This window comes from Spectribacter acetivorans, from assembly GCF_031846305.1.
Classification (GTDB): Bacteria; Pseudomonadota; Gammaproteobacteria; order Nevskiales; family Salinisphaeraceae; genus Spectribacter; species Spectribacter acetivorans.
The window spans coordinates 112695-168788 of the sequence record NZ_JAVRHY010000003.1 but is presented as its reverse complement, the minus strand read 5'-3'; the positions used below and the strand labels follow the sequence as shown (position 1 = coordinate 168788).

General features: G+C 68.5%; 57 protein-coding genes and 1 tRNA gene (2 of these 58 running past the window's edge). 26 read left to right on the top strand and 32 right to left on the bottom strand.

Features of this window, described 5'->3' with window-relative positions:
• A protein-coding gene (locus RM531_RS04575; RefSeq protein WP_311657626.1) for a YeeE/YedE family protein crosses the window boundary here: on the top strand, positions 1-327 show its 3' portion. 108 nt of this gene lie to the left of the window's left edge; only the last 327 of its 435 coding nucleotides appear in the window; the start codon falls outside the window, past its left edge; it ends in the stop codon at positions 325-327.
• A 2-nt stretch (positions 328-329) separates the two neighbouring features.
• Complete coding sequence (locus RM531_RS04570; protein ID WP_311657625.1) at positions 330-770, top strand: DUF6691 family protein; 441 nt, start codon at positions 330-332, stop codon at positions 768-770.
• A gap of 10 nt (positions 771-780) precedes the next feature.
• Here the strand turns inward: RM531_RS04570 and RM531_RS04565 are convergent, their stop codons facing one another.
• From RM531_RS04565 to pcnB, 10 genes are all read right to left on the bottom strand, one after another.
• Positions 781-2109, bottom strand: coding sequence for an N-acetylmuramoyl-L-alanine amidase (locus RM531_RS04565; RefSeq protein WP_311657624.1), 1329 nt, complete (start codon positions 2107-2109; stop codon positions 781-783).
• Positions 2110-2243: 134 nt separating this feature from the next.
• On the bottom strand, positions 2244-2720 hold the full coding sequence (gene tsaE / locus RM531_RS04560; RefSeq protein WP_311657623.1) for a tRNA (adenosine(37)-N6)-threonylcarbamoyltransferase complex ATPase subunit type 1 TsaE: 477 nt from the start codon (positions 2718-2720) through the stop codon (positions 2244-2246).
• A gap of 2 nt (positions 2721-2722) precedes the next feature.
• Entirely contained in the window at positions 2723-4222 is a 1500-nt protein-coding gene (locus RM531_RS04555; RefSeq protein WP_311657622.1) for an NAD(P)H-hydrate dehydratase, read from the bottom strand.
• Entirely contained in the window at positions 4222-5799 is a 1578-nt protein-coding gene (gene pgi, locus RM531_RS04550; protein WP_311657620.1) for a glucose-6-phosphate isomerase, read from the bottom strand. The genes RM531_RS04555 and pgi overlap by 1 nt, the downstream gene beginning before the upstream one ends.
• A gap of 31 nt (positions 5800-5830) precedes the next feature.
• The gene (gene panD, locus RM531_RS04545) at positions 5831-6211 is read right to left on the bottom strand and encodes an aspartate 1-decarboxylase (protein WP_311651848.1); all 381 of its coding nucleotides are present in this window, start codon (positions 6209-6211) and stop codon (positions 5831-5833) included.
• Between the two features lie 187 nt (positions 6212-6398).
• Positions 6399-7262: a pantoate--beta-alanine ligase gene (gene panC, locus RM531_RS04540; protein WP_311657618.1), complete on the bottom strand. Its 864-nt coding sequence runs from the start codon at positions 7260-7262 to the stop codon at positions 6399-6401.
• A gap of 35 nt (positions 7263-7297) precedes the next feature.
• On the bottom strand, positions 7298-8134 hold the full coding sequence (gene panB / locus RM531_RS04535; protein WP_311657616.1) for a 3-methyl-2-oxobutanoate hydroxymethyltransferase: 837 nt from the start codon (positions 8132-8134) through the stop codon (positions 7298-7300).
• A gap of 11 nt (positions 8135-8145) precedes the next feature.
• Positions 8146-8808 carry a deoxynucleoside kinase gene (locus RM531_RS04530; RefSeq protein WP_311657614.1) on the bottom strand — a complete coding sequence of 221 codons (663 nt, stop codon included), beginning with the start codon at positions 8806-8808 and terminating at the stop codon, positions 8146-8148.
• Positions 8805-9293, bottom strand: coding sequence for a 2-amino-4-hydroxy-6-hydroxymethyldihydropteridine diphosphokinase (gene folK / locus RM531_RS04525; protein ID WP_311657613.1), 489 nt, complete (start codon positions 9291-9293; stop codon positions 8805-8807). The genes RM531_RS04530 and folK overlap by 4 nt, the downstream gene beginning before the upstream one ends.
• Complete coding sequence (pcnB, locus tag RM531_RS04520) at positions 9290-10654, bottom strand: polynucleotide adenylyltransferase PcnB (protein WP_311657612.1); 1365 nt, start codon at positions 10652-10654, stop codon at positions 9290-9292. Before pcnB ends, folK begins: the two co-directional genes overlap by 4 nt.
• 67 nt (positions 10655-10721) lie before the next feature.
• Between pcnB and RM531_RS04515 the strand changes: the two genes are divergently transcribed.
• A tRNA-Glu gene (locus RM531_RS04515) sits at positions 10722-10796 on the top strand.
• 290 nt (positions 10797-11086) lie between these two features.
• Here the strand turns inward: RM531_RS04515 and moaA are convergent.
• From moaA to yqeC, 10 genes are all read right to left on the bottom strand, one after another.
• Positions 11087-12154 carry a GTP 3',8-cyclase MoaA gene (moaA, locus tag RM531_RS04510; protein ID WP_311657611.1) on the bottom strand — a complete coding sequence of 356 codons (1068 nt, stop codon included), beginning with the start codon at positions 12152-12154 and terminating at the stop codon, positions 11087-11089.
• Positions 12151-12537: a gamma-butyrobetaine hydroxylase family protein gene (locus RM531_RS04505; protein ID WP_311657610.1), complete on the bottom strand. Its 387-nt coding sequence runs from the start codon at positions 12535-12537 to the stop codon at positions 12151-12153. Before RM531_RS04505 ends, moaA begins: the two co-directional genes overlap by 4 nt.
• A gap of 41 nt (positions 12538-12578) precedes the next feature.
• The gene (locus RM531_RS04500; protein ID WP_311657609.1) at positions 12579-12824 is read right to left on the bottom strand and encodes a MoaD/ThiS family protein; all 246 of its coding nucleotides are present in this window, start codon (positions 12822-12824) and stop codon (positions 12579-12581) included.
• 39 nt (positions 12825-12863) lie between these two features.
• Positions 12864-13787 (bottom strand): ArsA family ATPase, encoded by a 924-nt coding sequence (locus RM531_RS04495; protein ID WP_311657607.1) that lies wholly within the window; start codon positions 13785-13787, stop codon positions 12864-12866.
• Positions 13784-14056, bottom strand: coding sequence for a cory-CC-star protein (locus RM531_RS04490; protein WP_311651868.1), 273 nt, complete (start codon positions 14054-14056; stop codon positions 13784-13786). The genes RM531_RS04495 and RM531_RS04490 overlap by 4 nt, the downstream gene beginning before the upstream one ends.
• Positions 14053-15744, bottom strand: coding sequence for a carbon starvation CstA family protein (locus RM531_RS04485; protein ID WP_311657606.1), 1692 nt, complete (start codon positions 15742-15744; stop codon positions 14053-14055). The genes RM531_RS04490 and RM531_RS04485 overlap by 4 nt, the downstream gene beginning before the upstream one ends.
• Positions 15745-15748: 4 nt before the next feature.
• Complete coding sequence (gene moeA, locus RM531_RS04480) at positions 15749-17014, bottom strand: molybdopterin molybdotransferase MoeA (protein ID WP_311657604.1); 1266 nt, start codon at positions 17012-17014, stop codon at positions 15749-15751.
• Positions 17011-17628, bottom strand: coding sequence for a molybdenum cofactor guanylyltransferase MobA (gene mobA / locus RM531_RS04475; RefSeq protein ID WP_311657603.1), 618 nt, complete (start codon positions 17626-17628; stop codon positions 17011-17013). The genes moeA and mobA overlap by 4 nt, the downstream gene beginning before the upstream one ends.
• Positions 17606-18742, bottom strand: a complete 1137-nt coding sequence (gene moeB / locus RM531_RS04470; RefSeq protein ID WP_311657601.1) for a molybdopterin-synthase adenylyltransferase MoeB — start codon at positions 18740-18742, stop codon at positions 17606-17608. The genes mobA and moeB overlap by 23 nt, the downstream gene beginning before the upstream one ends.
• A gap of 76 nt (positions 18743-18818) precedes the next feature.
• On the bottom strand, positions 18819-19622 hold the full coding sequence (yqeC, locus tag RM531_RS04465; protein ID WP_311657599.1) for a selenium cofactor biosynthesis protein YqeC: 804 nt from the start codon (positions 19620-19622) through the stop codon (positions 18819-18821).
• Positions 19623-19711: 89 nt separating this feature from the next.
• Here yqeC and apbC point away from each other — a divergent pair, with 89 nt between their 5' ends.
• Genes apbC through RM531_RS04440 form a run of 5 tightly spaced genes read left to right on the top strand, consistent with a single transcriptional unit; the run spans position 19712 to position 24126 of the window.
• Positions 19712-20803, top strand: coding sequence for an iron-sulfur cluster carrier protein ApbC (gene apbC, locus RM531_RS04460; RefSeq protein WP_311657598.1), 1092 nt, complete (start codon positions 19712-19714; stop codon positions 20801-20803).
• A 32-nt stretch (positions 20804-20835) separates the two neighbouring features.
• Entirely contained in the window at positions 20836-21288 is a 453-nt protein-coding gene (locus RM531_RS04455; RefSeq protein WP_311657597.1) for a molybdenum cofactor biosynthesis protein MoaE, read from the top strand.
• Positions 21285-22163 carry a cyclic pyranopterin monophosphate synthase MoaC gene (moaC, locus tag RM531_RS04450; protein ID WP_311657596.1) on the top strand — a complete coding sequence of 293 codons (879 nt, stop codon included), beginning with the start codon at positions 21285-21287 and terminating at the stop codon, positions 22161-22163. The genes RM531_RS04455 and moaC overlap by 4 nt, the downstream gene beginning before the upstream one ends.
• Positions 22164-22219: 56 nt before the next feature.
• The gene (locus tag RM531_RS04445) at positions 22220-23707 is read left to right on the top strand and encodes an amidase (protein WP_311657595.1); all 1488 of its coding nucleotides are present in this window, start codon (positions 22220-22222) and stop codon (positions 23705-23707) included.
• Positions 23704-24126, top strand: coding sequence for an RDD family protein (locus RM531_RS04440; protein ID WP_311657594.1), 423 nt, complete (start codon positions 23704-23706; stop codon positions 24124-24126). The genes RM531_RS04445 and RM531_RS04440 overlap by 4 nt, the downstream gene beginning before the upstream one ends.
• Positions 24127-24203: 77 nt before the next feature.
• Here the strand turns inward: RM531_RS04440 and lptG are convergent, their stop codons facing one another.
• Positions 24204-25271, bottom strand: a complete 1068-nt coding sequence (gene lptG, locus RM531_RS04435; protein ID WP_311657593.1) for an LPS export ABC transporter permease LptG — start codon at positions 25269-25271, stop codon at positions 24204-24206.
• Positions 25268-26383 (bottom strand): LPS export ABC transporter permease LptF, encoded by a 1116-nt coding sequence (lptF, locus tag RM531_RS04430; protein WP_311657592.1) that lies wholly within the window; start codon positions 26381-26383, stop codon positions 25268-25270. The genes lptG and lptF overlap by 4 nt, the downstream gene beginning before the upstream one ends.
• Positions 26384-26586: 203 nt before the next feature.
• Between lptF and RM531_RS04425 the strand changes: the two genes are divergently transcribed.
• The 9 genes from RM531_RS04425 to RM531_RS04385 all read left to right on the top strand — a co-directional run bounded on the left by RM531_RS04425 (position 26587) and on the right by RM531_RS04385 (position 36896).
• Complete coding sequence (locus RM531_RS04425) at positions 26587-28095, top strand: leucyl aminopeptidase (RefSeq protein WP_311657591.1); 1509 nt, start codon at positions 26587-26589, stop codon at positions 28093-28095.
• A complete protein-coding gene (locus tag RM531_RS04420) occupies positions 28092-28520 on the top strand; it encodes a DNA polymerase III subunit chi (protein WP_311657590.1) in 429 nt (142 codons plus the stop codon). Before RM531_RS04425 ends, RM531_RS04420 begins: the two co-directional genes overlap by 4 nt.
• A gap of 83 nt (positions 28521-28603) precedes the next feature.
• Positions 28604-31387, top strand: coding sequence for a valine--tRNA ligase (locus RM531_RS04415; protein ID WP_311657589.1), 2784 nt, complete (start codon positions 28604-28606; stop codon positions 31385-31387).
• A complete protein-coding gene (locus RM531_RS04410) occupies positions 31387-31830 on the top strand; it encodes an FxsA family protein (RefSeq protein WP_311657588.1) in 444 nt (147 codons plus the stop codon). The genes RM531_RS04415 and RM531_RS04410 overlap by 1 nt, the downstream gene beginning before the upstream one ends.
• Positions 31831-31966: 136 nt before the next feature.
• Complete coding sequence (locus tag RM531_RS04405; protein ID WP_311657587.1) at positions 31967-32908, top strand: AAA family ATPase; 942 nt, start codon at positions 31967-31969, stop codon at positions 32906-32908.
• A gap of 10 nt (positions 32909-32918) precedes the next feature.
• Positions 32919-33887: a DUF58 domain-containing protein gene (locus RM531_RS04400; protein WP_311657586.1), complete on the top strand. Its 969-nt coding sequence runs from the start codon at positions 32919-32921 to the stop codon at positions 33885-33887.
• The gene (locus tag RM531_RS04395) at positions 33877-35856 is read left to right on the top strand and encodes a transglutaminase TgpA family protein (RefSeq protein ID WP_311657585.1); all 1980 of its coding nucleotides are present in this window, start codon (positions 33877-33879) and stop codon (positions 35854-35856) included. The genes RM531_RS04400 and RM531_RS04395 overlap by 11 nt, the downstream gene beginning before the upstream one ends.
• Positions 35857-35868: 12 nt before the next feature.
• The gene (locus tag RM531_RS04390) at positions 35869-36357 is read left to right on the top strand and encodes an SseB family protein (RefSeq protein ID WP_311657584.1); all 489 of its coding nucleotides are present in this window, start codon (positions 35869-35871) and stop codon (positions 36355-36357) included.
• Positions 36354-36896: an NUDIX domain-containing protein gene (locus tag RM531_RS04385; protein ID WP_311657583.1), complete on the top strand. Its 543-nt coding sequence runs from the start codon at positions 36354-36356 to the stop codon at positions 36894-36896. The genes RM531_RS04390 and RM531_RS04385 overlap by 4 nt, the downstream gene beginning before the upstream one ends.
• A gap of 6 nt (positions 36897-36902) precedes the next feature.
• Here the strand turns inward: RM531_RS04385 and RM531_RS04380 are convergent, their stop codons facing one another.
• The 9 genes from RM531_RS04380 to RM531_RS04340 all read right to left on the bottom strand — a co-directional run bounded on the left by RM531_RS04380 (position 36903) and on the right by RM531_RS04340 (position 45967).
• Entirely contained in the window at positions 36903-38153 is a 1251-nt protein-coding gene (locus RM531_RS04380) for an MFS transporter (RefSeq protein ID WP_311657582.1), read from the bottom strand.
• 22 nt (positions 38154-38175) lie between these two features.
• Positions 38176-38640: a ribosomal protein S18-alanine N-acetyltransferase gene (rimI, locus tag RM531_RS04375; protein ID WP_311657580.1), complete on the bottom strand. Its 465-nt coding sequence runs from the start codon at positions 38638-38640 to the stop codon at positions 38176-38178.
• Positions 38637-39389 carry a uracil-DNA glycosylase gene (locus RM531_RS04370; RefSeq protein ID WP_311657579.1) on the bottom strand — a complete coding sequence of 251 codons (753 nt, stop codon included), beginning with the start codon at positions 39387-39389 and terminating at the stop codon, positions 38637-38639. The genes rimI and RM531_RS04370 overlap by 4 nt, the downstream gene beginning before the upstream one ends.
• Before the next feature lie 83 nt (positions 39390-39472).
• Positions 39473-41203, bottom strand: a complete 1731-nt coding sequence (gene leuA / locus RM531_RS04365; protein WP_311657578.1) for a 2-isopropylmalate synthase — start codon at positions 41201-41203, stop codon at positions 39473-39475.
• 280 nt (positions 41204-41483) lie between these two features.
• Positions 41484-42257 (bottom strand): CDP-alcohol phosphatidyltransferase family protein, encoded by a 774-nt coding sequence (locus RM531_RS04360; protein WP_311657577.1) that lies wholly within the window; start codon positions 42255-42257, stop codon positions 41484-41486.
• Between the two features lie 40 nt (positions 42258-42297).
• Entirely contained in the window at positions 42298-42936 is a 639-nt protein-coding gene (locus RM531_RS04355) for a phosphatidylserine decarboxylase (protein ID WP_311657576.1), read from the bottom strand.
• 51 nt (positions 42937-42987) lie between these two features.
• Complete coding sequence (gene ilvC, locus RM531_RS04350; RefSeq protein WP_311657828.1) at positions 42988-44004, bottom strand: ketol-acid reductoisomerase; 1017 nt, start codon at positions 44002-44004, stop codon at positions 42988-42990.
• 8 nt (positions 44005-44012) lie between these two features.
• Positions 44013-44507: an acetolactate synthase small subunit gene (ilvN, locus tag RM531_RS04345; RefSeq protein ID WP_311657575.1), complete on the bottom strand. Its 495-nt coding sequence runs from the start codon at positions 44505-44507 to the stop codon at positions 44013-44015.
• A 77-nt stretch (positions 44508-44584) separates the two neighbouring features.
• Complete coding sequence (locus RM531_RS04340) at positions 44585-45967, bottom strand: WS/DGAT/MGAT family O-acyltransferase (protein ID WP_311657574.1); 1383 nt, start codon at positions 45965-45967, stop codon at positions 44585-44587.
• A gap of 153 nt (positions 45968-46120) precedes the next feature.
• Between RM531_RS04340 and ilvB the strand changes: the two genes are divergently transcribed.
• From ilvB to RM531_RS04305, 7 genes are all read left to right on the top strand, one after another.
• Entirely contained in the window at positions 46121-47959 is a 1839-nt protein-coding gene (gene ilvB / locus RM531_RS04335) for a biosynthetic-type acetolactate synthase large subunit (RefSeq protein WP_311657573.1), read from the top strand.
• Between the two features lie 37 nt (positions 47960-47996).
• Entirely contained in the window at positions 47997-49424 is a 1428-nt protein-coding gene (gene pyk, locus RM531_RS04330; RefSeq protein WP_311657572.1) for a pyruvate kinase, read from the top strand.
• Between the two features lie 62 nt (positions 49425-49486).
• Positions 49487-49954 carry an acyl-CoA thioesterase gene (locus RM531_RS04325; protein WP_311657571.1) on the top strand — a complete coding sequence of 156 codons (468 nt, stop codon included), beginning with the start codon at positions 49487-49489 and terminating at the stop codon, positions 49952-49954.
• A 46-nt stretch (positions 49955-50000) separates the two neighbouring features.
• Positions 50001-50780 carry a DUF1295 domain-containing protein gene (locus RM531_RS04320; RefSeq protein WP_311657570.1) on the top strand — a complete coding sequence of 260 codons (780 nt, stop codon included), beginning with the start codon at positions 50001-50003 and terminating at the stop codon, positions 50778-50780.
• Between the two features lie 20 nt (positions 50781-50800).
• A complete protein-coding gene (locus tag RM531_RS04315; RefSeq protein ID WP_311657568.1) occupies positions 50801-51838 on the top strand; it encodes an SAM-dependent methyltransferase in 1038 nt (345 codons plus the stop codon).
• Positions 51799-52845, top strand: coding sequence for an MBL fold metallo-hydrolase (locus tag RM531_RS04310; protein ID WP_311657567.1), 1047 nt, complete (start codon positions 51799-51801; stop codon positions 52843-52845). Before RM531_RS04315 ends, RM531_RS04310 begins: the two co-directional genes overlap by 40 nt.
• A gap of 4 nt (positions 52846-52849) precedes the next feature.
• The gene (locus RM531_RS04305) at positions 52850-53605 is read left to right on the top strand and encodes a hypothetical protein (RefSeq protein WP_311657566.1); all 756 of its coding nucleotides are present in this window, start codon (positions 52850-52852) and stop codon (positions 53603-53605) included.
• Here RM531_RS04305 and RM531_RS04300 read toward each other — a convergent pair whose 3' ends face one another.
• Positions 53606-54784, bottom strand: a complete 1179-nt coding sequence (locus RM531_RS04300; protein WP_349255394.1) for a pyridoxal phosphate-dependent aminotransferase — start codon at positions 54782-54784, stop codon at positions 53606-53608.
• Positions 54785-55020: 236 nt separating this feature from the next.
• On the opposite strand from RM531_RS04300, the gene RM531_RS04295 reads away from it, so the two are divergent.
• Positions 55021-56019, top strand: a complete 999-nt coding sequence (locus RM531_RS04295; RefSeq protein ID WP_311657564.1) for a D-2-hydroxyacid dehydrogenase — start codon at positions 55021-55023, stop codon at positions 56017-56019.
• A gap of 24 nt (positions 56020-56043) precedes the next feature.
• Positions 56044-56094, top strand: partial view of an amidase gene (locus RM531_RS04290; RefSeq protein WP_311657562.1) — the start only. It continues 1365 nt past the right edge of the window; only the first 51 of its 1416 coding nucleotides appear in the window; it begins with the start codon at positions 56044-56046; its stop codon lies off the right edge, out of view.

Sequence of the window (56094 nt, the reverse complement as noted above, 5' to 3'; positions counted from 1 at the left end):
ATATCCGGCGTCCTGCATGGTGCCGTCCGTCAGGCCGAGGGCCGTGGCTGGCGGCTGCTGTTCATGGCGGGGCTGCTGGCCGGCACCGGCCTGTACGTCGCGCTGTTTCCGGGCGACCTCGAGCCCCGCGAAGGCTACCCCATGTGGCTGCTGATCGTCGCGGGGCTGCTGGTGGGCGCCGGTACCCGCTGGGGTGCCGGCTGCACCAGCGGCCATGGCGTGTGCGGCATCGCGCGCTGGTCGCGGCGCTCGATTGCCGCCACCGTCGCCTTCATGGTGATCGGGGTAATCAGCGCCAGCTGGCTGCGCCACCTGCTGGGGGTCTGACCATGGCACGCCATCTGATTGCATTGATTGCCGGCGGCATTTTCGGTTTCGGGCTGTCGCTGTCGCACATGGTGGATCCGAACAAGGTGCTGGATTTTCTCGACCTGCCCGGCACCTGGGATCCCAGCCTGGCGCTGGTGATGGGCGGGGCGCTGGCGGTGACCGCCGTGACCTTTCCGCTGATTCTGCGCCGCCCCATGCCGCTGTTCGACCAGCGCTTCCACATGCCGACCACAACGGCCGTCGACACCCGGCTGCTGGGCGGCGCCGCGCTGTTCGGGCTCGGCTGGGGATTGTCCGGCTACTGCCCCGGTCCGGCGCTGGGGGCGATCGTGGTCAACTGGCAGGAAGGCGTGCCGTTCGTGGCCGCAGTGGTGATCGGCGGGATGGCGGTCGACTTCTACGAACTGTCGCGCACCGCGCGGGCCACCGTGGACGGCTGACCGGCGCGCGCTACGACGCGGAGGCGGTGACCTGTGCGTCTGAAGGCGGCGGAATGCGCAGCTCGGCGCCGATCCGGATGACATCCCGGCTGAGCTGATTGGCCTGACGTATGTCGGCCACGCTCACGCCGTAGCGCGCTGCAATACCCGACAATGTTTCCCCGGGGCGCACCTCGTGCATGCGCGCCCTGGCCAGATCGCGTCCGTCGCCGGGCCGGTAGCTGGCCACATAGTCGCGAATGCCGGACAGCATCGCCTGCGCGAGCTGGCGGCGATGGGCGCCGTCGCGCAGCTCGCGTTCCTCGCCCGGGTTGGAGATGAAGGCCGTTTCCACCAGCAGCGAAGGGATGTCCGGGGACTTGAGCACCAGGAAGCCGGCCTGCTGCACCTCGTGCTTGTGCAGATCGTTGATCTGGCGGATCTCGCGAAGTACGCGCCCGCCCACGTCGAGACTGGCCTCGATGCTGGCGCCCTGGGACAGATCGAGCATGAACGAGGCCAGATCGGCATCCTTGTTGCGCAGCGTGACGCCGCCAACCAGGTCGGCCGCGTTTTCCTGCTCGGCCAGCCAGCGGGCGTGTTCGCTGGTGGCCCCGCTACGCGACAGCACGTACACGGAAGAGCCCTTCGCGCGGCGATCCCGGAAGGCGTCGGCGTGCACCGAAATGAACAGATCGGCCCGCGCTTCCCGCGCCTTGTCCATGCGTTCACGCAGACCCACGTAATAGTCGCCGTTGCGGATCATCACCGGCCGCATGCCCGGTTCCGCGGCAATCAGCCGTTCCAGCTCGCGGGAAATCTTCAGCACGATGTCCTTCTCGCGCGTGCCGCTGGGGCCGACCGCACCCGGGTCCTCGCCCCCGTGACCGGCGTCGATGGCCACGACGAACTCCCGGCCGCCGTAGTGCGGCTCGGTCGCCTCGGGCTGCCGCTGGGGGTTGCTCGCGCCGTTTTCCAGATCCAGCACCAGGCGGTGACCGTACTTCTGATTGGGCTCGAGGGTAAACATGTTGGGGGCAACCGGTTCCGCCAGATCGAGCACCAGCCGCAGATCATCGCCGTTGCGCACGCCACTGCGCACCTGCCGGACGAATCCCTTGCCTTCGAAGTCCTTGGCCAGCGCCTCGGCACGGCGGGCATCGGGCACGTCCACCACCAGCCGGTCGGGGTTTTCCAGCCGGAACATGTCGTGCTTGAACGGGCCGGTCAGGTCGAAAACCACGCGGGTACGGTCGGGCGCCGCCCAGACGCGAACGTCCTGAAGCGTGTTGTTCTGGGCCCAGCCGGCGGCGCTGATCAGCGCTGCCAGGAGGGCCAGCGTTCGCCCGACATGCCGCATTGGCGTGTGCTCCCGCGAGCGTTTGACTGCCCAGGCTCCGGAAGCTACGCCGTTTTTTTAATCAATGCAAGATTTTTCTCATATTAAACAGCGGCTCCGGCGGCATACTTGAATTCCGACCTGAGGATGCACCGCTATCCGCAGGCCATCTGTGCCTGCCAGGCATCCAGCCAGACCCCGCCGGCCTCGCCGGCGGCGCCGGCCTGCAGATGACGCCCCTGGCCGGCATAGGCCAGCTGCAGCGTCACATCAGGCGGCGGCAACCAGCCCTCGCCGTTGGCAAACCACTCCACCAGCAGCCAGTCCCGCTCGCGATCGATATCGCGCAGCCCTAGAAAGGCCAGCTCTTCCGGATCGCTGATGCGGTAGAGGTCCAGGTGCAGTACCCGGAACTGTTCGAAGTCGTAGGGCTCGACCAGGGTGTAGGTGGGACTGACCACCGGCCCCGGATGCCCCAGTGCCTGCAGAAAGGCCCTGGCGAAGCTGGTCTTGCCGGCGCCCAGGCTGCCGGCCAGTGACAGGCAAAGCGGCCGCGGCGAGCGCGGCAATGCCGCCGCCGCCGCAGCCGCCAGCGACCGGGTGGCCGCCTCATCGGGCAGGTCCCGCTGCATGATCAGGCCGGATTGACCAGCGCCCGCAACGGCGCCAGACAATCGCTCGGCAACAAGCCCCGTTCCCCGCCGGCAGCGGCCCGGTCGGCCGCCCGCCCGTGCAGACAGACACCGGCGATTGCCGCGGTATCGAGATCGATACCCTGGGCCAGCAGGCCGGCGATGGTGCCGGTCAGCAGGTCTCCCATGCCGCCCACGGCCATGCCGGGGTTACCGGCAGTGCTGACCCAGAGACCGCCGCAACCATCCGCGATCAGCGTACCAGCGCCCTTGAGGACCGCGACCGCGCCGAATCGATCGGCCAGCGCGACCGCGGCTGCGGGCCGGTCTGCCTGCACATCGGCGGTGGCCCGATCCAGCAGGCGGCCGGCCTCGCCCGGATGGGGCGTGATGATCCAGTTGGCACGCGAGGGCGGTGGCCCTTCGGCGATCAGGTTCAGGGCATCGGCATCGACCATCAGCGGCCGGTCCGTCGTCAGCACCCGTGCGAGCAGGTCCCGGGCCCAGTCGTCGGTACCCAGGCCGGGCCCGATCGCCACCACCGTGGCGCGGTCCAGCAAGGCCTCCAGGTCCGGCGCCGCGGCCACGTCGCGGCACATCAGCTCCGGTCGCGCCTGGGTCATGGCCGCCGCCTGGCCGTCGCGGGTGGCCACACTGACCAGCCCGGCACCGACCCGGAGCGCGGCCTCGGCCGCCAGGCGCGCGGCGCCGCCCATGCCGGTGTTGCCGCCGACGCACAGCACATGGCCGTGATCCCCCTTGTGCGCATCCCGCCGCCGGCGCGGCAGCGCGGCCGCCAGCCAGGCGTCGTCCGGCTGACGGGCCAGCCACGGCATATCCGCATAGGCGCGGTCCGGCGCCTCCAGTTCATGCAGCGTCACCTCGCCGGCATGCGCCGGGCCGGCGCCGGTGACCAGGCCGAGCTTGGCGCCGATGAAAGTGGCCGTCACGTCGGCGCGAACGGCCTCACCCCAGATCGCGCCGGTGTCGGCACCCAGGCCCGAGGGAATGTCGACCGCCAGCACCCCCGCCCCCTGCTCGCCGGCCCGGTTGATGGCCTGCACTGCCGACAGAAAATCACCGGCCAGCGGCCGCCCCAGTCCGGTACCCAACAGGGCATCCACCGCCACGTCGGCATCGGCCAGCGCCTCGGCCGGGCTGTCGGTGAGCATCCCGCCCGCCCGCATGAAGGCCTGGTAAGCCCGGTGCGCATCACCTTTCAGACGCTCGGGGTCGCCCGGGAACCAGACGCGCACGGTCATCGCCGATGCCAGGCCGCGAGCGGCGATCAGAAAGCCATCGCCACCGTTGTTGCCGGGGCCGCAGACCACCGCCAGGCGGTCAGCCTCGGGCCAGCGTCCACGCAACGCCTGGAAGCCGGCATCGGCAGCCCGGTGCATCAGGTCGAAGCCGGGGATGCCGAATTCATCGATCACGCGACGATCCAGCGCCGCCACCTGGGCGGCGCCGTAGAACCGGGTGATGGTCGACAACGCCGGCATCAGCGTCGCCGCAGCCGATCCAGCAGGGATCGCGTGGTGGCGTCCAGGTGCCGGGAATCGTCATTCGACCAGGCCGCGAGAATGTCGTCGGCCAGCGTCTTGCCCAGTTCTACCCCCCACTGGTCGAAGCTGTTGATACCCCAGATCACCCCCTGCACGAACACCTTGTGCTCGTGGGCCGCGATCAGGGCACCCAGGCGGCGGGCGTCGAGCCGGTCCAGCAGCAGCGTGCTGCTGGGTCGATTGCCCGGGAACGAACGCTGCGCGGCCAGTACCGGATCCCCGTTGCTGCCGGCCAGGGTCTCGGCCTCGGGCCGGCCATGCATCAGCGCGGCGGCCTGGGCCAGGCAGTTGGCGGCCAGTTGCCGGCTACGGTCATCGTCGGCGGTCGGGGTCACCAGGATGAAATCCACCGGCAGCACGTCGGTGCCCTGGTGCAGCATCTGGAAGAAAGCGTGCTGGGCATTGGTGCCCCCGCCGCCCCATACCTGGGGCACCGTAGCGACAGTGGTGGTGGTCCCGTCGGACTTCACGGACTTGCCGTTGCTTTCCATTTCCAGCTGCTGCAGCCAGGCGGGAAACAGACCCAGCCGATGCGCGTACGGCACCACAACCTGTCCGGTCAGATTCAGCAGATTACGGTTCCACACCCCGATCAGTGCCATCACCACCGGCAGATTCACTGCCAGCGGCGCCTGCCGGAAGTGGGTATCCATGTCGTGTGCCCCGGCCAGCAGCTCGCGGAATACGGGCATACCCCGGGCCAGAGCCACGGACAGCCCGGCGGCCGACCACAGCGAGAACCGGCCCCCGACCCAGTCCCAGAAGCCGAATACCCGCTCGATGCCGAAGGCCTGCGCGGCAGGGATATTGGTGGAAACGGCCACGAAATGACGCGCCACCGCGGTCTCGTCCGGCGCAGCGGCCAGCAGCCAGTCGCGCGCCGCCCGGGCGTTGGCCAGAGTTTCCGCTGTGCCGAAAGATTTGGAGGTAACCACGAACAACGTGGTGGCCGGGTCCAGCGCCGCGAGAATACCGTCCAGGTCCGCCGGATCCACGTTGGCCGCGAAGTGGACGCGAAGATCGCCGGGCGCCGGGGGCAGCGCCTGCGCGACCATCCGCGGCCCGAGATCCGAGCCGCCGATGCCTATATTCACCACATCGGTGATCGCATGCCCGGCAAAGCCCGGCCAACTGCCGTCACGCACCTGTCCGACGAACCTGTCGATGTCGTCGAGCACGGCGTGAACGTCGGCCGGATAGCCCTGGCCCGCCGGCGCTCGCAGCGCCACGTGCCAGGCCGCGCGCTGTTCACTGCGGTTGACCGGCTCGCCGGCAAACATCGCCCGGATGGCGTCGGGTACCCCGCATTCGCCGGCCAGGGCGGTCAGCGCGGTCATGACACCGGCATCGAGGCGTTGCCGGCTGAAGTCATAGACCAGGCCGTCGACTGCCAGGCACAGCGAATCCGCGCGCCGGGCATCGCGCTCGAACAGGGTCGACAGGTGAGTGCCCGCGAGCCGATCACGGGCGGCTTCCAGGCTCGCCCAGGCCGGGCGGTCGATGGGATGCGCCACCGGGGCGCGCCGTGGGGTGCGGCTGCCGGCCCTAGGCCGCCTGCACCGGAATGGTGTTGCTGGTGCGGGTGACCTGGTTGTGTTCGTCCAGGTAGATCAACCGCGGCTTGTGCGCGTGGGCTTCGGCCTCGCTCATGCGGGCGTAGGCGCAAATGATCAGCCGGTCGCCGGGCTGGGCCTTGTGGGCGGCCGCCCCGTTCACCGAGATCACCCGCGAACCGCTTTCCGCACGGATCGCGTAGGTGGAGAACCGCTCGCCGTTGCCGACGTTGTAGATCTCGATCTGTTCATAGGGAAGAATCCCGGCGGCCTCGAGCAGATCCCCGTCGATGGCGCAGGAGCCCTCGTAGTCCAGTTCGGCGTGCGTGGTGCACGCGCGATGCAGTTTTGCCTTGAGCAGCGTCACAAACATGACGATCACCCTGCTTGAAAACGGATGGGTTGGGATGGCATTCGACCGGAGGCGCAATGTAGCCCATGGGTCCGGACAGGTCCAGTGACCCGGGCCACTGCCCGACCGCGCCCGCGCCGCCCGGTTCCTCGTCGAATCGATGGCCGGCTGCGGGTGAGTTTGCCGCGCTGCGGCATGATAGCCGACTTCAGCCGCGCGGCGCTACTGCCACGTTGTCGATCAGCCGCGCGCGGCCCAGATGCACGGCCGCCAGCAGGCGTTGGCCGGCCGCCGGATCCGCGCTGGCACGGCCCGGGCGCGAGAGATCGCCGTTGCGGATTTCCACGTAATCCGGCGCCAGTCCCCGGGCCTGCAGCCGGCCGGCGATGTCGGCCTCGATTGCCGACGCGTCGGTATCCCCCGCCGCGATGCGCTCGGCCCCCTCGCGCAAAGCCGCGTGCAGGGCTGGTGCCAGCTCGCGCTCCTCGGTGGTCAGATACTGATTGCGCGAGCTCATGGCCAGGCCGTCGGGTTCGCGCAGGGTCGGCACACCGACGATTTCCACCGGCCAGTGAAGGGCGGCGACCAGACGCCGGATCACCACCAGCTGCTGATAGTCCTTTTCGCCGAATACCGCGATATCCGGCTGCACCTGATTGAACAGCATGCTCACCACCGTGGTCACGCCGGCGAAATGACCGGGGCGGCGGGCCCCGCACAACCCTTCCGTCACCCCCTCGACACGTACCGTCGCCACACCCGGCCCCAGCGGGTACATGACCCGGCTGCCCGGCGCATACAGGACATCCACGCCGGCGGCCGCCAGGCGTTCGGCATCCTGGTCCAGGGTACGGGGATAGCTGTCGTAATCCTCGCCGTCGCCGAACTGCAGCGGGTTGACGAACACGCTGGCAACGACGATCCCGCCCAGCTTGCGCGCCGCCTCCACCAGGGCGATGTGGCCCGCGTGCAGGTTGCCCATGGTGGGCACCAGACACACCGGCCCACGGTCCGCGGCCCGTGCCGCGGCCAGCGCACGGCGCAGTTCGGCGATGTCGTGAAGGGTCTGCATGCCAGGTACGGTTGCGGCGCTCGACCGGGCCGCGCTCAGCTGAAGCAGTGCTTCGGCGCCGGATAGCTGCAGTCGCGCACCGAGTCGACATAGGTGCGCACCGCGGATTCGATGTCGGCCGCCCCCTGCATGTAGTCACGCACGAACCGCGGCTTGCGGCCGGGCCAGATGCCGAGGATGTCGTAGATCACCAGAATCTGGCCGTCCACATCCGGCCCCGCGCCGATGCCGATCACCGGAATCTTCGCGTTGGCGGTGATTTCCGCGGCCAGCGACGAGGGCACGCATTCCAGCAGCAGCAGGTCGGCGCCGGCGTCTTCCAGCAGGCGGGCGTCGCGAAGCATCGCCTGGGCGGCAGCATCGCCCCGCCCCTGCACCGAGAAGCTGCCCAGCTTGTGCACCAGCTGCGGCTGCAGCCCGATGTGACCGCAAACCGGCACCCCGCGGGTGCTCAGATGCTCGACCGTTTCGGCCTGGATTTCACCGCCCTCGAACTTGACCATCTGCCCGCGGCCTTCCTGCATCAGCCGCTTGGCGGTATCCAGCGCCTGATGCTTGGTGGCGTAGGACAGAAACGGCATGTCGGTAATCAGGAACGGGCGATACAGACCGGCGGCCACCGCCCGGCTGTGATAGACCATGTCGTCCACGCTCACCGGCACGGTGGAATCCGCCCCCTGGAAGACCATGCCCAGGGTATCGCCGACCAGCACCACGTCCACGCCGGCGCGATCCTCCAGCGCCGCGAAGCTGGCGTCGTAGGCGGTCAGGCAGGCGATCTTCTCGCCCGCTTGCTTCATCCGGGTCAGGTCGGACAGCGTGACCGGCCGCTCCGGACGCTCCTGCAGATGGGGGTAAAGCGTTCCTTTCATGGCGGGCGCGACTATAGCACCTCGGGGCGATTCGTCATTGCCAACGCCGGGCCGGGCAGGTCCACCCGCCGGGCGGGCGAATCCAGCGCCGCCAGCAACCGCTGATAGTCCTCGTCGTTGCCGACCAGGTCCATCTGCTCGGCATTGACGGTGACCAGCGGCGCGTCCTGATAGTGGCTGAAATAGGCGGCATAGCTCTCGATCACCCGGGCCAGGTAGTCGGGGTCGAGGTTGTGCTCCTCCGGCCGGGCCCGCTGGCGCACCCGGGACATCAGGGTATCGCGCGGCGCGTACAGATAGATCAGCTTGTCCGGCGCCGGGGCCTGCCAGGCCAGCCGGGTGTAGATGTCCTCGTAGAGCGTCCACTCCGGCCCCGACAGCGTCAGCCGGGCGAACAGCGGGTCCTTCTCGAACATGAAATCGGTGATGCGGCGCTGGTGGAACAGGTCGCGTTGGCGCAGCGTCTCGGTCTGGCGGGCCCGCTGCAGCAGAAAGAACAGCTGCGCCGGTAGCGCGTTGGCCGCGGGCTGGTCGTAGAAGGCACCGAGAAACGGATTCTCCTCGGGCGCTTCCAGCAGCAGATCGGCGGACCAGGTTTCGGCCAGCCGTCGCGCCAGCGTGGTCTTGCCCACGCCGATCGGGCCCTCCACCGCCACATAGCGCCAGTCGGTCACGAGGCCGCCGCCCACGGCCGTACGCCCTGATCGTCAAGCCCGGCCGCCAGCGTCGCCGCCGCGCCCTGCCCCGGAATGTCCAGATTTGGCGCCACGCTGACCAGGGGGACCAGTACGAAGGCCCGCTCGGCCAGCCGCGGATGGGGCACGGTGAGGGTCGGCAGATCAATCCGCCGATCACCATAGACAAGCATGTCGAGATCCAGCGTGCGCGGCCCCCAGCGGCGCGTGCGGCGGCGCCCGGCCGCCTGTTCGATCGCCTGCAAGGCCTCGAGCAGCGCCAGGGGTTCAAGATCCGTATCCAGCCCCGCCACGGCGTTGCAGAAATCCGGCTGGTCGGTCACCCCGACCGGGGCGCTGCGGAACAGGTCGGATACCGGGCCGGGGCGGCTGTCCGGCAGACCCGCGAGGGCGGTGAGGCCGGCCCGGACCTGCCCGGCCGGGTCATCGAGATTGCTGCCGAGCCCGATCCAGACCCGGTTCATTCGCCCTGTTTCTGGCGGTTGCGTCCGCCGCGCCGACGCCGGCCCCCGCGCCGGCCGCGCCCACGGCCGCCGTTCGACGCCTCGCCCTCGGGCTCGGCGGGCGGCGGTGCCTGATCGCTTTCCTGAATATCCGTCCACCACTGCGCCAGTTCCGCGGGCTCCTCGCCCACCTCGGCCCGCAACAGCAGGAAATCATAGGCGGCCCGGAAGCGCGGATGCCCCATCAGGCGAGCCGGCGCCTTGCCCCGGCGGCGCTGGAAGCGCGGCTGCAGGGTCCAGATTTCGCGCATGGGTACGGAGAAGCGCTTGGGAATGCTGACCCGCTGCACCTGATCGGCCAGCACCTCCCGCTGGGCCATGGCCATCGCCGGGACCGGCGGCATGCCGTCCGCGGTCAGGCTGTCGGCGCGCCTCTTTACCGCCGGCCACAGGAACGCGGCATACAGGAACGCCGGCGTCACCGGTCGGCCCTCGCGGATTCGCTGGCCGGTGTTCTCGATCGCCCGGCGGATCAGCCGACTGTGTGCCTCACCATCGGGCCCTTTCAGCGCCTCAGCCGCCTCCGGGAACAGCGGCGCGAACAGGTTGTAGTGCAGCAACTGGTCGAAACAGACCGCGCCGTCCGGCGTCATCAGCAGCTTGAGTACCTCGTCGAACAGCCGCGCTGCCGGCACGTCGGCCAGCAAGCCGCCCAGTCGGTACAGGGGCGCCTCGGTGGCGGGCTCGATGGTCAAATCCAGTTTCGCCGCGATACGCACCGCCCGCAGCATGCGAACGGGGTCTTCGCGATAGCGGGTGTCCGGGTCGCCAATCAGGCGCAGCTGACGATCGGCCACATCCGCCATGCCACCGACGTAGTCGTGGATGCCGAAGTCGCTGATGTCGTAATACAGGCCGTTAATGGTGAAATCGCGGCGCCGCGCATCTTCCTCGATACTGCCGAACACGTTGTCGCGCAGGATGCGGCCGGCGTCATCGGTCACGTGGTCATCCGAGTCGGAATCGGCCTCGGCGCCGGCCACATCGGCACGGAAGGTCGACACCTCGATGATCTCCCGCCCGAAACGGACATGCGCCAGCCGGAAGCGTCGGCCGATCAACCGTGAGTTGCGGAACAGATCCCGCACCTGATCCGGCGAGGCGTCCGTGGCCACGTCGAAATCCTTGGGCTGGGCGCCAAGCAGCAGATCGCGGACACCGCCGCCGACGATGCAGGCACGAAAACCCGCATCCTTGAGCCGATAGAGAACCTTTAGCGCGCTGTCCGAGATGTCGGCCCGGGAGATCGGATGCTCCGGACGCGGAATGACAACCGGCGAACTAATACGATGCCTCTTTCTGAATCGCTTGAATAGAATCATTGGTGACCAAGTCGGGGGGCTGTATAATACCGATTCGGCGTTATCCTCGCTGAAAACCTGCCCCCACGCTCCCTTCGTCTAGCGGTTAGGACGCGGCCCTCTCAAGGCTGAAACACGGGTTCGATTCCCGTAGGGAGCGCCATATAAATCATTTATATCAGATTGTTAGGGGCAGAGCGCTGCCTCCGGGCCGGATTCTCGCCCACATGCTGTCCGGTCGCCCCGAACCTGTCACTCGCAACGCGCAGTGCGGGCGGGTGATGGTGGCGCTGCGAATGTCTCCCGGACGGCGTTAAATCAAGCCATTAGGCGTCGTTGCGGCGGAGTCACGCTCGGACTTCCTGTCCTCGCTGAAAATCCGCCGCTATCCGGCCCGACATCCTGTCGGGCGTTCGCCGCGCTGCGAATGTCCCCCGGACATTCGGTCGCGGCTCACCCCCCGATATACGACATCTCTACCTTCTTTTCGCCGTCCGCCGGCGTGTCGTCCCCGGGCTCACCGCTGCGCAGTTCGGAGTAGCGGTCTTCCCGGCGCCGCCACAGGCCGCCGAGGGCATCCGCCAGTTGCTCGTCCGATGCGCCGCTGCGCAACAGAGCGCGCAGGTCGTAACCACGGCTGCCGAACAGGCAAGTGAACAGCTTGCCCTCGGCGGACATGCGCAGCCGCCGGCAACCGCCGCAGAAAGGTTGGGTCACCGAGGCGATCACCCCGATTTCCCCCTGGCCGTCGGCATAGCGCCAGCGGTTGGCGACCTCGCCGGGATGATTGGGCGGCAGGGCCTCCACCGGCCAGCGGGCGGCGATGCGGTCAACCAGCTCCCGCGCCGGCAGCACTTCGTCCAGCCGCCAGCGGTTGGCGTTGCCCACATCCATGTATTCGATGAAGCGCAGGATGTGGCCGCTGCCGCGGAAATGCTCGGCCATGGGCAGAATCTGATCGTCGTTGGTGCCCCGCTTGACCACCATGTTGATCTTGATCGGGCCCAGTCCGGCGTCCGCCGCGGCGTCGATGCCATCAAGCACCCGCTGCACCGGATAGTCGACGTCGGTCATCGCCCGGAAGGATTCGTCGTCGAGCGCGTCCAGGCTGACATTGATGCGGTTGAGTCCGGCCTCGCGCAATCCGGCGGCCACCGCGGGCGTGAGCAGCGAGGCGTTGGTGGTCAGGGCAATATCGTCGATGCCCGGCACCGCCGACAGTGCCCCGATCAGCTTGTCCAGCTCCCGCCGCAGCAGCGGCTCGCCACCGGTCAGGCGCAGCTTGCGCACGCCCAGTCCCGCGGCCAGCCGGGCGATGCGTTCGATCTCCTCGAAACTGAGCAGTTGCCGGCGGGCCAGGAATTCGAAGTCACGCCCGAACATCTCCCGCGGCATACAGTAGCGGCAGCGGAAATTGCAGCGATCCGTGACCGAGATGCGCAGATCACGCAGGCCGCGGCCGAGCTGGTCCACCGGCTCGTCGGCACGCGCGGGATCGAGACGGGGAACGGCCCGGGTCATGAGGATGCCTCCGCCTCGGCCGCCGCCACGCGTTCCCGGTAACGGCGCCAATTCTCGGCATAATCGCGGCCCAGCTCGTAGAGCACAGCCCAGCTGTAGATGCCGGTGCGGTGGCCGTCGTCGAAGCACAGGCGCACGGCGTATTGCCCGACCGGCTCCACCCGCTCGATATCCACGTCCTGCTTGCCGGTGACCAGGGTCGGTTCACCCCCGCCGTGGCCGCGCACTTCGGCCGAGGGCGAGAACACGCGCAGGTATTCGAACGGCAGCGAGAATTCGGCGCCGTCGGCAAACTGCACTTCCAGCACGTGGCTGGCCCGCCGCAGACGGAGATCCTCGGCGGGGGGCAGTTCGGTACGCGATCGGGTGTCGTTTCGGGTCATGTGCCGAGTCTACGCCCGGCCGCGGCGCTTACCCAAACGGGTCAACCGCCGCTGACCGGCGGAATCAGCGCCAGGTGATCCCCGTCGTCCACCGGCTCATCCCGCGGTACCAGGGTGTCGCCCCGGGCGCAGGCAGTCCGCGGCAGATGGGCGACCATGTCGGGCAGTTCGGCGGCCAGGGCCTCGAGCACATCGGCCACGGTGGCCTGCCGCACCGGCAGTTCCACCGGGTGGCGGTCGCCGCAGATCGGCGCCAGTACGCCGTGTCCTTCAACCGTGACCTGCATGATCTACCTCGATTGCTGCCGCCCGGGCGACCAGCATACTCACGGCGCCAGTGACGCGGCCAGTTCCGCCAGGCTGGTCCGGTCGTGGATATCGCCGGCAGCCAGTTCCACCCGGGTGAGCGGCCAGGCGGCGAAGCGGCGGCGAATTTCCGTTTCGTATTCGGTCTGGCGCGCCCGTCGGGCCTGCAGATAGGGGTCATCGCCGCCCGCCGGCAGCAGCCGGTTCAGATACAGACGATCCACCGGAATCTCCAGTTCCGACAGCAGCGCCAGCAGACGCGCGGTTTCCTCGATCGGCAGCCGCTCGGCGGTGAGCACGCCGCGAAAGGCGGCATCCTGCTGCAGGCGCTGACGCACGACACGATAGCGCCGGGCCCGGTCGCGCAGACGCGCAAGCACGGGGTCTTCGGCATCGGGCTCGCGGCCGGCCAGGTTGCGCCACATCGACCGCAGGCCGGTAACCTTCTCGCGCTGCCGGCGCAGGCCGGCCACCCAGCTTCCGAGCATGTCCGGCAGGCTCAGAAGGCGCAGGGTGTGACCGCTGGGCGCGGTGTCGAACACGACATGATCGAAGTCCTCGCCCGCGCCGGTGATCAGGTCGCAGATGCGATCGAACAGCGCCGCCTCCAGGGTTCCCGGCGCCTGCAGGGCCAGCGCCAGATGCCGCTCCAACGCCGGCATTACCTCGGGGCTGACGCTGGTTTCGGCATCCGCCAGTATCCCGTCGACATAACCACGGGCCCGGGCCGCGGCGTCGATTTCCAGCGCCCACAGGGAACCCTGCACGCGGGTGGGCTGATCGGCGAGGTCCGCGCCCAGCAGGTCCGCGGTGGAGTGGGCGGGGTCGGTGGATACCAGCAGTATCCGAGCGCCCTCTTCGGCCAGTCGCCAGGCCGTGGCCGCAGCCAGGGTGGTCTTGCCCACCCCGCCCTTGCCGCCGAACAGCAGCAGCGGCGCGGTCAACAGCAGATTCCGCCTACCGGCATGTGCTCCAGGCCCTCGCGGCGATGCTGCTGATGGCAAGCCTCGATCAGGTCCGGATACAGGGCCAGGGCCAGGTAATCCGCCGGGCCGGGCACCCCCATCGCCTCCAGATACAACAGCGTCACCAGTGTGTCTTCCTGGGTGCGGATCTCGCGTGCCAGGGCCGCCCGCCAGGGCGCGATGAACAGCTGATCGTGGAAGGTGTTGAGCGCCCGCCAGCCGCGTCCCAGCCGGTCCCGCCAGTTCATGGCGGATCCGCGCCGGCGTCGCCCCTGCGCCGCAGGGCGATCAGGGCTTCCGCGGTCAACCAGATCGCCAGGCCGAACACGGCGATATCCATGCCCAGCAACAGCCAGTCCGCCTCGCGATAGAAGCTGATCAGGTTGATCACCAGGGCCCAGCTGGTCATTGCCAGCAGGAACACCAGCGGCACCAGCGCGGCAGCCGGATTACGGCCCCGGGCCATCACCCAGACCGCGATCACCGCCAGCGCCAGCCCGGCGGTGAGCTGGTTGGTGGTGCCGAACAGCGTCCACAGTCGGCCGAAGGCAAAGCCCTTGCCCTCGCCGCCGGGCACCAGGGCCAGGCCCAGGGGAATCAGTACCGCCACAGTGGTTAGCAGATTCATCCGCCGTGACAGCCGCTTGAACCCGGCCATTTCGCCGATCTCCTGCAGGATGAACCGCTGCAGCCGCACGCCGGTATCCATGGTGGTGCCGGCGAACGTGATCACCACCACCGAGGCGAACACCGCGCCCAGTTCCGGCGGAATCCCGAGATTGCCCAGGAAATGCCCCACCCCGGCCACGAAATTGCCCAGACCGCCGCCGGAAGCGGCGCCGAAATCCGAGTACTTCTCGGCCCAGGCGACGGCGCCGCCCAGCCCGGCGGTACAGGCCAGGATCGCGGCCAGCGCCAGCGAGCCCTCGCCCAGCGCCCCGAGATAGCCCACCGTGCGGGCGTCGGGCTCGCGATCCAGCTGCTTGGAAGTGGTACCGGAGGCCACCAGACTGTGAAAGCCGGAGATCGCCCCGCAGGCAATGGTGACGAACAGGAACGGGAACCAGTGCGGGGAATCCGCCGCCAGATTGCCGTTGATCGCCGGGGCCGTCACCGTGTCCATGCCCACCGCCACCCCGGCGAAGATCAGGACCAGCGCCACGATCAGCTGCTGCCCGTTGATGTAGTCGCGCGGCTGCAGCAGCAGCCAAACCGGCAGGCGCGAGGCAACCCAGGTGTAGGCAAAGATCAGCAGGATCCAGGTGGTGCGAACCTCCAGCCCCAGCATTGCCGCCAGCCCGTCGACGCGGATCGGGTAATGCATGCCCACCGGAATGGCGGCGTAGAGCAGCCCCAGTCCGATCAGCGACGGTACCAGAATCGCCCGCCCCAGTCGGTAGGCCCACTGGCCGATGAAGATCGCGATCGGAATCACCACCAGCGCCGGGATCACCGCCTCGGGATGGGCGGCAAACAGGATCGCCATAACCACCCCGAACACCGCGTTGACCAGGGTGACCAGAAAGAAAATGATCAGCAGGAACAGCGTCGAGGCCCGCGGGCTGATTACCTTCCCGGACAGGGTGCCGATGTTCTGTCCACGGTTGCGCGCCGACACCACGATGGAGCCGAAGTCATGCACGCCCGCGGCAAAGATGGTGCCCAGCACCACCCACAGCAGCGCCGGCAGCCAGCCCCAGTAGACCGCGATCGCCGGCCCCACGATGGGCGCGGCCCCGGCCACCGAGGTGAAGTGATGCCCCAGCAGCACGAAGCGGTTGGTGGGCACGAAATCCACCTCGTCGCGGAATTCGTGGGCCGGGGTGGTGAAATCCGGGTCGAGCGCGTAGACGCGTTCCGCCAGATATCGGGAATAGAACCGCCAGCCTAGATAGAACAGGGCGAGAACGATGACGATCAGCAGTATCGCGGGCATGATTTCACTCCTTCTCGCACCAGTCATCCGCCGAGCCGTTCCACACCGGCTGGGCGAATGGTTCCACGCTGACCCGGTCTCCTGCCGCAAGCTCGGCGCAATCCGCGGGCAGCACGATGAAACAGTCGGCCTCGCTCATCGAGCGCAGCACGCCGGAGCCCTGGTGACCGAGCGGCGCCACGGTGGCTCCCGCCTCGTCATGGGCCAGCCGGCCCCGTTGGAACTCCAGCCGCCCCGGGTTGCGGCGGATCGGCGCGGCCAGCCGCGCCGGCATGCGCAGCGGCGGCCGCGGCCAGCTGCCGGCCAGCCGCACCAGCGCCGGGCGTACCAGCTGCAGGAAGGTCACCACCACCGATACCGGATTGCCGGGCAGCCCGAAGAACAGGGCGTCATCCACCCGACCGAAGGCCAGCGGCTTGCCCGGCTTCATCGCCACCTTCCAGAAACCCACGTCGCCGACCGATTCCAGCACGTCGAGCACATGATCGGCCTCGCCCACCGATACCCCGCCGCTGGTCACCACCGCATCGCACTCGCCGGCTGCCCGCCGCAGGGTGGTTTTCAGCGCTGTCGGGTCGTCCGGCACCACGCCGAGGTCCAGCAACTCGACCCCCAGTTCGGACAACAGCGCATGCAGACTGTAGCGATTGCTGTCGTAGATCTGCCCCGGCTTAAGCGGGGTTCCCACAGGACGCAGTTCGTCACCGGTGGAGTAGAACGCCACCCGCGGGCGCCGGAATACCGACACTTGCGCCGCGCCGCCCGACGCCAGCATGCCCATATCGGCCGGGGTGATGCGGCGGCCGGCATCCAGAACCGGTTGCCCGCGGGTCAGATCCTCGCCGGCCGGGCGGATGCTGTTGCCCGGATCGACCGGCCGTTCGACGATGACATCATCGCCCTCCCGCCGGGTGCGTTCCTGCATCACCACGGCGTCGGCGCCCTCGGGCAGCACGCCGCCGGTCATGATGCGCACGCACTCGCCCGGTCCCACCGGCCCGGCAAAGGGATGCCCGGCAAAACTGTCGCCGATCAGGCGCAGACGGCTGGTCTCGCCCCGGGCATCCGCCGACCGCAACGCGAAACCATCCATCGCCGAGTTGGTATGGCCGGGCACATCCACCTGCGCGGTGACCGGCTCGGCCAGCACCCGACCCAGCGCCTGCATCAGCGGCAGGGTCTCCCGCTCGGCAATCGGCATCACGCCGGCCAGCATCCGGGCCCGCGCCTGTGCCAGCGCCAGTGTCGGGGCTGCCGGTTCGTCGCTCATGGGCCGTGGGCGGCATCGCGCCGCGCGGCGTACGCAGCCAGTTGTTCCGGCGTGTTCACGTTCTCGAATGCCTCCGGCTGCTGGTCGAAATCCACGATCACCTGTCGCCGGGTATTCTGCCAGTCCGTGACCTTGCGCTGACCGGCCGCCAGCCCGGCGGCCAGATCCGCCGCCAGCGCGGTCGACCACAGGGCATGCAACGGGTGTAGCCGGCCGGCGCTGCGCGCCACGGCCAGCTCCGCGTCGTCCGCGATGACTGCTGCTTGCAGCCGCCGGGCCAGGTCAGCCGGAACCGCGGGCGCATCACAGGGCAGGCTCAGCAGCCAGCCGGTGTGGGCGATGCGCAGACCGGCCAGGACGCCGGCTAGCGGCCCGGGGAAATCCGGCTCGGCATCGGTCACCACCGGCACTCCCCAGGCCCGGTAGGCGTCGAGTTCCCGATTGGCGCTGATCAGCAGCGCCTCCACCTGCGGTCGCAAGCCGTCCAGTGCCCACGCCGTAAGCGGCCGGCCGGACAGTTCGATCAGCCCCTTGTCGCGGCCACCCATGCGCCGGCCCGCCCCGCCGGCCAGCACCAGACCGGTAATGGCGTCAGCCGCCGACGGCGCCGACATGGTCCGGGGCGCTTGCCGAGGCGGCGCAGACGCAGTCGGGATCGGCCGGCAGGCGCAGTTCGCGCAGCCGGCTGCGGCGGGCGTCGAACAGCAGCAGCCGGCCGATCAGCGGTTCGCCGAAACCGGCGATCAGCTTGAGCGCTTCCAGCGCCTGCAGCAGCCCGATGATGCCGGGCGCCACGCCCAGCACCCCGGCCTCGCTGCAGGAGGGCGCCAGCTCCGGCGGCGGGGCGTCGGCAAACAGGCAGCGATAGCAGGGGCCGCGGCCCGGGGCGAATACCGATACCTGGCCCTCGAAGCCCTGGACCGCGCCGTAGACGCTGGTCAGGCCCAGTTGCCGGCAGGTATCGCTGACCAAATAGCGGGTGGCGAAGTTGTCGCAGCCGTCCACCACCAGGTCGTAGTCGCCGAGAATTGCCGTGGCGTTATCGGCGGTCAGGCGCTCGCGATGGGTGCGGATGTCGATCTCGGGATTCAGGCCGGTCAGCGTGGCCCGCGCCGAGGCGGTCTTGTCCCAGCCCACCCGATCGTCGCGGTGCAGGACCTGCCGATGCAGGTTGCTGCGCTCCACCCGGTCGTCGTCAACCAGCCCCAGGGTGCCCACACCCGCTGCCGCCAGATACAGGGCCGCCGGGCAGCCCAGACCGCCGGCCCCCACCAGCAGTACCCGTGCCTCGGCCAGTCGGCGCTGCCCTGCCAGGCCGATTTCCGGCAGGCTGATCTGGCGGGCATAGCGGCCGCTGTCGAACGCGGTATCAAGCTCGGGCATCACCACCGGCAGCCCCGCCGCCTTCCAGGCCGAGAAACCACCCGCCACGGAACGAACGTCGTCGTAACCCAGCCGGCGCAGGTCATCGGCCGCCAGCAGCGAGCGGGTGCCGCTGCCACACATCAGCAGTACCGGCTGATCCGTGTCGGACGCCAGGTCACCGATGCGCATTTCCAGGTAGCCACGCGGCACCGCCCGGGCGTGTTCGGCCATGCCCTCCGCGGTTTCGGCGGCCTCGCGCACATCCACCAGCACCGAACCGGTGCCGGCCAGCGCGTGGGCCTCGCGCGGCGCGATCTCGGGGATCGACTCGCGCAGTTCGGCCAGATGTCGATTCAGGTCCACGGGTTGATTGCCGTCTGCATGCTGCGGGTTTGCCGGATCATGATCGTAACGCGAACGGCGGCACGGCCGCGCCGGGTCACTCTGTCCGGTCGCCATGTACCGCCAGCACCCGCGGCGCATCGCGCAGGCAGGTCAGCACCACACGGTCGATGCCCGCCGCATCGCGCATCACCGCGTCCGCCAGCGCCTGCGCCGCGCCCAGGCGGTCGGCATCGTCGACCTGATTGATCACGATGGTCAGCGGGATGCCGTCCGCGCCCTGGCGGGCGCCGTCCTCGGCCACGATCAGCCGCCGCAGGTGATCGACGGTCAGCGCGCGGCCGAGCTCTGCGCCGATCAGGTCGGCGATGCGCTCAGGGCGATGGGCAATGCGTTCGTCCAACGGGCAACCGATGGCCCCGGCCGAGACCACCCAGAGCACCCGGCTGGCGCCCGGCACCAGCACCGGCTCGCCCGGGCGCGGCGCCTTGACGTGACGCATGCGGGCGCCGTCCGCCTTGACCAGGGTCAGGTCGAACCCGCCGAGCCCGTGAATGGCGGCGATCTCGGCGGGGGGCAGGCCCCGGTAGCGGCCCGGCTTGTCCGCCGGACAGGCGTAGGCGCGGATCATGCCCGGTGCCGACACCACCGCCTCGCGCAGGGCCGAGGGCTCTGCGACACGCGCGGCTGGGGCGAAGTCCTCCGGAAACGGCGCCAGGTGCACCGTCGCGGTCACCGCGGCCCGACCGGGCCAGGCGCGGGCGAGGGCGTACAGCAGCGACTTCTTGCCCCCGGCCCCGGCGGCGCAGACGATGCCGCCGGTCACTCCCAGGACTTGCGCCAGCGACCGGTCGGTCATGGCTGCCATCGCGTGTTCATCGGCCGGCGTCGGCTGGTTCATATCTGGCAGTGTCAGGGCGTAACATGGCCGTCTGTTCAAGCAACCCGAAACCGGGTGCATCAGACTAGCGCGGAGGGCGCCAGGCAGCCATGAGCGATTCGCTGCAGGCCGACATCGAGGACCGGATCAACGCCTATCACGACGAGCTGCTCGGCACCACGCTGGGCGAGGCCCGCGCGCTGCGCGACGTCACGGTGGACGCTGGCCGGGTCAGCGCACAGCTACGCTTCGGCTTCCCGGTCAAGCGCCACGGCCCGCTGGTGGTGGCGGCACTGCGCCAGCAGTTGTTGGCGCTGTCCGGCGTCAGCGAGGTCGATATCGCGGTCGAAAGCCGCATCGAACCCCACGCCGCCCCGCAGGGGGTGGAACGTCTCAAGCCGGTGAAGAACATCATCGCCGTGGCCTCCGGCAAGGGCGGCGTGGGCAAGTCCACCGTCGCCGCCAATCTGGCCCTGGCGCTGGCCGGCGAGGGCGCCAGCGTGGGCATGCTGGACGCCGACATCTACGGCCCCAGCCAGCCCCGCATGCTCGGCGTGGCCGGCAAGCCGCGCTCGGAGGACGGCAAGCACATCATCCCGATGCGCAGCTTCGGGGTGCAGTCGATGTCGATCGGCTACTTGATGGACGAGGAAACCCCCACCGTCTGGCGCGGCCCGATGGTCAGCCAGGCCCTGCAGCAACTGCTCAACGACACCCTCTGGGACGACCTGGACTATCTGATCGTGGACATGCCGCCGGGCACCGGCGATATCCAGCTCACCCTGTCCCAGCGGGTACCGGTATCCGGCGCGGTCATCGTGACCACCCCGCAGGACATCGCCACGCTGGATGCCCGCAAGGGGCTGCAGATGTTCCGCAAGGTCAACGTGCCGGTGCTGGGCATCGTCGAGAACATGAGCCTGCATACCTGCTCGGCCTGCGGGCACGAGGAGCACCTGTTCGGCGCCGGCGGCGGCCAGCAGGTTGCCGACCGCTACGACGTGCCGCTGCTGGGGGCGGTGCCGCTGGAGATCGGCATCCGGGAAGCCGCCGACGGCGGCCGGCCGAGCGTGATTGCGGACCCCGACGGCAACGCCGCCCGGCACTTCGTCGGCATTGCCCTGCGCATGGCGGCAATCCTGTCGCGGCAGAACAAGGACTACGCCCGCAAGTTCCCCAAGATCACGGTGGAAAACACCTGACGCCGGTGGCCGCGGCGCGGCATAATACGGAGATGCCCCAGCCGCCGGCACATCAACGCCTGAGCGACGAGCCGCTCGATCTGGGCACCCTGATCGCGGCCAGCGAGGGCCCTGGTTTCGGCGCCATGGTGGTGTTCACCGGCACCGTGCGGGCGGACAACCAGGGCAAGACCGTCACTGGCCTGAGCTACTCCGCCTACCGGCCGCTGGCCGAAAGCAGCCTGGCCGACATCGAGGCCCGCGCGGCGGCCGAACATCCGGGCACCCGGGTACTGACCCAGCACCGGCTGGGTGATCTGGTCGTGGGCGATACCAGCGTGGCGGTGGTGGCCCGGGCCGGGCACCGCGCGGAGGCCTTCGCCGCGGCCCGCTGGGCAATCGAGGCCCTGAAAAAGGAAGTGCCGGTGTTCAAGCTGGAGCACTACGCCGATGGCAGCCAGGCCTACCTGGACGGCTGCAGCCTCAACCAGGATTCGACCTCGTGAAGAACGTCTCGGCCAAGCCCGACACCCTGCGCCGGGCGGTGGCCGGCGCCGTGCTGACGCTGCCGGCCGACTGCATCCCGCTGCTGGCGGAAGCCCGCACCGACAAGGGCGACGCCCTGGCCGCGGCGCGTATCGCCGGCATCATGGCCGGCAAGCGGACCTCGGACATCATCCCCCTTTGCCACCCCCTGCCGATCCACGAGGTGGATGTGGCCTTCGAGCTGCGGGATACCGAGGTCGTGATCACCGCCCATGCCGAAACCATCGGGCCCACGGGCGTGGAAATGGAGGCACTGACCGCCGCCAGCGTGGCCGGCCTGACGCTCTACGACATGCTCAAGCCCCACGCCGGCACCAACCTGTCGCTGGATGCGATTCAGCTGCTCGGCAAGCAGGGCGGCAAGTCCGACCACCGCCGGCAGACCGACCAGACCCTGGCGGCCGCCATTCTGGTGGTGTCCTCGCCGGCAACCGATGAAGCCGTGGCCGAATCCGTGCGTCAAAGACTGACCGCAGCCGGCATGCGGATCCAGCCGCCGCTCGACGTGGCCGACGACAGCGACGCCATTGCCGACGCCATGCGCCGGCAACTGGCTGACGACGCGGACCTGGTATTCACCCTGGGTGGCATCGGCGCGGCGGAGTCGGGCCACGCCACCCGGGCCGTGGCCGCATTGCTGGACCGGCCGCTGCCGGGTCTGATGGAAACCGCCCGCGCGTTCGGCCAGCGGCGGGCGCCCTACGCCATGCTGGCCGACGGCGCGGCCGGCTGGGCCGGGACCGCCCTGCTGGCTACCCTGCCCGGCAGCAGCGCGGATGCCGACAGTTATCTCGACGCCCTGCTGCCGGGCCTGATCCGCGCCCTCGCGGACTGAATACTCCTACCGAATCAAACCGCCCCACCGGCCATCACGCAACGGAAAGCACGCCCATGGACTTCGACACCTATCGCGACCACGACGCCCTCGGCCTGGCCGAACGGGTCGCCGCCGGCGAGGTCTCCGCCACCGAACTGCTGGAAACGGCAATTGCCCGCGCCGACGCGGTCAATCCCCAAATCAACGCCATCATCCATCCGCTGCATGAACGTGCCCGGGCCCGCGCCGCCGGCAGGCTGCAGGGACCGCTGGCCGGGGTGCCGTTTCTGGTCAAGGACCTGTTCCAGGACCTGGCCGGCGAGCCGGCTCACTACGGCTGCAAGGCCCTGCGCGACGCCGACGCGCGAGCGCCCGAGGACCAGGCCTACGTGCAGCGCATCGAGGCGGCCGGGGCGGTGATCTTCGGCAAGACCAACACCCCCGAGTTCGGCGCCAAGGGCATTACCGAACCGGAGGCCTACGGCGCCAGCCGCAATCCCTGGAATACCGACCACACGCCGGGCGGCTCCAGCGGCGGGTCGGCCGCCGCGGTGGCCGCCGGCATCGTGCCGGTGGCCGGGGCCAATGACGGGGGCGGTTCCATCCGCATTCCCGCCGCCTGCTGCGGTCTGTTCGGCCTCAAGCCCGGCCGTGGCCGTACGCCGATCGGGCCGCCGCTGACCGAGATGATGCACGGCGCGGCGGTCAACGGCGTGGTGTCGCGCTCGGTACGCGACAGCGCGGCGTTTCTGGACGCGTTGGCCGGTCCGGAACCCGGCGCGGGCTTCCATCCGAAGGCTCCGGCCACGTCCTACCTCGAGGCCTGCGCGCAGCCCCCCGGCAGGCTGACCATCGGCTACTCCACCCGGTCGCCGCTGGGCACGCCCGTGCATCCCGAGGCGGTGGCGGCGGTGGAACACGCGGTGGCGCAGCTGGAATCGCTGGGTCACCGGGTGGAAGCCGCCGAACCCGAATTCTCGGGCCCCGGTCTGGGTCCGGACTTCCTGCTGATGTGGTTCGGCCAGATGGCCGCCTCGGTGGCCGAGGTACGGGCGCTCACCGGCTGTGGCGAAGCCGACTTCGAGATCGACACCCGGGCGATGGCCGCATTCGGCCGGGCCACCAGCGCGGGCGACTACATTGCCTGCGTGAACCGCTGGCAGGAGCATGCCCGGCGACTGGCGGCCTTCCATGACAGCTATGACTTGTACCTGACCCCGACCATGGCCTTTCCGCCTGCCCGGGTGGGCGAAATCGTCACCCCGGCCTGGCAGCGCGCCGCGCTCAGGGCGCTGCTGCCGCTGGGTGCGGCCCGCCCGCTGCTGAAGTCCGGGCTGGTGGAACAGATGGCGAAGGAAAACCTGCGCTGGGTGCCCTTCACCCAGCTGGCCAATCTGACCGGCGTGCCGGCGATGTCGGTGCCGCTGCACTGGACCGAAGACGGCCTGCCCATGGGCGTGCTGTTCAACGCCCCGGTCAACGGCGAAAGCCTGCTGCTGTCGCTGGCGGCGCAACTGGAACAGGCGGACCCCTGGTTCCCCCGCCACGCGCCGCTGGCGTGAGCGCCGCGCCCTATCCCGCTGGCCTGTTGCGCCGGCTGGCCGCCGCCGTCTATGACATGTTCCTGCTGGTCGGGGTGTGGATGATGTCGGTGTTCGCCCTGCTGCCGTTCACCGACGGCCGGGCTCTGGACGGCAGCAGTCCGGTCTTCCGCCTGTACATCCTGTTCGTGCCGTTCCTGCTGTTCGGCTGGTTCTGGACCCACGGCGGCCAGACCCTGGGCATGAAGGCCTGGCGGATGCGGATTCGCCGTACCGACGGCAGCCCCGTGGACTGGCGGTACGCGGCGCTGCGCTACTTGGGCGCCTGGCTGGCCTGGCTGAGCGTGGTCGGTATCATCTGGATCGCCATCGACCCGCAGCGGCGAGGGCTGCAGGACTGGATCAGCGATACCGAGACGGTGGTGGAGCCGCCCCAATGAACGATGGAAGCGCTGATTAAGGACACCAGCGCCGGCCGCACGGCATAAATCAGAGGTTCCACATCCGTGGCGCGTCCCTAGCGCAGGCGACGCAACCAGACGAGGGTCAGCAAGACCAGCGCCAGCGTGGGCCAGCTGGCCGCCAGCCAGGCCGGCAGGCCGTAGACCTGTCCGCTGGACGCGGCGATCTCGTTGACGATGAAGAACACCACCCCGACCAGGCCACCCACGAACAGCCGCTGTCCCGCGCCCACGCTGCGCAGGGAGCCGAACGCGAACGGCAACGCCAGCAGACACATCGCGAACACCGTCACCGGCGCGGCCAGATTGCGCCACAGCGCCAGGCGGTAGTCGGTGGTGGCAACGTCGTTGCGCGCCAGATAGTCGATGTAGTCGGCCAGCCCCAGGCTGGACAATTCCTCGGGCTTGACCACCGACAAGCGCAGGAACGAAGGCTGCAGCGACACCGACCAGGGCCGGGTGTCCTGCGTTTCGGTGGTCACGCGGTTGTCCTCGAAGCGCGTGATCTTCACGTCCTCGAGCTGCCACTCGCCGTCCCGGTAGCGGGCGCGCTGGGCGTGGATCAGGGCGGCGAAGCGACCGGTTTCATCCAGCCGGTAGATCTCCACGCCCGTGAGGAAATCCTCGGCCAGGCTTCCCTGAATACGGATCACGTCGCCCTGATCCCGCAACCACAGGCCGCCACGCACACTCTGCACCTGCTCCGGCCCGTAGCGCGCCTGATCCCGCAGGGTTTCCGCCGTGCGCATGGCACTGGGCGCCAGCCACTCGCCGGTCAGGCCGGTCACACCCGCCAGCAGCATGCCGGCAAGGGCCACCGAACCGGCCAGACGCAGCACCGACACCCCCGCCGAGCGCACTACCACCAGCTCGCTGCCGGCCGCCAGGCCGCCCAGCCCCAGCAGGGCCCCCAGCAGCGCCACCACCGGCATCACCAGTTGCAGGCGTTCCGGCAGGGTCAGCAGCGCGAACAGGCTGACATCCAGCAGGCCGTAACTGCCCTTGCCCAGTTGATCGGCCTCGCTGAGAAAGGAGATCACCAGGCTGAGCGCGCCCACCGCCAGCAGCACCACGCCGAACGCCCGCAGAATGGTGCCGGCGACGTAGCGGTCGAGCACGTTCATGGCGCCAACGCCGGCTGCCGACGCAAGTGCCCCTGGCTGCGCAGGAACGCCAGCAGCGCGGTCGCCAGTACCAGCCCGTGCAACAACCACAACCCGGGCAGTACCGGCAGGCTGCCGTCGCGCATCCAGATTTCGCCCAGCCGGAGAAGATTCACGTAACCCACGAACACCAGAATGCCCACGATCAGCCGCGCATAGCGGCCCGAACGGGGCGGCTGCTGGCCCAGCGGCAGGGCCAGGAACGCCAGCACCAGCACCGTCACCGGCACGGCCAGGCGCGACTGCCATTCGATACGCGCCTCCAGACTGTCCCGCTCGAACAGTGGACCGGGCGACAACTGCTCGACTTCGAGCATCTGGCGATCCATCGAGCGGGCCACATGCAGGCCGTGTTCGGCAAAGCGGGTGACCCGGAAATCCGCCTGCCCCGGCCGTCCTTCGTAACGCCGGCCATCGCGCAGCACCAGCGTCTGGGTGCCGTCCTCGGTATCGGTAACGTAGCGGGCGGTCTCGGCGGTGACGATGGTTTCGGTCTGGATGCCGGTATCGCCGCCGCCGTCGCGGGCCACCCGGATGAACACGTCGCGCATCAGGCCGGACCCGCTGTCGATACCCCCCGCGTAAAACACCGCCTTGCCGCCGTCGATTTCGGTAAACCGGCCGGGCTCCACGGCCTGGATCAGGATCGCCGCCCCCGCTTCTTCCATCTGTTCGAGATGGCGTGCCGCGGCCGGGCCCAGCACCAGACTCAGCGCCAGGCAGAGCAGCGCCACCCCGAGCGTGAGCGGGGCGAAAGCCCGATACAGCCGGGTCGGGCCGATCCCCACGCCGGTCATTGCCGCCATCTCGTTGTCGCGGCACAGCCGGCCCACGGTCAGCAGCAGTGCCAGCAGCACCGATACCGGCAGTACCACCTCCATGTTCTCCACCGCGCTCAGGCCCGCGACCAGGACGACGGTCTGCATCGGAATCTCGCCCGCGGCGGCATCGGCGATGTAGCGGGCAAAGCCCACGCCCAGCGTCAGCACCAGCAGAACCAGGGTGACCGCCGCCCAGGTGCGCAGGGTCTCGCCGATCAGGTACACGTCGATGACGGCCGGTTTCACGCGCATCCCGGGACACGCCTTTCTTTGACAAAAATGCGGATGACGCTCGAAGTAGTGATTTTTTCCTGCATTTCCGTAGAATAGAGCCGGTTTTGCGTCGGGCGCTGCAGGACCGGGAAAGCGGCAGCGCCTGACCGTTGACTACTCACATCAGTGAACACGCGGGCGGGGGCGTGGTCATGATGCCAGAAACCTTCACAGGAGCGATCATGGAATATCTCGTCAAGAGCGGCAGCCCCGAGAAGCAGCGGGTCGGCTGCGTGGTGGTCGGCGTGTTCGACCGCCGCAAGCCCTCGCCCCAGGCCCAGGCCCTGGATGACGCGGGCAACGGACTGATCGGCAGCGTGATGCGCCGCGGCGACATGGACGGCAAGCTCGGTCAGACCACCATGCTGCACGGGCTCGACGACATGCTCTGCGACCGCATTCTGCTGGTGGGCTGCGGTCGCCAGCAGGACTTCGACCAGGCCGCCTACCGCAAGGCCTGCCGCGCCGCCGCCCGCGAACTCGATCGCGTGGGTGGCGTGGATGCCGCCCACTATCTGCCCGAGCTGAACGTCAAGGCACTGGACGACATCGGCTGGACCGTCAAGCAGGCCCTGCTGGTCACCGAGGAGGTGTTCTACCGCTTCGAGACCTGCCGCGGCAGCAACTACAAGCCCTACAGCCGCAAGCTGTCCCGCCTGACCTTCCAGGTCCCGCGCCGCTCCGACCTGCCGGCCGGCGAGCGCGCCATCCGCGAGGCCGAGGCGATCGCGGCCGGCGTGAACTACGCCAAGGATCTGGGCAACCTGCCGGGCAACATCTGCACCCCCACCTATCTGGCGGAACAGGCCGAATCACTGGCCAAGAACTACCGCGGCATCAAGACCAAGGTGCTGGACGAGGCGGAGATGGAAAAGCTGGGCATGGGCTCGCTGCTGGCGGTGTCCCGCGGCAGCCGGCAGCCGGCCAAGCTGATCGTCATGGAATACATGCAGGGGCCGAAGAACGCCAAGCCGACCGTCCTGGTGGGCAAGGGCCTGACCTTCGATTCCGGCGGCATCAGCATCAAGCCGGGTGCGACCATGGACGAGATGAAGTATGACATGTGCGGCGGGGCGAGCGTGTTCGGCGCCATGAAGGCGGCGGCCGAGCTGGAACTGCCGATGAATCTGGTCGGCGTGGTCCCCAGTTCCGAGAATCTGCCCGACGGCGATGCCGTGAAGCCCGGCGACATTCTCACCAGCATGTCCGGTCAGACCATCGAAATTCTCAATACCGACGCCGAGGGCCGACTGATCCTGTGCGATGCCCTGACCTACGTCGAAAAGAACTACCAGTCCGACGTGGTGGTGGACATGGCCACCCTCACCGGCGCGGCGGTAATCGCGCTGGGTAGTGAGGCGGCGGCCCTGTACGCCAACAACAGCAGCCTGCGGCGCGCCCTGCGTGACGCCGGCGACTCGGTGGGCGATCGCGCCTGGCCGATGCCGCTGTGGGAGGAATACCAGAGCCAGCTGGACAGCAACTTCGCCGACATGGCCAATGTAGGCGGCCGCGCGGCCGGCTCGATCACCGCGGCCAGCTTCCTGCACCGGTTCGCACGCAAGCTACGCTGGGCGCATCTCGATATTGCCGGCGTGGCCTGGAAGACCGGCAAGGACAAGGGCGCCACCGGGCGTCCGGTCGGCCTGTTGACGGAGTTCCTGATTGCCCGCGCCAACGCGGGGCAATGACGGAAGTCTCCTTCTATATCGTTGAAGCCGAGGGCGCCGATGCCGGCATGCGCACCGCATGCCGGCTGGCCGAAAAGGCCCACGACCAGGGCCATCGGGTATATCTGCACGTGGCCGATGCCGCCGCGGCGCAGACGCTGGACGGGCTGCTCTGGACCTTTCGCCAGGGCAGCTTCGTCCCGCATCTGGTGGCAACGGCCCGGGGCGAGCAGGACCCCACCCCGGTGGTGATCGGCCACGACGCGGAACCGCCGGGCGATTTCGACGACGTGCTGATCAGCCTGACCGACGAGGTGCCGGCCTTTTTCAGCCGCTTCACCCGCAGTCTGGAGATCGTCACCCCGGGCAACCGTCTGGCCGCCCGCCAGCGTTACCGCTTCTATCAGGAACGCGGTTACCCGCTGGAAACGCATAAAATAGCCTGACCCAGGATCGGTGGCCGTCAACGATCGGTGCACAGGCGCCGGTCATGCCGCCGATCATCCGACCCGTCATCAGTCACGTTCCAATGGATAAGCAATTCGACCCCCGCGCCATCGAAACCAAATGGTATGAATGCTGGGAGGCCGGCGGACACTTCGCCCCCCGGACGGACCGCAAGGACGTACCGTCCTTCGCCATCATGATCCCGCCGCCCAACGTGACGGGCAGCCTGCACATGGGCCATGCCTTTCAGGACACGATCATGGATGCGCTAACCCGCTACCAGCGCATGCGCGGCTGCCGCACCCTGTGGCAGCCCGGTACCGACCACGCCGGCATCGCCACCCAGATGGTGGTGGAGCGCCAGCTCGCCGCCGAGGGCAGTAGCCGGCATCAACTCGGACGCGAGACTTTCGTCGACCGCGTCTGGCAGTGGAAGGCCGAATCCGGCGGCCACATCACCCGCCAGCTGCGCCGCATGGGCGCGTCCGTGGACTGGTCGCGCGAGCGCTTCACCATGGACGAGGGCCTGTCCACCGCCGTGCGCGAGGTATTCGTGCGGCTGTTCGACGAGGGCCTGATCTACCGCGGCAAGCGGCTGGTCAACTGGGACCCGGTGCTGCACACCGCGATCTCCGACCTGGAAGTGATCAGCGAGGAAGAAAGCGGCCACTTCTGGCACTTCCGCTACCCACTGGCCGACGGCAGCGGCACGCTGTCGGTGGCCACCACCCGGCCCGAAACCATGCTCGGGGATACCGCCGTAGCGGTGCATCCCGACGACGAGCGCTACCAGCACCTGATCGGAAAAACCGTCCGGCTGCCGCTGGTGGACCGCGACATCCCGATCGTGGCCGACACCTACGTCGACCCGGAACTGGGCTCCGGCTGCGTCAAGATCACCCCGGCGCACGATTTCAACGACTACGCCCTGGGCGAACGCCACGATCTGCCCCGGATCAACATCTTCCACGAGGACGCCACCCTCAACGACGCCGTGCCGGCAGCCTACCGCGGGCTGGACCGGTTCGAGGCCCGCAAGCGGGTGGTGGCCGACCTCGACGCCCTGGGCCTGCTCGAGCGGGTCGATGACCACAAGCTGATGGTGCCCCGCGGCGATCGCTCCGGCTCGGTGATCGAGCCCTACCTCACCGATCAGTGGTTCGTGCGTGCCGAACCGCTGGCGGAACCGGCGATCCGGGCGGTGGAGGAAGGCCGCATCCGCTTCGTGCCCGGCAACTGGGACAAGACCTACTTCGAGTGGATGAAGAACATCGAGGACTGGTGCATCAGCCGTCAGCTCTGGTGGGGGCACCGGATTCCCGCCTGGTACGACGAGGCCGGCAACGTCTACGTCGGCCGCTCGGAAGCCGAGGTGCGCGAGAGGCACGCCGGCGACCTCGACCCCGGCACGTCGCTGACGCAGGACGAGGACGTGCTCGACACCTGGTTTTCGTCGGCGCTGTGGCCATTCTCCACCCTCGGCTGGCCCGAGGACACCGAGGCGCTGGGGCATTTCTACCCCACCAGCGTGCTGGTCACCGGCTTCGACATCATCTTCTTCTGGGTCGCCCGGATGATCATGATGGGCCTGAAGTTCATGGACGACGTGCCCTTCGCCGAGGTCTACGTGCACGGCCTGGTGCGCGATTCGGACGGCCAGAAGATGTCCAAGTCCAAGGGCAACGTGCTCGATCCCATTGATCTCATAGACGGCATCGACCTGGAATCGCTGGTGACCAAGCGCACCAGCGGACTGATGCAGCCGCACCTGCAGGAAAAGATCGAGAAAACCACCCGGCGCCACTTCCCCGACGGCATTCCGGCCTACGGCACCGACGCCCTGCGTTTCACCTTCGCCTCGCTGGCCTCCCAGGGGCGCGACATCCGTTTCGATCTCGGCCGGGTCGAGGGCTACCGCAACTTCTGCAACAAGCTGTGGAACGCGGCCCGCTTCGTGCTGATGAACACCGAAGGCGCCGACACTGGCCTGGACGCCGAGGCGGCGATCGAGCTGTCCTGGGCCGATCGCTGGATCGCCTCGCAACTGCAGCGCACCGAGGCCGACGTGATCCGTCACATCGAGGCCTATCGCTTCGACCTGGCCGCCCAGGCGCTGTACGAGTTCGTCTGGCACCACTACTGCGACTGGTACCTGGAACTGATCAAGCCGGTGCTCCAGGGCGATCACGCGGGCGAAGCCGAGCAACGCGGCACCCGGCGCACGCTGGTGCGGGTGCTGGAAACCGCCCTGCGCCTGCTGCACCCGATCATGCCCTTCATCACCGAGGAAATCTGGCAGCGCATCGCCCCGCTGGCCGGCCGCGAAGGCGACACCCTGATGCGCCAGCCCTTCCCGGTGCCGGACGACGACCGTATCGATCCCGACGCCGAAGTCGAAATCGAATGGCTGCAGACCGTGATTCTCGGCCTGCGCCAGATCCGTGGCGAAATGGACATCGCCCCGCGCCAACCGCTGCCGGTGCTCACCCAGGGCGCGGAAACCGGCGACCGCGAACGGCTGGACCGCCACTGGCCGGCGCTGACCTTCCTGGCCGGCGTCGAGTCGATCGAGCATCTCGGCCCCGACGACGACGCCCCCGATGCCGCCACCGCCCTGGCGGGCCGAATGAAACTCCTGGTGCCGATGGCGGGTCTGATCGACAAGGACGCGGAACTCGCCCGGCTGGACAAGCGGCTGGCCCAACTCGACAAGGAACAGGCCTCGGTGCGCGGCAAGCTCGACAACCCCAATTTCGTGGACAAGGCCCCGGCCGACGTGGTCGACAAGACCCGCGGCCGGCTGTCCGAGATCGACGCCGCCGTGGCCGAGCTGCGCGGCCAGCGTGACCGGGTGGCGGCGCTGTAATGGCGGGACGCCTGCTACTGCTGTTCATCACCATCCCGCTGGTGGAAACCTGGCTGCTGATCGAGGTGGGCAGCCGTATCGGCGTGCTGGCCACCATCGGGCTGATCATCCTCACCGCCATCATCGGCAGCCAGCTGGTGCGCATCCAGGGCTTCCGCACGGTGCAGGAAATCCAGGCCCACCAGCAGCGGGGCGAGGCCCCCGCCCTGCCCCTGCTGGAGGGCGCGGCCCTGCTGATTGCCGGCATCACCCTGCTAACGCCGGGTTTCCTCACCGATGCCCTGGGGTTCGCGCTGCTGGTACCCGCCCTGCGGCGCCGGCTGGCGGTGAACCTGCTGCGGCGGGCCGTGGTGATGACGCCGGACGGCAGCGCCGGCGCGGGGCCCAGCCGGCGGCCGGGCGACGACCGCACCATCGAGGGTGATTACCGGCGGGACGAATGAGGCTGCCGCACCCGTAGCCACCGCCTGCCGGGTGTCAACCGCGGGAGGCTCCGGTACCCTTGCCGGTGTCAGGGTACGCCCGGCGACCGCCGCGGCCGATGACCCGGCAACGACGCACGCCGCACCGGGAGACTGAATGAACCGCGTATCGCCGCAGCCGGCCCGCGCCGCGCATCCGTTACAGCTTGCGCTGGATACCCTCACCGGGGTGATCCTGGGCAAGGACGAACAGATCCGCCTGGCGCTGAGTTGCCTGCTCGCCCGCGGGCACGTGCTGATCGAGGATCTGCCGGGGGTCGGCAAGACCACGCTCGCGCAGGCGCTGGCCCGTGCGCTGGGCCTGGATTTCGCCCGGGTCCAGTTCACTGCCGACCTGCTGCCCACCGACATCCTCGGCGTGTCGGTGTTCGAAACCGCCGGGGCGCGCTTCGAGTTCCATCCCGGTCCGGTCTTTACCCAGTTGCTGCTGGCCGACGAGATCAACCGCGCCAGCCCCAAGACCCAGAGCGCCCTGCTCGAGGCGATGGAGGAAGGTCAGGTCACCATCGACGGGGCCACCCGGGACCTGCCCAGCCCGTTCTTCGTGGTCGCAACCCAGAATCCCGGGGACCAGGCCGGCACCTTCGCCCTGCCCGAGTCGCAGCTGGACCGCTTCCTGATGCGCATTCGCCTCGGCTACCCGCCCCCGGAGGCGGAACGCCAGCTGCTGGCGGAGCGCAGCCGTCGGGACATGCTGGCGGATCTCGCCCCGGTGATGACGCCGGCCGATCTGGCCGACGCCCAGGCCCGTTGCGAGGCAATCACCGTCCGGGAACCGCTGCTGAACTATATTCTCGACCTGATCACCGAAAGCCGCCGGGACAGTGCGTTCCGTCACGGCCTGTCGCCGCGCGCGGGGCTGGCATTGCGCCGCGCGGCCCAGGCATGGGCATTCCTGGCCGGACGCGATTACGTGCTGCCCGAGGACGTCCAGGCGGTGCTGGCCGCGGTGGTGGATCACCGCCTGCCGCCAGGCACCGACGACACGGAAACCATCTCGCCCGCGCGCCGGCTGCGCGAGGCCGTGGCAGTGCCGTGACGGCGGCGGGATGGCACTGACGCAGCGGCTGCGCGCGCGCACCCGGGCCTGGATCGATCGCCGCAGCCCGCCGCAGACCGGCCCGGTGCGGATTCACCGGCGGCGGCTCTACATCCTGCCCACGCGCGGCGGGGCCTGGTTCGGGCTGTTGCTGTTCACCATGCTGCTGGGCTCGATGAACTACAGCAACAGCCTGGGATTCGCCCTGACCTTCCTGCTCGGCGGCCTGGTCCTGGTGGCCATGCATCACACCCACCGCAACCTGCTCAATCTGACCGTGCGTGCGGCGCCGGTGGGGCCGGTCTTCGCGGGTCAGCCGGCCCTGCTGGCCGTGATGCTGCACAATCCGGCCGGCCAGTCCCGGCTGGCCGTGGCCGTAGCCGCCGATGACACCGTGGACGCCCAGGACGACGCCGTTACCGACATCCCGGCCGGCGGCGACGCCATCTGCCGGTTGTCCCTGACCACCCGGGCGCGCGGCCGGCTGCCCCTGCCCCGCCTGAAGATCAGCACCCTGTTCCCGATGGGCCTGTTCCGGGCCTGGACCTGGATTCGCCTCGATCAGAGCGTACTGGTCTACCCGCGACCGGCCGGGCGGGCACCGCTGCCACCCGCCAGTCCCGGCCTGGTCGAGGGCGCGGACCGCCACCGCACCGGCCGCGAGGATTTCGCCGGCCTGCGGCGCTACGGCCGGGGCGACCCGCCGCGGCTGATTCACTGGAAAAGCTACCCCCGCACCGGCACGCTGATGGTCAAGCAGTTCGACGATCCGCGTCAGGAAACGCTGTGGCTGGATTTCGCCATGGTCCCGGGCGGCGGCGTTGAACCGCGGCTGAGTCAACTCACCCGCTGGGTGCAGGAGGCCGACCGTCGCGGGCTGGTGTACGGCCTGCGGCTGCCGGGCGCCGAGATTCCGCCAGACCGCGGCGCCCCGCATCGGGACCGCTGCCTGCGCAGCCTGGCCCTGTATGCCGACTGAGCAGCGCCTGCGACTGATTGCGGTGCTGGCGCTGGTAATGGCGCCACACCTGGTGCGAGTGCCGGTGTGGGTCAGCCTGTTCACCGGCGCCATTCTCGGCTGGCAGGCAATGGCTGCCTGGCGGGACTGGCCGGCACCGGCCCGCTGGCTGCGGCTGCGGCTGCTGCTGGCGCTGGCGGCCTTCGTCGGCGTCTACGCCAGCTACGGCCGAGTGGACGGCCAGAATGCGGGCGTGGCCCTGCTGATGCTGATGCTGGCCCTGAAGCTCACGGAAACCCATCGCCACCGGGACATGATGATCCTGCTGGGGCTGTGCTACTTCGTGGTCATCACCCATTTCCTGTTCTCGCAGGAAATCGTGATGGCGGTGTTCCTGGGCCTGGCCGGCTGGCTGATCACTGCCTGCTTCATCGACGCCAACCATCCCGGCCGTGCCCTGCCCATCCGCGATCTGCTGCGGCGTTCGGCCAGCCTGCTGGCCCAGGCCCTGCCGCTGGCCGTCCTGCTATTCGTGCTGTTCCCCCGCATCCCCGGGCCCCTGTGGGGGCTACCCTCCGACAGCGGCGCCAGCGCCCGCACGGGGCTGTCCGACAGCATGGAGCCGGGCAGCATCAGCCGGGTTGCCCTGTCCGACGCGGTGGCCTTCCGGGTCGAGTTCGAGGGCGATCCGCCGCCACCGGCCCAGCGTTACTGGCGGGGCCCGGTGTTCTGGTCATTCGACGGCCGGCGCTGGACCACCGGCTGGCCCGGCCGCTTTCTCGATGCGGCACCAGACTACCGGCCGCAAACCGCGCCGATCCGCTACCGGCTCACGCTGGAACCCCACGACCAGGACTGGTTGCTGGCTCTGGATCTGCCCGCCCGCGCCCCGGCCAACGCCTACCGGGATGCCGCCGGCAGCCTGCGTACCCGCGAGCCGATCAGCCAGCGGCGGGCATTCACGCTGTCCTCGGTGCCCGACTACGTCCTGCAACCGGATTCGCCGCCCGATCTTCTCGATTACGCCCGCCGTCTGCCGGGTGACGGCAACCCGCAGGCCCGGGCACTGGCACGACAATGGCGCGACCGCGATGCGGGACCGGCCGACGTCGTCACCGCCGCGCTCACCCGTTTCCGTGAACAGCCCTTCCGCTATACGCTGCAGCCGGGCGCGCTACGCGGCGAGGACCGCATCGATCAGTTCCTGTTCGATACCCGCGCGGGTTTCTGCGAACACTACGCCGGCGCCTTCGTGTTCCTGATGCGGGCCGCCGGCATCCCGGCGCGGGTGGTTACCGGTTACCAGGGCGGCAGCCCGGGACTGGGCGACTACCTGATCGTGCGCGCCGCCGATGCCCATGCCTGGGCGGAAGTCTGGCTGGAAGGCCGGGGCTGGGTACGTGTCGATCCCACCGGGGCGGTGGCGCCCGAACGCATCGAATCCGGCCTGGGCGGTTCAATGGGCGCGGATGAACCGGTGCCCTACCTGGCGCGGGGCGGCGGCGACCTGCTGCGACGCGCCCAGCTTGCCTGGGACTGGGCCAATGCCGGCTGGAACCGCTGGTTCCTGGCCTACGGTCCGGAACGTCAGCGGGATTTTCTCGCCGAGCTGGGATTGCCGGACGTGCGGTCCATGATTCTGGCGCTGACCCTGCTGTTGACGGCTGTCATGGCGCTGATCGGCACCATTCTGATCTGGCAGGCGCGGCCGCGCGGCGGCATCGATCCGGTCCAGGCAGCCTGGCTGCGATTGTGCCGGCGGCTCGCCGCGGCGGGCCTGCCACGGCGCGACGACGAGGGCCCGCTCGACTACGCGACACGCGTGGCGCGGGCCCGGCCGGACTGCGCGACCACGGTCAGCGCCCTGGCCCGTGAGTACGTCGCCATCCGCTACCGCCACGGCGGCAGTCGGCAGCAACGGCGGGCCTTCATCCGTGAGGCGCGCGGATTCCGCCCACCCGGCGGACCACGCCGGCCCGCCCGGATTTGATATAAACGGGCCATGCAACGCGTCATTATCACGCTCGTCGTCCTGCTGGCGACCCCGATCATTGCCGGCGCCGCGGAGAACTCCCGAGAGTTCTACAACGCGCTCGAGCGCGACCTTTACGCGGCCCAGAACGGCGAGCAGACGGTCGACGGCTTTCTCACCGAACTTATCGATGCCGACGTGGTACTGCTGTCGCGCCACGAAGTCACACAGATCCAGGACCCGGCCGACCTGCCGGCGCTGGTCCTGCCGGCCGGCGAGGACAAGAGCCAACGCCTGGCCGTGTTCACCAGCCCGGAACGCGCCCACCGGGTGGCCAAGACCTATCCGGAATACCGCTACGGCGTGAAGACCGACTTCATCTGGGTGCTGGCGCATACCGCGCCCGGCATGGGGGTGGCGATCAATCCGGGCTGGACACTGGGCATGAACATCCCCAGTTACGGCCTGCTGCGCCTGCGTGAACGCTACGAGGATCGCATCGAGGACCGCCTGAAATGAGCTTTCGCTACTGCCCCTGCTGCGGCGGGTCGCTGACCCGCGCCGAACTCGGCGACCGCCCGCGCCTGGCCTGCCCCGACCCGGACTGCGGCCACGTGTTCTGGAACAACCCCACGCCGGTAGTCGGCGCGGTGGTGGAACGCGAGGGCCGGATCGTGCTGGCCCGCAATGTGGCCTGGCCGGCGGGCATGTTCGGGCTGATCACGGGCTTTCTGGAGGCCGGCGAATCGCCCGAGGAAGGCGTGGTGCGCGAGGTCAAGGAAGAGCTTGACCTGGACGGCGAAGTGCGCGAGCTGATCGGTATCTATCCCTTCTACACCAAGAACCAGATACTGATCTGCTACCACGTCGAGGCCGAGGGGGATATCCGCCACAACGAGGAACTGGCCGAGTCCCTATGCCTGCCCCCGGCGTCGGTGCGCTATTGGCCGTCCTCCACCGGCTGGGCCATGAAGGACTGGCTGGAGGCCCGTGGCCACACCCCCGAACGCATCGAACTGCCGGAAGCCATCCGCGTCGGGCTCGATCCGCGCGACTGAATCGGTTCAGCGCGTATCCGGCTCGGGCACCCGCGTGAGCACCCAGGCGCCGGCGGCAAACAGGATCAGCACCGCCAGGATGGACAGCCGCGCGCTACCGGTGGCGGCGGCGGTCACCCCCACCAGCAGCGGCCCGAGCACCGCCGCGAACTTGCCCAGCATGTTGTAGAAGCCGAAGAACTCGCCGGCCTTGCCCTCGGGAATCAGGCGCGCGAAATAGGATCGCGACAGCGACTGCACCCCGCCCTGCACCAGGCCGATCACCGCCGCCATGACGTAGAACTGGACCACCGTCTGCATGAAATAGCCCCAGGCGGTAACGCCGGCGTAGACCGCCAGCCCCAGGTAGATGGCCCGCCGGGTACCCCAGCGCTCGCCCAGCCAGCCGAAGGCAATGGCGGCGGGAAAGCCCACGAACTGCACCAGCAGCAGCGCCACGATCAGGCTGTTGGCCTCGAAACCCAGGCTGAGGCCGAAGTCCACCGCCATGCGGATGATGGTGTGCACGCCGTCGATGTAGAGCCAGTAGGCCAGCAGGAACAGCGCCGCGCCCTTGACGGCCCGGATGTGCGACAGGGTCTGGCGCAGTTCGCGCAGGCCGCCGGTCACGGCCGCGCCCAGCGGCTGACGCCGGGTCGGCCGGGGCTCGCCCACATAGCGCAGCAGCGGCACGGAGAAAACGGCCCACCATACCGCCACCGACAGGAACGACCACTGCACCGCCGCCGCCTTGTCGGCCAGGCCGAACCAGGCCGGTTTCAGGGTCATGGCCACGTTCACCGCCAGCAGCAGGCCGCCGCCGAGATAGCCCAGGGCATAACCCAGCGCCGACACCCGGTCCATGCTGGCCGGGGTGGCCACGTTGACGATCAGCCCGTCGTAGAACACCAGGCTGGCGGAAAAGCCGATCGACGCCAGCACGAACAGGGTCATGGCCAGCAGCCACTCGCCCTGGGCCACCCAGAACAGCGCACCGGTGGCCGCGACGCCCAGCGCGGCGAATCCGGCCAGCAGCGTCTTCTTGCCGCCGTTGCGGTCGGCCAGCGCGCCCAGCAGCGGCGCCAGGATCATCACCACCACGCTGGCCACGGCGCTGCCCACGCCCAGCTGCAGGGTGCTGGTAGTGGCCTCGAACTGGCCGCTCCAGTACTGCTTGTAGAAGATGGGGAAGAAGCCGGCCACCACGGTGGTGGCAAAGGCCGAATTGGCCCAGTCGTAGAGTGCCCAGGACCAGCGGGCCCGCACGTCGTTGGTCATGATCGGAATGCCCGGTGCCGAATCACAGCGCGCGGGCCAGAATCAGGGCATCCTCGCGACCATGGGCGGCCGGATAATAGCGCCTGCGCACGCCCACTTCGTTGAAACCGTTGGCATCGTACAGCGCCACGGCCCCGCGATTGGACGGGCGAACTTCCAGCAGCAGCGTGTCCGCGCCCTGCCGGCGGGCCTGACTGACCAACTGCTCCAGCAGCTGCGTGGCCACGCCCTGACGGCGACAAAGGGGGCTGACGCACAGATTGAGCACATGCGCATCACCCACCGCGACCGACAGGAGCGCATAGCCCTTGAGTTCAGCATCCGGGCCTGTTGCCGCGAAGCCGCGATAGCCTACCCGCAGGCAGTCGCGGAAAATGCCCTCGCTCCAGGGGAAATCATAGGCGGCGCGCTCGATCGACAGCACCGCCGGCAGGTCCGCGATGGTCAGCGGCCGGATGTCGCAGACGCTGCGCAGCTCCGCGCTCATGACGCGATATCCAGCAGCCGCATGGCCTCGCGCAGGTCCTCCCAGGCGCGGCTCTTCTGCTGGGGCGAGCGCAGCAGATAGGCCGGATGGTAGGTCACCAGCAACGGTATCGAGCGCCCGGGATAGCGGTGCACCTCGCCACGCAGCCTGCCCAGCGGCGCCTGGGTGTCGAGCAGCGTCTGTGCGGCCACCCGGCCCACGGCCATGATCAGCTTCGGGGAGAGCAGCTCGATCTGGCGTTCCAGAACCGGACGATCGGCCGCCACTTCCTCGGCTTTCGGATCCCGGTTATCGGGCGGCCGGAACTTGCAGATGTTGGCGATATAGGTATTACGCGCACGATCGCGGCCGATGGCGAAAAGCATCCGGTCCAGCAGCTTGCCGGCGCGCCCGACGAACGGCTCGCCGCGGCGATCCTCCTCGGCGCCGGGCGCCTCGCCGATGATCATGAGGTCAGCATCGCGGGCGCCGACCCCGAACACCGGACGGCTCGCGCCGCGATGGTCACACCCGGCCAGGTACGCGGCCAGTTCGTCCCAGTCCATCGCGGCCACGTCCGACAACGTTTCCCGCGCCGGCGGCGTCGACTCGGCCGCCGACGGCACTTCGACGGGTTCGGCCGGCGCTGCGGTGTCGGGTGCGGTGGGTGGCGGTTCCGCGAGGCTGGCCGGCGCATGGGACCGGGCCCGCTGTTCCCAGAGGGTCAGGCCCAGTTCCTCGAGGCGGGCTTGGCGAGCGTCGGCGACCATGGCGCAAGCTTAGCGCGCCAGCCGGAAGTGGTGCGAGTGTGAGGCCCGGTGATCGGGCCTCACACTCGATTCATCCGCCGAAATCAGGCGCTGCGGCGCTGACCCTCGACCTGCTGGTGATCCACCAGTGCGCGGTTGATGGCCGATACCGCGGCTTCCAGCGAGGCGGAAATGATGTCCGCATCGATGGCGCAGCCGAAGGTGGACTTGCCATCGCCGATACCGGCTTCGACGTAGGCCACCGCGTCGGCTTCGGCCCCGTGGCCGCGCGCATGCTCGGTGTAATCGTGGATCACCACATTCAGGCCCAGGCTCTGGTTCAGACCGTCGATGAAGGCCGCGATCGGACCATTGCCCGCGCCCTTGAGACGCTGCTCCACGCCCTCGTTGGTAATCACGGCCTCAACCGTGTGGCGATCCCCGGCGTCACCGCGCGAGGAAGCCCAGTAGTCGCGAAACGCCAGCGGCCCGCCGGTTTCCAGATAGCTCTGTTCGAACAGGCGCAGGATTTCCGCCGCGGTCAGTTCGCGGCCGGTGTCATCCGCCTCGCGCTGTACTATCTTGGCGAACTCGATCTGCATGCGCCGGGGCAGGCTCAGGCCGTACTCGGTTTCCAGCAGATAGGACACGCCGCCCTTGCCGGACTGCGAGTTGACCCGGATCACCGCCTCGTAGGTGCGCCCCAGATCCCGCGGGTCGATGGGCAGGTAGGGCACTTCCCACACGCCCTCGGGATGATTCTTGCGGTCCTTCAGGCCCTTGTTGATGGCGTCCTGATGCGATCCGGAGAACGCGGTGAACACCAGCTCCCCGGCATACGGATGTCGCGGATGCACGGGCAGCTGATTGCAGTACTCCGCCATGCGCACGACGTCGTTGATGCGGGTGAAATCCAGGCCCGGCGACACGCCCTGGGAATGCAGATTCAGCGCCAGGGTGACCAGATCCACGTTGCCGGTACGTTCACCGTTGCCAAACAGCGTGCCTTCCACCCGGTCGGCCCCGGCCATCTGGCCCAGTTCGGCCGCCGCCACCGCGCAGCCGCGATCGTTATGCGGATGCAGCGACAGGATCACCGAATCACGCGGCGTCAGCTGGCGATGCATCCACTCGATCTGGTCGGCATAGATGTTGGGCGAGGCCATCTCCACCGTGGCCGGCAGGTTGATGATGGCCTTGTGCTCGGGCGTCGGCTGCCATACCGCCAGCACTTCGTTGCTGATGCGGGCGGCAAAATCCAGCTCGGTGCCGGTAAAGCTCTCCGGCGAATACTGGAACACCCACTCGGTGTCCGGATAGGCCGCCGCCAGCGTCTTCACCCGCCGCGCCCCGCGCCGGGCGATGTCGATGATGCCGTCCTGGTCCATGCCGAAGACGATGCGGCGCTGGGCGGACGAGGTGGAGTTGTAGATGTGAACGATGGCCCGCCGCGCGCCCACCAGCGCCTCGAAGGTGCGCTCGATCAGCTCATCGCGGCACTGGCACAGCACCTGTACGGAGACATCGTCCGGAATCAGGCCTTCCTCGATGATCTTGCGGCAGAAATCGTAATCCGTCTGCGACGCGGCGGGGAAACCGATCTCGATTTCCTTGAACCCGATGTCGATCAGCCCCTGGAACATGCGCAGCTTGCGCGCCATGCCCATGGGTTCGATCAGCGCCTGATTGCCGTCGCGCAGGTCCACGCTGCACCACACCGGCGGCTGATCGAGGCTGACCCCCGGCCAGGTACGGTCGGACAACCCCACCGCGGGGAACGGTCGGTACTTGGTGGCCGGATGAACGGCCGTTTCGCTGGTCTGATTCTCGCTCATTGGAACGCTCCGATGTCGCTGCCCGCTGATGCCGGCAGCCAGTCTTCCCGGTATGCCTCGGTAGCGGTATCGGCCCCGCCATGGCCGTGCTGGAGTATCTGCCTTACGGCAGAAGTCGCCGGGTCAGGACAACGAGCGCGGAAAACACGCGCACACAGCCGCGGCCATTGCCGGCGACTGTATCGATCACGTTGTGCGCGGGGTAATCCATGTTGCGGGATGCGAAAAACCTGCCCAGCAGGATAACCGAAGCATCGGAGCCCTGCCAAGCCGGCCCCGGTCAGGCCTGCTGGGTGCGACGACGACGCCGCCACCGCATCACCGACATCAGCGGCCCTGACCCGGCATACACCAGGAACCCGAGGAACAGCACCCGGGGCGGATCGAGGCTGATCAGCACGAAGCCGAGCACCACCGCCAGCACATGGAAGAACGGCACCCGCTCGGAGAGCTTGACGTCCTTGAAGCTGTGGAACCGGATATTGCTCACCATCAGCGCCCCGGCGATCACGGTTACCAGGAATACCGGCACCACCATCGTGGTACCCGCCAGGCCGAGGTCATGGCAGACCCACACCGCCCCCACCAGCAACCCGGCGGCCGCCGGGCTGGGCAGGCCGAGAAACACCTTGCGGTCGTTGGCCCCGCCGCGCTGGATGTTGAAGCGGGCCAGCCGCAGGGCGGCCGCCGCGGTGTAGAAGAACGCCGCCAGCCAGCCCAGCTTGCCACCGACGAAGCTGGCATCGGCCAGGCTGGCCAGACTGTAGGAATAGGCCACCAGCGCGGTGGCCAGACCGAACGCCACCAGATCGGCCAGGCTGTCGTACTGCAGGCCGAAGTCGCTTTCGGTGCGGGTCAGCCGGGCCACGCGGCCATCGAGCATGTCGGTGACCATCGCCGCAAAGATGGCGATGGCAGCCACGCTGAATCGCTCCTGCCCGGCCGCGATGATGGCGTAGAAGCCGGCGAACAGCGTGCCGGTGGTGAACAGATTGGGCAGCAGATAGATGCCCCGCCGCCGTCGCCGTTGTTGTGCGTCTTCGGATTCGTTCATGGTCACCGTCCGCCAACCGGACATGGTTCAAACCCCGCCATCATGACATCGATGGCAGATCGACCGGAGCCTTGCGCACCAGGGTGGCCAGTTTGTCCGATCCGGCATGCACGCGATCGCCCACCGCCACTTCCACCCGGGAGTGGGCCGGCAGGAAGATATCCACGCGTCCCGCCAGCCGCCGCGCGCCGCAGATCCGGCCCTGTCCGAGGCGGTCGCCGTAGCGGACCTGGCACGGCCGGCCACCGAACATCCAGCCCGAGGCGGCAATCACGATGTCGTCGCCCTCATCGGTGCGCAGCCAGGACACGGTGCCGTCGAACACCCCCTCGCCGGCTGCCGGCAGTTCCAGCACCGTGCCCTCGACCGGGGCGCGCAGCAGATACGCGCCCAGCAGGGACGCATCCAGGGATACGCGAATGGCCTCGCGGTCAAGGAACGGGTCGTAGCATTCGCGCCGGTGTACCACCCGCCCGTCCACCGGCGCGATCACCGCCAGCGGCTCCGAGGGAATACGCCGGCGCGGATCGTGGAAGAACGCCAGCAATACCAGCACCACCACCACCAGCGGCAATGCGGCCAACCAGTGCCAGAAGTGACCGACAGCGAAGGTGACGAGCGCCACCAGCACCAGAATGGGCCAGCCCTCGCGGGCAATCTGCATCAGGGTGCGCCGCATGGACTGCGCCGGAACAGGGAACGGTGTGGAGGCTACGCCGCGCCGGGATGATCAGTTGCGCGACTTGTCCACGATCTTGCTCTTGCTGATCCACGGCATCATCGCGCGCAGCTTCTCGCCCACCTGCTCGATGGGATGCTCGCGCGACAGCCGGCGTCCGGCCTTCAGGGTGGGGAAACCGGCCTGATTCTCGCCTATGAACTCGCGGGCGAACTTGCCGGCCTGTACCTCGGCCAGGATACGGCGCATCTCGGCCTTGGTTTCCTCGGTGACGATACGCGGCCCGCGGGTGAAATCACCGTACTCGGCCGTGTTCGAGATCGAGTAGCGCATGTTGGCGATGCCGCCCTCGTAGATCAGGTCCACGATCAGCTTCACCTCGTGCAGGCACTCGAAATAGGCCATCTCCGGCTCGTAGCCGGCTTCGGTCAGGGTTTCGAAACCGGCCTGGATCAGCGCCGTGATACCGCCGCAAAGCACCGCCTGCTCGCCGAACAGGTCGGTTTCGGTTTCGTCCCGGAAGGTGGTCTCGATGATGCCGGCGCGGCCGCCGCCGTTGGCCACGGCGTAGGACAGGGCAATGTTCTTGGCGTTACCGGAGGCATCCTGATGGATGGCGATCAGACTGGGCACGCCGCCGCCGGCTTCATAGGTGGTACGCACCAGATGGCCGGGGCCCTTGGGTGCGACCATGAACACGTCGGTGTCGGCGCGCGGCTCGATCAGTTCGAAGTGCACGTTGAAGCCGTGGGCGAAGGCAATCGCCGCACCTGCCTTCAGGTTCGGCTCGATCTGGTTCTGGTACAGCGACACCTGGTGTTCGTCCGGCGCCAGGATCATCACCACATCGGCCGCGGCCACTGCGCTTTCGATCTCGGCGACTTCCAGTCCGGCGTTCTCGGCCTTCTGCCAGGAACCCGAGCCGGCCCGCAGGCCCACCACAACGCTTACGCCGGAATCCTTCAGATTGTTGGCGTGGGCATGGCCCTGCGAGCCATAGCCGATGATGGCCACTTTCTTGGACTGGATGAGCGCCAGATCGGCGTCCTTGTCGTAATAAACCTGCATGCTCACGATTACTGCTCCTGCTCGTAGCGAAGTCCCAGATCGCCGGGCGTGATGGCGACGGCGCCACTTCGCACCAGCTCGCGCAGCGTCCCGACGCCACTCATTGAATCAATCAGATCCCGCACCGCGGATTCGCCGCCGACGAATCGCAGGGTGACCAGCCCGTCGCGCGCATCCAGCACCTCGGCGCCTACCGCGCGCGCCTGTTCGGCCAGGCGATCGTCGCCGGCCACCTTCATCATCACCAGCTCGCTTTCCACATGCTCGCCGCCGGTCATGTCCAGCACGTCGATCACGTCCACCAGTTTGAGCAACTGACGGTTGATCTGATCGACCACGTCGTCCGACCCGGTGGTCACCAGCGTCAGACGCGATACGGTGTCGTCCTCGGTGGGGGCGACATTCAGGGATTCGATGTTGAAGCCACGCTGCGAAAACATGCCGGCCACGCGCACCAGCGCGCCCGCCTCGTTCTGCATGAGCATGGAGATGATGTGCCGCATTGGCCGCATGTCACGCCGCGCGACCGCGCGGGCCCCCGAAAATCAAGCGCGCACGGTAATCCCAGGTGCCGGGAAAATCAACTGCGACCGCCGGCACCCGCCGATCCGGCCAGCGCCTCCAGCTCGGCCAAACCCTGCTCCAGGTCATCCAGCAGCCGCTGCATGCTCGGCAGCGTCCGGCTGCAGGCGATCAGCCCGAACTCCAGCTTGTGGTCATAGCTGTTGAGCGTGATATTGAGTGCCTGGCCATCCAGCACGATGGAAACCGGATACATGCCCTCCAGCCGGGCGCCGTTGAAGTACAACGGCTGCTTGGGGCCGGGGACGTTGGAAATGACCACGTTGAAAGGCTGGCGGCCCGGCACCAGGCCGGTGGCAAGATTGACCCCGCCCACCGCCATCACCGTGGCCACGTAATTCATGATCTCGGTCTGGCTCATGGTGGCGTAGCGCGCCTTGCTGTGGCGCACCGAGCGGGCGATGGTGTCGAAACGGGCCCGCGGGTCGTCCAGGTGGGTGGCCAGGTTGGCCAGAAACAGCGCCACCTGGTTGCCGCCCTCGGAATCGTCCTGCCGCAGCGACATCGGCACCATGGCGATCAACGGCTTGTCCGGCAAAGCGTCCAGCGACTGCAGATAGCGCCGCAGCGCGGCCGAGCACATGGCCAGCACCGCGTCGTTGAGGGTGCCGCCGAGCTGCCGGCCCGCCGCCCGGATGCGGTCCAGCGACCAGGACTGGGCCGCGAAACGCCGCGACGCCGAGACCCGCTGATTGAGAATGCAGCGCGGGGCCTGGAAGGCTGAGACGAAATCGGGCTCCCGCTGCCAGGCCGACTGCACCGTTCGCGACAGCTCCATCGACACTCGCGGCAGCGACGCGAGCTGGGCGCCCGCCACCTGCCCCAGCCGCAGGGCCGGGTTGCGCCCGCTGCGTTGCCGGCGGCGCGGCGGCAGGGCCCACAGCGGGGTCAACTCGGCCTCGCCGGCCTCGGTGGTCATCGCCCGCTGCAGCAACCGCATGGCGGCCACCCCGTCCACCATGGCGTGGTGAATCTTGGCGTAAACGGCAATGCGGCCGTCCTCCACCCCGTCGATCAGGTACAGCTCCCACAACGGCTTGGCCCGATCCAGCAGATTGGCGTGCAGTTGCGAGACCAGGGTGAGCAGCTCGCGAATACGTCCGGGGCGCGGCAGGGCCAGCGGCCGGAAGTGGGCCTCCACATCGAAGGCCCGGTCCTCGGTCCAGAACCAGGCACCGAGCCGCCTTACCAGCCGCTGGTTGAACGGCGGATAGGCCCGGGTCGCGCGGCGGGTGCGTTCGATCAGCGCGGGAATGTAATCATCGCCGGCATCCGCGGGCGGGCGCAGCAGCAACAGGCCGCCCACATGCATGGGCTGATTGCGGCGTTCCAGCCACAGGAACCCCTGATCGATCGGATTAACCGGTTTCAGCCCGGCCATGCTGGGGCCTGCATGAATGGGGTGGCGCTCATGGACGGGACGTTAGCACGCCCCCGGCCGCTGCGAATCCCGCCGCGGCGCCGACGGGCTTCTAACGCTGACGCCCGACAATCGGCTAAAATGTGGGGTTTGGAAGCGCAGACAGGCGATACCATGGCCCAAGTTCGAGACAACCTGCCCGACCCCGCCAGCCATCCGCTGGCCGGCACCCGCATGACCGGCGCCGAGATGATGGTGCAGGTACTGGCGGACGAAGGCGTGGACACGGTATTCGGCTACTCGGGTGGCGCCATCCTGCCAACCTATGACGCCATCTTCCGCTTCAACGCCGAGCACCACGACCGCATGCCGCTGATCGTGCCTGCCAACGAGCAGGGCGCGGGCTTCATGGCGGCCGGTTACGCCCGGGCTTCCGGCAAGGTGGGCGTGGCCCTGGTGACCTCCGGCCCCGGCGCCACCAACACCGTGACGCCGGTGCGCGACTGCATGGCCGATTCCGTGCCCATCGTGGTCATCTGCGGCCAGGTGGCCCGCGCCGCCGTGGGTACGGACGCCTTCCAGGAGGCGCCGGTGTCCAACATCATGAGCGCCGCGGCCAAGCATGTGTTCCTGGTCACCGACCCGGCACGGCTGGAAGCCACCGTGCGCACCGCCTTCGAGATCGCCGGTTCCGGCCGTCCCGGCCCGGTGGTCATCGACGTGCCCAAGGACGTGCAGAACTGGGAAGGCGCCTTCGCCGGCGAAGGCGTGCTGCCGATCCCCGGCTATCGCCAGCGCATGAACGCCCTGGCGGCCAACCGCATCGATGACGCCGAGTGCGCCGACTTCTTCCGGCTGCTGGCCGAAAGCGAACGGCCCCTGATCTATGCCGGCGGCGGGGTGATCAACGCCAACGCCGCCCAGGAGATGCGCGAACTGGCCCAGGCCTTCGGCATCCCGGTGGTCACCACGCTGATGGGCATCGGCGCGTTCGACACCACCGACCCGCTGGCCCTGCACATGCTGGGCATGCACGGCACCGCGTTTGCCAACTATGCGGTGGACGACTGCGACTTCCTGATCGCCATGGGTTCGCGTTTCGACGACCGGGTGGCCGGTGTGCCGCAGGCGTTCGCGCCCAACGCGCGCCACATCGCGCATTTTGACGTGGACGCGTCCGAGATCAACAAGGTCAAGAACGTGGACTGGCACCACGTCGGGGTGCTGGCCGAAAGCCTGCGCCGGCTGCTGGAGTACGGCCGCGAAATCGGCTTTGCCGGCGACTACGCGCCCTGGCATCGCCATATCGCGGACCTGAAGGCCCACTACGCGATGAATTACGACCGCGAGTCGGACGCCATCCAGCCCCACCACGTGATCGAGGAAATCAACAAGCTCACCGGCGGCGAGGCGATCATCAGCACCGGCGTGGGCCAGCACCAGATGTGGGCGGCGCAGTACTTCGACTTCCGCCAGCCGCGGCTGTGGCTGACCTCCGGGTCGATGGGCACCATGGGCTTCGGTCTGCCCGCCGCGGTGGGCGCCCAGTTCGCCCAGCGCGACAAGCTGGTGATCGACATCGACGGCGATGCCTCGATCCGCATGAACCTGGGCGAACTGGAAACGGTGACCACCTACGACCTGCCGGTGAAGATCGTGGTTCTGAACAACTTCGGCGACGGCATGGTCAAGCAGTGGCAGAAGCTGTTCTTCAAGGGCCGCCTGTCGGCGTCGGACAAGTCGCTGCACAAGAAGGACTTCGTGAAGGCGGCGGAAGCCGACGGCTTCGAGTTCGCCCAACGGCTGGATGACAAGTCGCAACTCGCGGATGTGATCAAGGCATTCATCGAGTACCGCGGCCCGGCGTTTCTGGAAGTCATCATCGACCCGGACGCCGGCGTCTACCCGATGGTGGGCCCGGGCATGAGCTACCGCGAGATGATCACCGGCGACCATATCCCCAATCGCTACGAAAGCAGCGATGCCGAGGTGGGCCCCTCCGAGGCATTCTGACATCCGCGAGCCACGCGCCGCGTGCTAGTCTCGGCGCATGCTTCGACGCACCAAGATCGTCGCCACCCTCGGGCCCGCGACCGATGATGAAGCGGCCCTGTCGCGCCTGCTCAGTGCCGGCGCGAATGTCGTCCGGCTGAACTTCTCCCACGGCAGTGGCGACGAGCACCGCGCCCGGGCCGAGCGGGTGCGGCGGGCGGCTGCCGACCTCGACGCCTCGGTGGGCATTCTGGGTGATCTGCAGGGCCCCAAGATCCGCATCGAGTCCTTTGCCGCAGGCGCGGTGGACCTGGAGGCCGGCCAGGCCTTCGCCCTGGACGCGGACCTGGACCCGGAGGCCGGCGATGCCGCCGGTGTAGGCCTCGGCTATCGCCCGCTGGTGGACGACGTCACCGTCGGTGACCTGCTGCTGCTGGACGACGGCGCCATCACGCTGGAGGTCACCGGGGTGTCCGGCGGGCGTATCGAGACGCGGGTGGAAAACAGCGGCCGCCTGTCCTCGCGCAAGGGCCTGAACCTGCGCGGCGGCGGCCTGTCGGCGGCCGGGCTGACCGAGCAGGATTACCGCGATATCGAACTGGCCGCGGAGATGAAGGTGGACTTCCTGGCGGTGTCGTTCGTGCGCTCGGCCGCGGATATCGAGGAGGCCCGGGCCCGCCTGCGGGCGGCCGGCGGCCACGCCCGCATCGTGGCCAAGATCGAACGGGCGGAAGCGGTGGCCGACCTCGAGGCGATTATCGAGGCCTCCGACGTGGTGATGGTGGCCCGCGGCGACCTGGCGGTGGAAATCGGCGACCCCGAGCTGCCGGCGGTGCAGAAGCGCATCATCGCCCAGTCGCGGGAAATGAACCGCACGGTGATCACCGCCACCCAGATGATGGAATCCATGATCGAGCAGCCCACACCCACGCGGGCGGAAGTGTTGGACGTGGCCAACGCGGTGCTCGACGGCACCGACGCGGTGATGCTGTCCGCGGAAACCGCGGTGGGCGCCTACGCGGTCAATGCGGTGGCCGCCATGGGCCGCATCTGCGTGGGCGCCGAGAACGGTCATTTCTCTGCCCGTTCCCAGCGCCGGCTGGCCACCCACTTCCGGCGCACGGACGAGGCCATCGCCATGGCTACCACTTACACCGCCCGCCACATGCGCGCCGACGCCATCATCGCCCTGACCGATTCCGGCCACACCGCGATGCTGATGTCGCGCCAGGACGTGGGCATTCCCATCTACGCCCTCACCCGGACGGCGAAAACCTGTGGCTATCTGACGGTATGCCGGGGCGTGTATCCGCTGGCCTTCGAACCGGCGGATCCGGCCGGCCCCACCCTGATCCGGGAGGCGGTGGATTTCATGGTCGCCCGCGGCGACATTGCGCCCGGCGACCGGGTGCTGGTCACCAAGGGCGACATGCTCGGCCCCGGCGGCACCAACACCATGAAGATCGTGGAGGTCTCCGCCCGCTGAACCGCCTCGCCGGGCCGCCAGCCCGGTCCGATTCTAGAATTCCTGCGCCACCGATCCTTGCCATGCCCGACACTGCCGCCACCCGCGCCGATTTCCCCCATGTCTGCCCCCTGGATACCCGCTGGGCCGACAACGACCTGTACGGCCACGTGAACAACGTGACCTACTACGCCTACTTCGATTCCGTGGTGAACCGCTACCTGATCGAGGCCGGCGGACTGGACATCCACGACGGGCCGGTGATCGGGCTGGTGGTGGAGTCCGGTTGCCGCTACCACGCGCCGGTGGCCTTTCCGGATCGCCTGGAGGCCGGCCTGCGGGTGGCCCATCTGGGCAACCGGGCGGTGACCTACGAGCTGGGCATCTTCCGGGTCGGCGAAACCGAGGCATGCGCGGAGGGCCGCTTCGTGCACGTTTTCGTCGACCGGCACGACCGCCGCGCGGTACCGATTCCCGACTCGGTACGGGCCGCCCTGGCCCGCCTGACAGCGCCACCGCCGGACGCCGGTGCATCCGAATCCGGGGCCTGACGCGTTCTAACGCCGTCAGTCACCGCACCACCGAAACCTGTCATCCATGAGCCCACTCTGTGTTTATCTGATTGGCCTGGTCGTGTCGCTGGCCGTGCTCACCCTGGTCTGGCTGGTGCAGCTCAAGACCGAGGACGCCAGCCCGGTGGACGTGGCATGGTCCTGGTTGATGGGCGGCCTGGGCGTGTTGTTCGCCGCGGCCGGCGACGCACCGCTGGCAGTGCGCGTACTGCTGGGGCTGATGGCCGGCCTATGGGGGCTCCGGCTGGGCGGCTACCTGGCCCTGCGAATGCGGGGCCAGGCGGAGGATTCCCGCTACGCCGCCGCGCGGGCGTCCTGGGGCGCGCGCGCCCCGCTTTACATGCTGCTGTTCTTCTGGTTCCAGGCCGTGGCGGCCTGGATTCTGGCCCTGCCGTTCCTGGTGGTGGCCTTCCGCCCGGACATGCCGGGCGCCGGCTGGCTGCTGCTGGGCGGCGTGATCTGGCTGGTGTCGGTCGTGGGCGAAGCGCTGGCCGATCACCAGCTGCATCGTTTCAAGCGCGACCCGGCCAACCGGGGCCATGTCTGCCGGACCGGCCTCTGGCGCTATTCACGTCACCCGAATTACTTCTTCGAGTCGCTGCACTGGGTCAGCTATGTATTCCTGGCGATCGGCGCGCCGTACTGGTGGGCCACCCTGGCCAGCCCGGTGATCATGGCCTGGCTGCTGCTCCGGGTTTCCGGCATTCCCACCGTGGAATCGCGCGAAGGCAAGGCCAAGCGCATCGGCTACGATGAGTACGTACGCACCACCAGTGCCTTCATCCCCTGGCCGCCCAAGGCCTGACCGCCCCGAGGATTGCATCGTTGGACAGCCTCCCGATTGAACTCTGCGAACGCGGCCTGGTGCCGGATGCCGTGGCCCGCGCGGGCATGCGGCGTTTGATCAACACCCGCCTGACCAGCCCCGAGGCGCGCGACGGCGAACGCCGCACCGAGGCGTTCCGGGCCCTGCTGGAAAGGGCGAGCACCGGCCCCATCGCCGAACATACCGGCGACGCCAATGCCCAGCATTACGAGGTGCCTGCCGCGTTCTTTCAGCACGCGCTCGGCCCGCGCCTGAAGTACAGCGGCTGCCTGTTCGACTCGCCCGATACCGACTTGCCCGCCGCCGAGGAGGCCATGCTGCGCCTGACCGCGGAGCGGGCGGGTATCGAGAACGGCCACCGCATTCTGGATCTGGGCTGCGGCTGGGGCTCGTTCTCGCTGTGGGCGGCCGAGCAGTTTCCGGACTGCCACATTACCGCCGTATCCAACTCCGGCGGCCAGAAGACCCATATCGACGGCGTCGCCAGCGAGCGGGGCCTGAGCAATCTGACCGTCCATACCTGCGACATCAACGAATTCGACCCCGGCGCCCGTTTCGACCGCATCGTGTCGGTGGAGATGTTCGAGCACATGCGCAATCTGGGCGAACTGATGCGGCGCATCCGCGGCTGGCTTGCCGATGACGGCCGGCTGTTCGTGCACATCTTCTGCCACAAGCTGCTGGCCTATCCGTTTCTGGACGAAAGCCGCACCGACTGGATGGCCCGCTACTTCTTCACCGGCGGCATCATGCCCTCGGAGAATCTGCTGCTGAACCTGGCCGACGACCTGGTCATCCGCGACCACTGGTGGATCTCGGGCCGGCACTACGAGGCCACGTCCAACGCCTGGCTGGCCAACATGGACGCCCAGCGCCAGACCGTTCGCGACATCTTCGTGCCCGCCTACGGCGAGGCGGGGGCCGACCGCTGGATCCAGCGCTGGCGGATGTTCTTCATGGCCGTGGCCGAGCTGTTCGGCACCAACCGGGGCAACGAATGGGGCGTCGGTCACTACCTCTTCTCGCCGCGCTCCTGATCACCGGCTGCGCGGCGGACCCGCGCTGGCAGGGCCCGCCGAGCGACCATTTCGACGGTACCCGGTTCTTCAACCCGGCGGTGGAAATGGACCGCGGGGTGACCGATGTCCTGCGCTATCTGGTCACCCGCGATCCCGGCGCCTGGGGAAAACTACAGGCGCGCTCGTTTCCCGATCCGCCGATGCGGGTCGCCACCGGCGAGCTACGCATAACGGTAGTGGGCCACGCCAGCGTGCTGATCCAGGCCGACGGACTCAACATCCTCACCGACCCGGTGTGGTCGGATGCCATCGGCCCCTGGCCGGTGTTCGGGGTCGAGCGCATGCGCCTGCCCACCCTGACCTTCGAGCAGCTGCCGCCGATCGACGTGGTGCTGATCAGCCACAACCACTACGACCACCTCGATCTGCCCACCATCGAGCGGCTGGCCGCCGATCATGCACCTTTGTTCGTGGTGCCGCCGGGGGATCGGCCGCTGCTGGCCGACGCCGGCGCCGACCGCATCGCGGAACTGGACTGGCACGAGACCCTGACGCTGCCCAACGGGCGCACCCTGCACGCCCTGCCCTGCGTTCACTGGTCGGGGCGGCTGCCGTCGCCGGACCGCAACCTAAGCCTGTGGTCCGCCTACGCCGTCGGCACCGCTGGCGGGCCGGTGTATTTCGGCGGCGACACGGCCTACGGCGACCATTTCCGCGAGGCCGGAGAACGGCTCGGCCCGTTCCGGCTGGCCCTGCTGCCGATCGGGGCCTATCAGCCCCGCTGGTTGGTGCGCCGGGTGCACATGAACCCCGACGAAGCGGTGACCGCTCATCGCGAACTGGGTGCTACCCGCAGCATCGGCATGCACTTCGGCACCTTCGAACTTTCCGACGTGGGGCAGTTCCAACCGATTGACGACCTTGCCCGGGCCCGCCGCGACGCCGGCGTGCCGCAACCGGCCTTTACCGCGGCGAATTTCGGGGTCGGCGTCCCGATTCCGCCGCTGTCCAGAAACCAGGAGTAATCCCATGCGTACGGTCGTGCTGATCGCCACCTGTCTGCTTTGCGTCCCGGCCCTGGCCGCGGACGGCAACAAGCATTGCTTTACCGGCTATGGCTATCAGCTGGAAAGCAACGAGTTTCGATACACCGAGCACCACGAGCAGACGCTCGACGACGATGGCCGGCCGGTGGACTGGAAAGTGACCTACCGCGATCCCGCCGGCGAGGTGATCGCCCGCAAGACCCTGGATTTCAGCCACGACGAATTCGTACCGGTATACGAGATGCGCATGGTCGACAGCGGCTATGTGGAAGGCATCGAGCGGGACGAGGACAGCTGGCGCATGTTCCGCCGCGAGGGCGACAACGCCGAGCGGGAGACCGAACCGTTCGAGCTGACCGACAGCCTCGCCGCCGACAGCGGCTTCCACCCCTTTCTGCAATCCCGCTTCGACACACTGATGGATGGTGAGACCCGCCGCTTCCGCTTCGCCGCGGCGGGACGCCAGTCGGTGATCGATCTGCGGGCAACGCGAATCGAGGACACCGAGTTCGAGCGCGAAACCGCGGTCCGTTTCGAGGCGGAACTGGACATGTGGCTGGTCAGCTTCTTCGTCGATTCGCTGGTGCTGACCTACGATCCGGACACCCGCGAACTGCTGGAATACCGCGGCATCGGCAATCTTCATGATGCCGAAGGCGAGACCTATCCGGTCCGCGTGGCCTACTACAGCGAGCCGCCGTCCGAAGCCGGCGACGTGGATACCGCCTGCGGCGGGTAGCTAGCCGGACTTGCTGTCCCGCATTTCCGGCTGGCGTTCCATCCAGGGCTGGATGCGGGAAAAGGCCTCCTCGATCTGCTCCATCGAGGTGGAGTAGCTGATGCGCAGCAGATCGGTGGAGGTTTCGCCGAAGGCATCACCCGGGATCACGCACACGCCGGTTTCCTCAAGCATGCGCATGGCGATGTTGGACGCATCCACGCCGGGCGGCAGTGAGGGCGCGATGTAGAAGGCCCCTTGCGGCCAGTAACCGGTCAGGCCGGCCGTGTTGGACACCAGATCCACTACCCGGTCGCGACGGCGGCGGTACTCGTCAACCATATCGGTGATGAAGCTGCGGTCATGCACCAGTGCGGCCACGCCCGCCCACTGGGCCGGGGTGTTGGCCACCGTGGTGGTGAACATGTGATACCGGCGCAACATGCGAATGGTGTTCTGGTCGGCCACCACCCAGCCGATGCGCAGGCCGGGCATGGAGAAGGTCTTGGAAAAGCTCGACACCACCGCCACGTGATCGAGATCGGCCGAGCAGGTGAGCACGCTGGGGTACTCCATGTCGTCCAGCACGAGGTGATCGTAGACCTCGTCGGAAATCACCTGCACGCCGCGGTAGGCCGCCTCCTGGCAGATCCATTCCACGGTTTCGCGCGGATACACGGTGCCGGTGGGATTGCTGGGCGAATTCAGTATGATGGCGTGAGTGTTGGGGTTGATCAGGCGGATCACCCGCTCCGGGTCCAGCTGGTGGCCATGCTCGGCGCGGGTGGGCACCGAGCGGATCTGCCCGCCCAGCATCCGGATCAGCGGGGCATACAGCAGGAAGGTGGGGTCGGCGACAATGAATTCCCGCCCCGGGGCGGCCATCGCCGTGATCAGCAGATAGATGCCCTCGGTGGCCCCGGTGGTGATCAGGAAGTTCTCGCTGGTCAGCGTCGAGCGGTAGCGGTCGCTGTAATAGGTCGCCAGGGTATCCAGCAGTTCGGGCAGCCCGGCATCCATGGTGTAGCCGGTCTGGCCGGCCTCCAGGGCATGGATGTGGGCGTCGATGATGTGTTTCGGCGTGGGGAAATCCGGCTGGCCGATGGACAGATGGATGACGTCGTCGAGTTCGGCCGCCTTGTTGACCATGCGGCGAATGCCCGAGATCGGGATCGCCTGCATCGCCGGGTTCCAGGTCATCCGGCCGCGGACGTAACGGTCCTCCGGATCGCTGGCGAGTACCTGGTTCACGTTTTCCATCGGCGTCGCCATCAGCGCGTCCCTGTTGCTTGACGAGTATCGGCAAACACTAGGCGCGCGCCCGGGTCCGGTCAAGCTGTCGGTTGACGTTCGTATGGCGGGCTGGGTAACGTCCGCTCCATCGCTTCACTCCGGCCGTAGCCCATGTCGTCGCAGCCAGGCGCTCGATCCGCCTGATGACCGATCGACTTCCCGTCGTTACCGTCCTGACCGCCCCTGACGAAGACCCGCCACCGGGCCTGGATCAGCTGGATGGCCGGGCCGAAGTCCGGATGAGCGCCGATACCCCGCAGCTGGCCAGCCAGCTGCCGGGAACCGACGTGCTGCTGGTCACCGACTTCCGCACCGATGCGGTGGTTGAGGCCTGGCCGGCAGCCGACCGCCTGGGCTGGGTCCATGCCACCAGCGCCGGCGTGGACGCCCTGCTGTTCCCGGCCCTGCGCGAATCGGATATTGCCCTGACCAACGCTCGCGGCATCTTCGACCGGCCGATCGCGGAATACGTACTCGGCCTGATCCTGGCCTTCGCCAAGGACACCCGCGGCAATATCGAGCTGCAGCAGGCGGCCGAATGGCGCCACCGTGATACCGAGCGCATCGACCACAAGCAGGTTCTGGTGATCGGCGCCGGCGCCATCGGCGGCGAGATTGCCCGTCTTTGCACCGCCGCCGGCATGCAGGTGGATGGCATCGCGCGAACCGCCCGCGATGTGCCCGGATTCGCCTCGGTGCACGCCATCGACGCGCTGTCCGACCACCTGCCTCGCGCCGACTACGTGGTAGTGGCCGCACCGCTCAACAAGGCCACACATCATTTGTTCGATGCCGACGCCTTCCGTGCGATGAAGCCCGGCGCCCGGTTCATCAACATCGGCCGTGGCCCGATCGTGGATACCGACGCGCTGGTGCAGGCGCTCGAATCCGGCGAGATTGCCGGTGCGGGGCTGGACGTGTTCGAGGAAGAACCGCTGCCGGCCGATCATCCGCTCTGGGGTCTGCCGAACGTGATCCTGTCGGCCCACATGGCCGGGGATTTCCGGGGATGGCGAGCCGCCCTGATCGACCAGTTCATGACCAATTTCGATCGCTGGCAGGCGGGTGAGCCCCTGCACAACCTGGTGGACAAGAAGCGGGGGGCCGTGCCGCCCCGCCGGACCGCCCGCGCCCCAACCTAGCCCGCTAGAACCAAGGAACCTTCCGTGACCGACATCGCCGATCTCACCGCACTCGAGATGCTCGAGGCCTTCCGG

Bases quoted from the DNA above. Each gene is read 5' to 3' on its own strand.
- tsaE (WP_311657623.1), bottom strand. From the start codon at position 2,720: ATGCAGCGGGACCTGCCCGATGAGGCGGCCACCCGGTCGCTGGCGGCT.
- RM531_RS04295 (WP_311657564.1), top strand. From the start codon at position 55,021: ATGACCGATCGACTTCCCGTCGTTACCGTCCTGACCGCCCCTGACGAA.
- RM531_RS04355 (WP_311657576.1), bottom strand. From the start codon at position 42,936: ATGCGGCGCACCCTGATGCAGATTGCCCGCGAGGGCTGGCCCATTCTG.
- RM531_RS04455 (WP_311657597.1), top strand. From the start codon at position 20,836: ATGCCCCAGCCGCCGGCACATCAACGCCTGAGCGACGAGCCGCTCGAT.
- RM531_RS04410 (WP_311657588.1), top strand. From the start codon at position 31,387: ATGGCGGGACGCCTGCTACTGCTGTTCATCACCATCCCGCTGGTGGAA.
- pyk (WP_311657572.1), top strand. From the start codon at position 47,997: ATGCTTCGACGCACCAAGATCGTCGCCACCCTCGGGCCCGCGACCGAT.
- RM531_RS04390 (WP_311657584.1), top strand. From the start codon at position 35,869: ATGCAACGCGTCATTATCACGCTCGTCGTCCTGCTGGCGACCCCGATC.
- lptF (WP_311657592.1), bottom strand. From the start codon at position 26,383: ATGCGCGTGAAACCGGCCGTCATCGACGTGTACCTGATCGGCGAGACC.
- ilvB (WP_311657573.1), top strand. From the start codon at position 46,121: ATGGCCCAAGTTCGAGACAACCTGCCCGACCCCGCCAGCCATCCGCTG.
- RM531_RS04485 (WP_311657606.1), bottom strand. From the start codon at position 15,744: ATGCCCGCGATACTGCTGATCGTCATCGTTCTCGCCCTGTTCTATCTA.
- RM531_RS04570 (WP_311657625.1), top strand. From the start codon at position 330: ATGGCACGCCATCTGATTGCATTGATTGCCGGCGGCATTTTCGGTTTC.
- RM531_RS04320 (WP_311657570.1), top strand. From the start codon at position 50,001: ATGAGCCCACTCTGTGTTTATCTGATTGGCCTGGTCGTGTCGCTGGCC.
- RM531_RS04325 (WP_311657571.1), top strand. From the start codon at position 49,487: ATGCCCGACACTGCCGCCACCCGCGCCGATTTCCCCCATGTCTGCCCC.
- RM531_RS04360 (WP_311657577.1), bottom strand. From the start codon at position 42,257: ATGAACGAATCCGAAGACGCACAACAACGGCGACGGCGGCGGGGCATC.
- RM531_RS04500 (WP_311657609.1), bottom strand. From the start codon at position 12,824: ATGCAGGTCACGGTTGAAGGACACGGCGTACTGGCGCCGATCTGCGGC.
- ilvC (WP_311657828.1), bottom strand. From the start codon at position 44,004: ATGCAGGTTTATTACGACAAGGACGCCGATCTGGCGCTCATCCAGTCC.
- RM531_RS04385 (WP_311657583.1), top strand. From the start codon at position 36,354: ATGAGCTTTCGCTACTGCCCCTGCTGCGGCGGGTCGCTGACCCGCGCC.
- rimI (WP_311657580.1), bottom strand. From the start codon at position 38,640: ATGAGCGCGGAGCTGCGCAGCGTCTGCGACATCCGGCCGCTGACCATC.
- RM531_RS04305 (WP_311657566.1), top strand. From the start codon at position 52,850: ATGCGTACGGTCGTGCTGATCGCCACCTGTCTGCTTTGCGTCCCGGCC.
- moeA (WP_311657604.1), bottom strand. From the start codon at position 17,014: ATGAGCGACGAACCGGCAGCCCCGACACTGGCGCTGGCACAGGCGCGG.
- folK (WP_311657613.1), bottom strand. From the start codon at position 9,293: ATGAACCGGGTCTGGATCGGGCTCGGCAGCAATCTCGATGACCCGGCC.
- RM531_RS04370 (WP_311657579.1), bottom strand. From the start codon at position 39,389: ATGGTCGCCGACGCTCGCCAAGCCCGCCTCGAGGAACTGGGCCTGACC.
- RM531_RS04555 (WP_311657622.1), bottom strand. From the start codon at position 4,222: ATGCCGGCGTTGTCGACCATCACCCGGTTCTACGGCGCCGCCCAGGTG.
- RM531_RS04310 (WP_311657567.1), top strand. From the start codon at position 51,799: ATGGGGCGTCGGTCACTACCTCTTCTCGCCGCGCTCCTGATCACCGGC.
- panD (WP_311651848.1), bottom strand. From the start codon at position 6,211: ATGTTTGTGACGCTGCTCAAGGCAAAACTGCATCGCGCGTGCACCACG.
- RM531_RS04505 (WP_311657610.1), bottom strand. From the start codon at position 12,537: ATGACCCGAAACGACACCCGATCGCGTACCGAACTGCCCCCCGCCGAG.
- moaA (WP_311657611.1), bottom strand. From the start codon at position 12,154: ATGACCCGGGCCGTTCCCCGTCTCGATCCCGCGCGTGCCGACGAGCCG.
- RM531_RS04380 (WP_311657582.1), bottom strand. From the start codon at position 38,153: ATGACCAACGACGTGCGGGCCCGCTGGTCCTGGGCACTCTACGACTGG.
- pcnB (WP_311657612.1), bottom strand. From the start codon at position 10,654: ATGATTCTATTCAAGCGATTCAGAAAGAGGCATCGTATTAGTTCGCCG.
- RM531_RS04395 (WP_311657585.1), top strand. From the start codon at position 33,877: ATGCCGACTGAGCAGCGCCTGCGACTGATTGCGGTGCTGGCGCTGGTA.
- RM531_RS04425 (WP_311657591.1), top strand. From the start codon at position 26,587: ATGGAATATCTCGTCAAGAGCGGCAGCCCCGAGAAGCAGCGGGTCGGC.
- panB (WP_311657616.1), bottom strand. From the start codon at position 8,134: ATGAAAGGAACGCTTTACCCCCATCTGCAGGAGCGTCCGGAGCGGCCG.
- panC (WP_311657618.1), bottom strand. From the start codon at position 7,262: ATGCAGACCCTTCACGACATCGCCGAACTGCGCCGTGCGCTGGCCGCG.
- RM531_RS04565 (WP_311657624.1), bottom strand. From the start codon at position 2,109: ATGCGGCATGTCGGGCGAACGCTGGCCCTCCTGGCAGCGCTGATCAGC.
- RM531_RS04400 (WP_311657586.1), top strand. From the start codon at position 32,919: ATGGCACTGACGCAGCGGCTGCGCGCGCGCACCCGGGCCTGGATCGAT.
- RM531_RS04405 (WP_311657587.1), top strand. From the start codon at position 31,967: ATGAACCGCGTATCGCCGCAGCCGGCCCGCGCCGCGCATCCGTTACAG.
- ilvN (WP_311657575.1), bottom strand. From the start codon at position 44,507: ATGCGGCACATCATCTCCATGCTCATGCAGAACGAGGCGGGCGCGCTG.
- RM531_RS04340 (WP_311657574.1), bottom strand. From the start codon at position 45,967: ATGGCCGGGCTGAAACCGGTTAATCCGATCGATCAGGGGTTCCTGTGG.
- lptG (WP_311657593.1), bottom strand. From the start codon at position 25,271: ATGAACGTGCTCGACCGCTACGTCGCCGGCACCATTCTGCGGGCGTTC.
- RM531_RS04490 (WP_311651868.1), bottom strand. From the start codon at position 14,056: ATGAACTGGCGGGACCGGCTGGGACGCGGCTGGCGGGCGCTCAACACC.
- yqeC (WP_311657599.1), bottom strand. From the start codon at position 19,622: ATGAACCAGCCGACGCCGGCCGATGAACACGCGATGGCAGCCATGACC.
- RM531_RS04300 (WP_349255394.1), bottom strand. From the start codon at position 54,784: ATGACCTGGAACCCGGCGATGCAGGCGATCCCGATCTCGGGCATTCGC.
- RM531_RS04420 (WP_311657590.1), top strand. From the start codon at position 28,092: ATGACGGAAGTCTCCTTCTATATCGTTGAAGCCGAGGGCGCCGATGCC.
- mobA (WP_311657603.1), bottom strand. From the start codon at position 17,628: ATGTCGGCGCCGTCGGCGGCTGACGCCATTACCGGTCTGGTGCTGGCC.
- apbC (WP_311657598.1), top strand. From the start codon at position 19,712: ATGAGCGATTCGCTGCAGGCCGACATCGAGGACCGGATCAACGCCTAT.
- RM531_RS04445 (WP_311657595.1), top strand. From the start codon at position 22,220: ATGGACTTCGACACCTATCGCGACCACGACGCCCTCGGCCTGGCCGAA.
- RM531_RS04415 (WP_311657589.1), top strand. From the start codon at position 28,604: ATGGATAAGCAATTCGACCCCCGCGCCATCGAAACCAAATGGTATGAA.
- leuA (WP_311657578.1), bottom strand. From the start codon at position 41,203: ATGAGCGAGAATCAGACCAGCGAAACGGCCGTTCATCCGGCCACCAAG.